Genomic DNA, 57,671 nt, shown 5'->3' with positions numbered 1-57,671 from the left:
TTGTTTTTCTCCTCCTGATAATTCATTAGGATAAGATTTCAATCTATGTTCTAACCCTATATCTATTAATAATTTCTCAGCTCTTTTTTTAGCTTCATTCTTACTCATTCCGGCCATTTGTCCAACGTACATAAGTTGATCAGTAACGTTTAAATAAGGTATTAAATGTGACGATTGAAAAATAAATCCGATTTGATTTAATCTCATATCTGTTAATTTTTTATCTGATAAATCAACATAGCTTAAATCATCTAAAGTTATATCTCCAGAACTTTTATCTAATAAGCCACCTATAATAGATAATAATGTTGATTTTCCAGAACCTGATGCACCATTTAATACAATGAGTTCACCTTTGTTTGCTGTAAAATTAATATCATTCAATACTTGAGTTTTTGCGTCTTTTTCACCAAATGATTTTGTAACATGTTCTACTACTAATCCCATTATTATTCTCCTCCTATAGCTTCTAGTGGTTCTATTTTCATTACTTTAATAAGTGATAATACTGCACCGATTAATGAAACAACAATAAATACACCAACCATCAATAACATTAAGTTTGTATTTAAGTAGAATGGCATTGTCACTGGCATTACAGTATTTAGTCCTAAGATAATTGCAATAGCTATTGCCACACCTATTAACGTTATGATTAAAATTTGAATCATTAATGAAGAAATAAGTTGTTTGTTCTTAGTACCTATTGCTTTCAAAATACCAAACTGGCTTGTTTTTTGAATTGTCATAACATAGAAGAATGCTGTAATCACAATCGCAGAAATTACGAATAAAAATACAATCATAAGATTTAAAGGTTGTTGCTCAGCATTATAACTTGGTATTGCATCCATCAAATCAGATTGTGGAATGACTTTTACATTTTCTAAATCATTAATTTGATTTTTTTGATCACTATTTAAATTATCATAAGCGATTAAAGCAATATGATTGCCTTTCAAATCATCCATTCCCGCTTCATTCACATAAGCCATTGAAGTATGTGAATACATTAAATTATCTGCAAATCCTACAATTTTAAACGTTTGATTTTCATCAGATAATTTAATTTTGTCACCAATCTCAAATCCTTCAGCTTTTAATTTTTCATTTAATAGAACTTCGTTACCGTTACTAGGTAATTCTCCTTCTGAAGGTTTAGGCTGAATGTTATTTGTAAGTTGTGTAAACATGATATCTGCTTTACCATCATCTGTATTAATTTTTTGCATTGCAGTTCTAATCGTGTCACCTTTTGCAATGTCTTGTACTTTCGCTTCATTTTTACCCGAAATGTCAGATTGTCCTAAATTATTATCCGCATCGTTAGCAATTACATATTCACTTTTATTCCATTGTTCTACTCCAGAAACGTTCTCTTTAGCTAACCCTTGTGCTAAAGCTGAAATAAATAACACTAAAAATGCTAATAAGAATAAAATCAATGTTACAAGTAAGTATTTAAATTTGTAATACTTAAGTTCTTTTAATGCTAGTTTCATGCTTATCCGTCCTTCTCTCTTGAATTTATATATATATCATATCTTCGCAATGTGAACTGAATATGAACAAATGAGAGAAAAACAAAAAATAAATAATTAAATTAAAAATCGTCATAAATAGCTACACCTTTAGTCAATTTGTTAGTGTAGTTACACGCCTCTTGATACAATGAAGTTAAATATTACGAGGAGGACTTAAGATGATTAAATCTATATGGCAAGGCAACAAAACATTTACAGCACAATCTAAATTCGGTCATGATATCATTTCAGATGCACCAGTCGCATCCGGTGGCGATGATAACGGGCCATCTCCAGTTGAATTAATGTTAAGCGGATTAGCAGGATGTACTGGAATTGACGTGACAAACATAATGAAAGAAAGATTAGCAGATGTAACAAAATTTGAAATCACAGTAGATGATGAACGAGAAGACACTACATCCCGTGCAGTAAAAAACGTTACACTTACTTTTGATGTTGAAGGAGAAGTAGATTTAAAAAAATTAAAACGCGCAATCTCTTTAAGTGTCGAAAAATATTGCACAGTTGCACACTCACTTAAAGCATCTATAGATCCAAAATTATTCTATAATGGTACAGAAGAAGAACTTTAAATAAAAGCTTCTATATTTTACTACTCTCAAAATATAAAATAATATCGAAATCATATATTTATAAAATAAAAAATAACCATTCTAGGTAACTGTCAAAGTATTAACTAGATGGTTATTTTTTGATTATTATTACTAATTTACGCTAAATACCCTATTTAATATTCCTCAAATACGGCGCTCTCCAAATGTAAAATGTTGCATAAGAGCTCCACCTTTCCCAATCTTTATTAAGTTCTATCATAAATTCTTTAGAAGGTTTCTGTTCTAATTCTAAAATTAATTTTAAAGCATTTTGCAAACCAACATCTCCTACAGGATAAGCATTTTTTATACCTAATGATCTCATCATGACGTAGTGTGCTGTCCATGGTCCTATACCTCTTAAATCTGTTAGAGCTTTCTCTATTTCTTCTTTATCTGTTAGATTTAACAACATTTTTTTCGTTATAATTTGTGATTGAATTTTATTTGCAATATCTATAAGATATTCTGCTTTTCTACGTGAAAATTTTAGCTCCATTAATTCTTCAATTGTGACATTTGATATTTTTTCTGGTGATGGATGAATGTAATATTGTCTGCCTTTATATGGTATTGATTCACCATATTTTTCAACTAACCTTCGTTTTAATTTATAAGCAAATGATAAATTGATTTGTTGTCCTATGATTCCCCATGTAATAGCTTCGAAAAATTCTGGAATTCTAATTATTCTTAATCCATATAACTCTTCAATTAATGGTGCTAATATTTTATTATCTTTAACATCATTATAAAATGAAGATAAATCTGTTGAGAAGTCAAACCATTCTTCTATATATGAAATAAGTTTTTCTACGATTAAAGGCGTAATCAAATCTTGATTTAAAATTTCTACTTTTAAGTAATGTGGTACGTATGATACGTGTATTAATATATTAAGGTTATTTATTTTAACTGCTTTATAAATTTCTCGATCAACTACGCTAAATAAAATTTCATTTTCATTTCTTTTAAAGTATTCTAAACATTGTTCAAAATCGAAAATCTCTGGACATTCTATTCGAATTTCTTCCACTTCAACCCAGCCCCTTTTATTTAACAAATACTAAAGTTTTAAATCTTTGTTTTTAGAAAATATGTTATAATCGAAATCTATTATCAATTAGGAGAGATACATATGTCTAAAAAATTACTTGTTTTCTTAGCTACCATTTTACTGATTTTAGCTGGATGTAACAACAAAGATGACGATTCATCGAGCAACGAGACTCATAAATATAAAACAGACGAAGGTAAAACAATCAAAATTCCAAATAATCCAAAACGTGTTGTCGTATTAACAACTAACCAAGGAAACTTCCAAAAACTTGGTATAGATCCAGTCGGTGTGGATGCAGATTTTCCTAAATCTAAATTTGTAGATGATAAAGATGCTAAACGCGTAGGTTCGGAAGATATAGAAGCAGTAACGAAATTGAAACCAGATTTGATTATCACATATAATGCAAATCCTCAAATTAAAAAGTATGAAAAAATTGCACCTACAGTACCTTTCGACCATAGTAAACGTACTTTTAAAGAAGTTCACGTTGAAATAGGTAAATTGTTAGGTAAAGAAGACAAAGCTAAAGAACAAGTAAAAGAACTAGAAGATTTAATGACTAAAGAAGGAAAAGACGTAAAAGAAAAATTAGGCAAAGATAGCACAGTTTCTATAATGGAAGTCGGGCCTAAAGAATTAACGTTAATCGGAAATAACTTTGGTCGTGGTTCGGAAGTTATCTATCAAGGCTTTGGGTTTAAACACCCTAAATCAGCAGAAGAAGATATTCCTAAAGAAGGTTGGTTATCAACTTCATTAGAAAACTTTAGTAAATATTCTGGAGATTATTTATTAATCCCTACCGAAGATGGTAAAAAACCAAAATCTTCACTAATTGACGGAAGCATATGGAAAAATACTAAAGCTGTCAAAGAAGATCAAGTTTACTATTATCCAAAAAACTTGTTTATGTATTCTGACCCGATATCTATAGAAAAACAAACGAAATATTTAAAAGACATGCTTACAAGATAATAAAAATTTAAAGAGTTCGAGACATAAATCATTGTCTCGAACTCTTTCTTTGTATTGGCAGTAATGGACTGGATAATTATGTTGCACGTGGAACTCGTCTTGCAACATCTACGATTTTATTTACTAAAACAAAAAAAGGGTGGAACTACGAAATCTTTTTATCAAAATAAGATTTCTGTCCCACTCCCCAATTTTTATTGTACGCGCTCGTTTACGTAATCTTTGAAAGCTTCTACGTCGCCTTCTTCAATATCGATCATTGCTACTTTTCCTTCTGGAAATTCAATGAATAATACACCTTTGTCTTCAATCGTTACCGCTTTAATATCTTGGTAACTGAAAACTCTTCTGTATGGTTCACCATTCATATCGACACTCATTATTACGCGTTCATTTGTAGTAATATAAGCACCTTTAAATTGTGATTGTTCTCCTACTTTATAAATAATTGTACCAAGTACACTTGGTCCTAATTTTTCAGTAGGATATAATTCATTTACATCTATTTCATTTAATTTCATAATTTATACCTCCATTTTATCTTCAATACTATTGTACGAGAATACATGACCATGAAACAAATATTATGTTTACAAACTTTAATTTTCTAATTCTTTATATGCTTTTCTTCTTGAAAGTACAATCGTTACTACAAATGCAACAATTATAGCTATTGCCATACCTATAATATAGTTTAACCAACTACCTGTCGCAATTGAAATAAATCCAGGTAACCCAGCTGTACCTAAAGCAATTGCCTTTACTTTAGTCGCTGCAATATAGCACGCTCCTGCTCCTGAACCAACAATAGCTCCTATAAATGGATAACGTAGTTTCAAGTTAACACCAAACATAGCAGGTTCTGTGATACCTAATAATGCTGAAATACCAGCAGCTGATGCTACACCTTTTAATTTTTTATTCTTAACAATAAAGAAAGCTGCTAACGTTGCTGCCCCTTGAGCCACATTCGACATTGCTGCAATTGGGAAGATAAATGATCCGCCAGTTTTTGCAGTATCAGCTATCAATGTAGTTTCAATTGCAATAAAACTATGGTGCATACCAGTTATTACAATCGGACCATATAGTAGACCAAATAACAATCCTCCAATTGCTCCACCTGATTCGTACAACCAAGTTAAGCCATCAGATAATAAGTAACCACCTGAACGCGTGATTGGTCCTACTGCAGCAAAAGTGATAAATGCAGTAAAGAATATTGATAATAACGGTGTTAATAGATTATCTAATGTTGAAGGAATGACTTTTCTAAACCCTATTTCTAATTTAGCAAGAATATATGAAGCTACCAATATCGGTAAAACTTGTCCTTGGTAACCTACCATTTTAATAGATAAACCGAAAAATTCCCACGTCGGAATTTTTTCGCCTTTCGCTAAAGCTTCTGGGTACTCATAACCGTCCATTAAACTAGGATGTACCAATATCATACCTAAAGCAGCACCTAAGAAGGCATTACCTCCAAACCGTTTTGCAGCACTAAACCCGATAAGTACTGGTAAGAATACAAATGGCGCATTAGCAAACACGTTAATCATACTTGCTAAACCTGAAAATTGATCATGTACTTCTATAAAAGACTGATTATCATAAAATAAATCTTTTGCTGTTAAGATATTGTTGAGTCCCATCAATAAACCACCAGCAACTATTGCTGGAATAATTGGAACAAATATATCTGATAACATTTTCACGAATTTTTGTATTGGATTTAACTTTTTAGAAGACTGGTCTTTCACTTCTGAAGATGTTGAAGCTTCAAGTCCTGTTAATTTTTCCATTTCATTAAATACTTTATTAACTGTTCCTGAACCAATAATGATTTGATATTGTCCACCCGTTGAAAAAGTCCCTTTTACAACTTCCAGATTACTTAACTTATCTTCATCTACTTTACTTTCATCTTTTAATACTAATCTTAACCTAGTCGCACAATGTGCAATAGCATCTATGTTCTCTTTACCACCTATCGCATCAATTATGCTTTCAGCTTCCTTTTTATAATTCATTTAATTCACTCCTCTATAATGGTACCGGTTCCAAAACTTATAAAAAATAAAATATTCACTTTTGATTGTAACCGGTTCCATTCACTTTGTCAATATCCAAATAATGCATTATTTTGCATCTCCAATAACTACAAGATAAAAAAGGCACTGCTTCTTTAGTTGATTTTTTTCAACCTTGCAGTGCCTTTAATAAATTATTATTTTAGTCGTTAAGATTTATATAGCCAGCTCTTATTTTATTACCTTTTTCATCAAAAGATTCCACATATCCATCTTCTCTAACGTTGTAAGAACCTAATAATTTCCCGTTCTTATCAGTATATGAGAATCCAAAAGTATCATCTTTTTTCTCAGGTTCTTTCCAAATTGTTTTGTCAGTATCTACTTTATCAATACCTTCAAATGCTTCTACTGCATCAAAGACATTATCTCGAGTGATGACTGTATTTTCATCATTGCTTGAATTTGAGAATTCAAAGTCATCAGGATATTGCATAATATATCTTATTTCATCATCTTCATTACTGCCTTCTGTATAAACTGCTATTTGATAACCGTTATTCGGCGTTTTATTGTAAATAACGAATGAGTGTCCTTGCCCTCTTCTTAAGTCTTGTGTAGGTTCGCCATGAAAATCAACAAACTCTTTATAAGACACATTCTGATTCGGTATAATACTATATTGTTCAATTGGATTCCCTGCTCCTAAGTAATACATAACCATAAAGTTTCCATAAACATAGCCTTCTCTTCCTAAAAAGTTTCTTATATCATCTTCTTCACCATATTTTTGTTGAACTTCTTTTTTATTCATATTTTTTATTAGACCTTTGTAGCCTGTAACATGATTAGCATTCATATAATTATCGGAAAAATCTTGTGACAATATATCAATATTAGGAGTAGATTGTTTGTTGTTTTCATTATTTGTGTCATTATTCTCCGATTTATCCTCCTGTTTAGCATTATTATCTTTGGCTGGTTCGCCTATCGTAATACTACAACCAGATAAAATTATTATTGATGCAAATAAAAATGACACTTTATTTTTCATCTCGTTAAATACCTCCGAATCTTTATTAATATTTAATTTATTATTCCCATTATACCAAATAATATTCAGAAAAATTTGATAACTAGTGAATACTTTTATATAATTACCATTATTAAGAGAAAGGAGTATTATTACAATGAGTGAACGAATTTATGGCAATACACCTTGTTTTTTAGGATCACAAAATTTATCAAAGAGTAAAGATTATTCAACTGATGTATTAGTTTATGGTGTTCCATTTGAAGGCCCGTGTACTTGGGGAGACTACACAGGTTGTGAATTAGGTCCTAAGCAAATTAGGCTGTCTTCAGCAAGATACAGTGGTTATCTTCCTGAATTGGATCATATTGATGTACACGAACATTTAACAATCGGTGATGTAGGCGATGTTTCAACAGTACCTCATGACGTTGATGAAACTGTGCAAAACATAGAGAAATTTGCCGAAAATTTATGGCGTTCTGAAAAGTTTCTAGTAGGTTTAGGCGGCGATCATGGTATAACTTATCCAATTTTAAAAGCCTTAACTAACACTGGAAAACGTGTAGGTATCATCCATTTAGACGCACATTATGATAATATGCCGAATTATGAAAATGAGCAATTCGCTCGTAATACACCTTTCATGAGACTTTATGAAACTGAAGGTATTCGTAATGAAAGCCTTATTCATACAGGAATACACGGCCCAAGAAACCAGCCTGAAACAGGAAAGTTCGCTAAAGAAAATGGCGCAGTTACGATTACAATCAATGATATACGTGAAACTGACGATTTACGCAAGTTCGCTAAAGATATATATTTGCAAGCAAGTAATGATGTAGATGTTGTATATTTAACGATTTGTAGTGATGTGTTGGACTTTGCTTTTAATCCAGGAGGCCCTGTAGATGGCAATGGTTTAACAAGTTATGAATTATTAACAATGATTTATGAATTTGGAAAATTAGGTTTAGTTGGTATGGATTTTGTAGAAGTCTATCCAATGCAAGACGCTAATCAAAATTCATCTCACTTTGTATCTACAGCTGTGCTTTACGTATTAGCAGGACATATAAAACATTTAAATAAAGCTTAATGTTTTTGTAAACGAAGGGAATGGTTTAAATCGTAGAAAATAAAAGGAAAAGTAACTTTGGTATATTCGGACCAGGTATGATTATAACCGCTTCTTTCATAGGTCCTGGAACTGTTACAACGATGACTCAAGGGGGAGCAGGCTTTGGATATAGTCTGCTTTGGGCAGTCTTATTCTCTATTATCGCGACCATTGCGCTTCAAGAAATGGTTGCACGTTTAGCACTCGTTACCAATGAAGGCTTAGGTGAAGCAATCCGGGATATATTCAATCATCATTTACTAAAACTCATCACAGTATGGTTTAGTATGATAGCTGTTGCTGTTGGTTGTGCTGCATACATATCTGGAGATTTGCTAGGGACTTCTTTAGGTGCCGCCTATTTAATAGGTGTGCCTGAAAATGTTATCGCACCTATTATTGGCGTTATCATTTTATGCATAGGTTTAATTGGTAGTTACGATTTAATCGAAAAAGTCATGACTGTTCTTGTATTAGTAATGGGCATTATATTTGTTACGACAGTTATTGTTATACAGCCAGACTTTGGTGCAGTACTCAAAGGAGCATTTGTACCAAGTATACCTAATGGCTCTTTATTAACAGTTATCGCGTTAATAGGTACAACTGTCGTACCTTATAACTTCTTTATACACGCGAGTTCTATTCACGAACGATTTAACGGTATTAAAGATTTAAAGGCAGTACGTATAGATACAATCGTTGCGATAGGTTTAGGTGGTATCATATCCGCTGCAATACTGATCACAGCTGGTACATTAATTGAAGGAGATGAAGTATCAAGTCTTGTTCAACTATCTGAGCCTCTTAAGCCAATTCTCGGAGATTTCGCACCATTATTTATGAGTATCGGACTATTTTCAGCCGGGTTATCCTCAGCAATAGCCTCTCCAATGGGCGCAGCAGCAACAATAAGCAGTTGCTTACGTTGGAAAGGTGGCGTTAAAAGCAAAAAATACCGCTTCGTATTCGCTGTTGTTATATTTATCGGTATTATAACTTCAGCACTAGGATTTGAACCACTTGAAGTACTGTTACTCGCACAAGCTTTAAATGGCGTTATTTTACCAATCATTGCGATTTTAATATTTATCATTTTAAACAAGAAAAATATGATGGGAAAATTCGCAAATGGTATCGTGTTGAATATTATCGGGCTGTTTGTAGTACTTGTAGTATCATTCTTAGGTATTTACAGTCTAGTCGATGCTATTCAAAGTTTATTATAATATGGCTTATTGAATTTTTAGAGGTTGAGACATGTATTTATGTCTCAACTTCTATTTTTATTGTCATTTCTTGCAAAACCTGTCAATAATGGTGGCCTTATTGTCTTTTCTCACCAAACGTGTCAATAACGATAGCCTTATTGCCTTTTCTCAGTAGTCTTGTCAATAAGGAGTATGTTATGTTGCACGTGGAACCCGTCTTGCAACTTTCGGAGGCATTATGTTGCACGTGGATCTCATCTTGCAACTTTCGGAGGCATTATGTTGCACGTGGATCTCGTCTTGCAAATTTCGGGGGCATTATGTTGCACGTGGAACCCGTCTTGCAACTTTCGAAGGCATTATGTTGCACGAGGATCTCGTCTTGCAACTTTCGGAGGCATTATGTTGCACGTGGATCTCGTCTTGCAACTTTCGGAGGCATTATGTTGCACGTGGATCTCGTCTTGCAACTTTCGGGGGCATTATGTTGCACGTGGATCTCGTCTTGCAACATAGCTACCTTTTCATCAGTGAAAATCTGAACGAATAAACCTCCTAGAAATTGTAAAAAAAGATTGTTTTATCCCAATCAAAGTGATTTAATATAATTATAAAGCGCTTACATTAGTAACTTTACAAGAACGGAGGAATTTCAATGATTTCATCACTAGTAGTATATCTATTAACATTTATTTTATTATCCATAGTTATGTTACTCATAAATGGTTTAATAAATACCTTTAGTAAAGGAGAAAAAGGATCTAATTTTAAATCAGTACTGCTTCAAAGTTTTATCATAGCTACTTGTGTTTTTGTGTATAAAGAGTTCATAAACTTTTAAATATACAATAAATAAAAATATAATAAAAACACCTCCGTATTGGTTCATACTACATGAATCTATACGGAAGTGTTTTTCTATAATCAACTTATATTTGTTTCTACTATATAATCTGTAGATATGTCATTCCCTGCATAAAATTGATGTGATCCTGTTATTTTATAGCCATGTCTTTCATAAAATTCTATAGCTCTGTGGTTATTTTCCCACACGCCTAGCCATAATTTTTTCTTTCCATTCTCACGCGCAATTTCAAATGCTTTTTCCATAAGTATGCTACCTATACCTTTGGATTGAAATTCGCGATACATATACAATCGCTGTACTTCCAAATAGTCTTCACCTTTTGGTTCTGTTTGAGCGTCTCCAATGTTTAATTTCATATAACCTGCTACTTCTCCATTATATCTAGCAAAAAAGTACCATGATTGTTTATTACTCATTTCATCTAGTAATGCCTCTGTACTATAAGCCTCTTTGAAAAATGTTTTTAAATCTTCTTCAGACATTGTATGTTTAAAAGCATCACTAAAAGTTTGTTTACAAATTTTAGATAAAATCGTAACTTCTTCATTTTTAATTTTATCAATTGTTACTGAACACATATTTAGGACCCACTTTCATAATTTTTGAACTATTATATTTTTTACAATCATATCAAATATGTAATCCTTTTTGCATATGTTAAACTTAGTTAAAAGGAGGATTTTATTATATGTTAAATTTAACTGTTTATTTAGCAGGTCAAATTCATGATGATTGGCGTGATGAACTTGCACAAAAAGCTAAGCAACAAGACTTACCACTAACATTTGTTGGTCCACAAACAAACCATGATCGTTCAGATAACATTGGAGAAGATATCTTAGGAGAGCAACCTAACAATTATTATAGAGATAACGCTGCTTCTGATATCAACAACTTACGTACACAAGTATTGATGAATAAAGCAGATATTGTTATCGCTTTATTTGGAGAAAAGTATAAACAATGGAATACAGCAATGGATGCGTCTGCTGCGATTACTCTAAATAAACCATTAATTATTGTGAGACCTACAGATTTAATCCATCCACTTAAAGAACTATCTAATAAAGCAAATGTTACAGTAGAAACAATTGAGCAAGCATTGGAAGTTATACAGTACATTTATGAATAATATATTTCCTAGGAAATGATAAAATCAGGCGAGATGATTAACTATCTTGCCTGATTTCTTAATTTCTTTTTAATTTTATTTGTTTACCATAAGTAAAATATAATTTAGATAACAAGTCAGATATTAATAACCCTAGAGCTATAGCGCTAGATATTAAAGCAACTTGTATCATTGTGACTAATGCTTCATGATAATTGTTAAGCACTAAATTTCTAATTGCTTGATAAGCTGTACCACCGGGAACAAGTGGGATAATCCCTGGGATAATAAAAAGGATGGCAGGAGAGAAAAATTTTCTCGACATATAATGACTCATGATACCAACAAAAAATCCACCAAAGAATGATGCCTGAATATCTGAATAATCATAGAATATACTAATTTGAAACATTCCCCAGCCAACAGCTCCAACTAGACCAGCTGGTACAAGTAAATATTTTGGCGCGTTAAACAATAATCCAAAAAAACAAGATGCACCAAAACTAAATACTATATTTAAGATTATTGTTATCAACGTACCTCACCTCTCAAAAGAAAATTAATAATATAATACCTACACCTGTTCCGATGGCAATAGAGGTAAAGGTCGCTTCTAACCCTTTAGAAATACCTACCAACAGTTGTCCTAGGAATAAATCTTGTATTGCACAAGTTATTAATACACCTGGTACAATTGGCATGACTGCTGATATGATAACGATATTAAGTGTATCTTCACCTAGCCACATTTGATTATAGATGGCAATTAAGGCAATTGCGGCGGCTGCAATAATCTCTGCAATAAATTTCACTCTCGTCCAAGAGTGCACCAATTCTACTATAGTATAACCTATAGCACCTGCTAAAAAGGTAGCCAATATATCTTGCATATCCCCACTATATAAATATAGAAAGAACAGTGATATAAATCCCGCTATAAAAAATTTAAGTTTCAGTGAGTAAGGTAAAGGTGAAGCATGTATTTTATTCAGTCTTTCCAATGCATCTATAGCAGTAATTTGTTCGTTCACGAGCATTCGTGATACATTATTCGCACGATGAATATCTCCCAAATTTGTATCTCTTTTACTAACACGATATACCCTAATATTATCGTTTACGTCTAAAGCAAAGTTGATGAATGTGGAACTAACATAACACTGGTTATTTGGATAGCCTAGATGTTTTGCCATTCTATACATCGTATCTTCTACTCTGAACGCTTCTGCTCCAGCTTCCAACAGGACACGACCAGCTTTCATTACAATTTCTTGAACTAACTCTTCAGGAACATTCTGTTTATCCATCCACCCACCACCTCACTTTGCTATACCTATAAGAATATCAAAAATTCAGCTGTAATTTAACTGAAAATTCAATATTTATTTATTTTCTATCTTATTTCCAAAAAATTCATATAAATAGTAAATTGAGCACCATAATTTATGCAATTTTATGAACATTTTTGTTACAACTTGACTTTGAACCCATTTCATAATAGGCTTAATTTTGACGTAAGGAGGATGATAAAATGGGTTTACCACCTATTGATAAACAAATTGGTTTCTTATTATATGTTGCGTCAAAAGAATTAATTAAAAAGTATACACCGTTATTAAAGAAATATAATTTAACTTATACTGGATATATCGTTCTTGTAGCTATAGATGAAAAAGAAGTGATCAATATCAAGACGTTAGGTGATAGATTATACCTAGATTCAGGTACTCTAACACCACTTTTAAAAAAATTAGAAGAAAAAGGATTCATTAACAGAGAAAGAGCGGTTAATGATGAAAGAAATTTACGTGTTTCTTTAACTCAACAAGGCATTGAAACACAAAGTGCCATTTTAGACGAAGTCGTCACTTCATTTAAAAAATTAGACATGGAAAATGAACAATACACAGAATTAAGAGACTCATTAGAGTACTTTATTGATAATACTTTAAGCAAAGATATTCAATAGAAAATTCACATCCACTAATTATTAAAACGCCCTTCAAAGTATACACTAAAAAAGTGAAAACTTAGAGGGCGTTTTTGTATTGAAAGAGAAACAAAATACCATCCACATAGACCTATACCTATATAGATGGTACTCTATTAATAGTTTAGGTTATATATTTATACCTAATGTTTACTATATACTAAAAATGAGGACAATAATTATGACTAACAAAACAATTTATTTTATATGTACTGGTAACTCTTGTCGTAGCCAAATGGCTGAAGGTTGGGGTAAATCTTTACTAGGTGAAGGATGGAATGTATATTCTGCTGGTATAGAAACGCACGGTGTAAATCCTAAGGCAATTCAAGCTATGAAAGAAGTAGACATTGATATTTCAGAACAAACGTCTGATTTAATTGATAATAATATCCTGAAACAATCTGATTTAGTAGTAACATTATGTAGTGATGCAGATAATAACTGCCCTACTATACCAGCCAGTGTCAAAAAAGAACATTGGGGATTTGATGATCCAGCAGGTAAAGATTGGTCAGAATTTCAACGCGTCAGAGATGAAATTGGCGACAGAATAAAACAATTTAAAGAAGTATCGGAATAATAATCTTGTTTGTAACTAAAGGCTGAGACATATGTCTCAGCCTTTTATTTTATAATTATTAAATGTTGTAATAACAATGATTTTATTTCGTTATCTTTAATAAAATAGTAAGCCATCTTCCCCTTTTTATAAAAATTAAGTACATCATTTTTATATAAACTTCTCAAATGATGAGAGGTAGATGCAATACTCATATTTAATGTTACCGATAAATCGCATACACACAACTCTTTTTCTTGAATTAAAGCTAATATAATTTTCAATTTGTTTTCATCACTTATCTTTAGTAATGTATTAATTAATTTTTGTGATTTATCTTCATTTATAAACTTCATAGCATTTTCAACTTTCTCTTCATGAATACAAATCACATCACAAGTAATTGTTTTATCCATTTAAATCACTATCCTTTATCATAATATAAAGCTTAACAATGTTGAAATAGTTTTATTTTCAATAACAATAAATACTCCCAAGGCTATATAAATAACAGCCATAATCCAACGACTAAATTTCTCTACAACTTCACCAATTCCAGGTATATTTGCTAAATTCTGAGCTGTGAATACTAAAATAAAAATTAATGTCACAAATACTAACAAAGTGGTTAACAATTCAATACTATTTAACGTTACAAAATATGGAACAAAAAGCCCGATATTATCAGCACCACAACTTGCTACCGTAACTAAAACTACAGTACCAACTAATTTTGATAAACCTTTTTTATTTAATTCTTTCTTGGCTCTTTTTTCTCCCTCACAATCATCATAAATAGCTACTTTAATACCTAAATATATAGGAATTAGACCCAGCAAACCTAAAATCCATTTTTCTGGAACATAATTTAATACAAATGCTAAAAATAAACTCACAATTATTAATATGAGAGAACCTAAATATTGTCCAATATAAATATCTTTATATTCTTTTTTAGTGTTTGCCTTAGCAAAATAAATTAAAAGAATTACTAATAAATCAACTGCAGTAGCAACATAAAGCACTGTAGCAGTTATTATTGTCTGAAACATAACACACCTCATTCAAATATATATTTGAATGTATTATAACACTATCCATTGTAAAATCATAAACCGCTATACTCTATTCCCTCTTTAACCCCCTTCTTACTCACTCCTTTTATACATATATCCTCTTTACTATTTGGAATCAAGGCTAATATTATATTTATGTCAACCGGTTGACATTCGATTATTGTAAATATATAATACTTTTAACGAAAACGTTTTCAAATAAAGTTAAAGAGGAGAACTGGTATGAACAAGTATTTTCAAAACTTCCAAAATGTTTCTTATTTACAAAGTTCTATGACAATGTTTTTATATTTTGCATCATGGTCTATTTGGTGGTCTCTATTCCAAATTTGGCTTGCATCAGAAGATAATGGTTTAGGATTATCAGGTAGAGAAATCGGTACAATATATTCTGTAAACTCATTTGTAACAATTTTATTTTTATTTGGTTATGGAATAATACAAGATAAGCTTGTTATTAAAAGAACATTAATTATTTTCTGTGCTTCTATGTCTGTATTAGTTGGTCCATTTTTTACTTTAGTTTATAAAAGTTTGATTCAAAATCATTTCTTTATTGGTGTAATAGTAGGTTCTATATTCCTTTCTGCTGGATTCCTCTCTGCAACTGGTGTTTACGAAACAGTTTCAGAGAAACTAAGCCGTTTATTTAATTTTAAATACGGTCAAGCTAGAGCTTGGGGTTCTGTTGGATATGCGATATCAGCTTTAGTTGCAGGTCATTTGTTTGTTATAGATCCTGAGCTTAATTTTTGGTTAGGTTCTTTAATAGCTTTAGTACTATTATTAATTCTTATTTTTTGGAGATCTAAAAGTGAGAAGGTTAAAATTAGAAATTTACGAGATAATCCTGGGGACGATGCTATACCATCAGCTCGAGACTTCATGAGGACACTTAAAATGAAACATCTGTGGATTGTAATGTTGTTCATTATGTTTACAGCTACTTTCTACGGTATTTATGATGGGCAAATGTTCCCAGATTTCTATACAAAACTATTTGATGATCCAAAAACTGGGCAAACTATGTATGGTAATTTAAATGCTATTCAAGTGTTCTGTGAAGCTTTAATGATGGGGGTTGTTCCTATTATCATGATGAAAATAGGAGTAAAACCTACATTAATGCTTGGCGTTTCAGTCATGTTTCTTAGAATAGGTTTAAGTGCTGCTACCGATAGTACTGTTTTAATGTCTATGATTAAAATGATGCATGCATTAGAAGTACCATTATTCATGTTACCGGCATTTAGATATATCACATTACACTTCGATCCAAAGTTATCAGCAACACTATATCTAGTAGGTTTACAAATATCTGGACAAATCGGTTCAGTAATACTTTCTACACCATTAGGTATGTTAAGAGATGCTGTTGGTTACAATTATACATTTATCATTATTTCTGTCATCGTAATGGTTGCAGGTATATTCGGGCTGTTTATGCTGAAAAATGATGATGAAATGGTCGATGGAGATGCGTTTATTAGAAATGCTCAAATAACGAATTAATATAGTTCTTCTTTTCTCTTGGAAACAAAAAAGATAAATAAAACGAGTCTGGAACATATTTAATGTTTCAGACTCGTTTGTTATATTGTAAGAACTGTTTTTTTAAAATAAGGTTTCTGTCCCACTCCCTAATTTTATCTATTATAAGTATGGAAAGGACAAGTTATAATATGATCATCAATTATGCCTATGCTTTGTAGAAAAGAATATACGATTTTTGGGCCGACAAACTTAAATCCACGCTTTTTCAAGTCTTTACTAAGTTGAATGGATAGTTCTGATTCTGCAGGTACTTCATTAATATCCTTCCATTCGTTTATTATAGGTTCATTTTTTACATAAGACCATAAAAAGTTAGATAAACTGCCCCACTCTTCTTGAAGTTTTATCACTTGCACTGCATTGTTTCGAACGGACTTTAACTTTCCCATATGTTTTATGACATTATATTGTTCTTTAATGTCTTCAATTTCTTTGTCAGTTAGTTCGGAACATTTTTTTATATCGAAGTTATGAAAGGCTTCTTGATATTCTTTTCGTTTTTGAATGACAGTTTCCCATGACAATCCTGCTTGAGCACCTTCTAGAGATAGCATTTCAAATATATATTGGTCATCTTTACTCACCCTACACCATTCATTTTTGTGATAATCTTTCATTAAGTCGCTTTTAGGCCAAGTGCATTCTTGAATCATTCCATCACCTATTCTTCTTTTTTCTTCTTATCTAAATCATAGTTATGTATCATAGATAATAAAATTGTTACACCAAATATACCCAATATAATTATTGCTTCCCACATTCCTAGGTTAAATGGCTTACCGTATGCCGTATATATATCTTTAATAGCTAGATATGAAAATAAGGCAACTGTTTCAAATTTCAGAACATCTATTAAAAACTTAGCACTTGAAATCTGCTCGTTACTCGGTGGACCATATAATGTAGAAACATTTATATACCGATCCAATTTAGTCCCACGTGTTATGAAATGTAATACTCCCCATATTATTATACCTAAAGTTGGTAAAAAGAAAATAAAGGCTTTTGTAGCCCAAGCATCCGCTTCGCCTGAGACATTATAATGACTTGGAATTTCACTAGGCAACCAAGGATAATTAATCAATATAATTAATAGAGTAGCAATCCATAAACATATACCAGAAATATCTAAAACACGTTTAACCACGGTTTGTCCTCCTTATTAAAAAAAGCAACAAGTACACTATATGTGCTTGCTGCTTTTAAAATTAACTTATTAAATAGATTATCGCTTATTTAAGTTTACCAAGCAAATAATCCGACGAATGCTGCTGTTAATAGTGATACTAATATACCTGATAACAACATCATTGGCACATATTTAGAAACAAAGTTAGATACATCATCTTTAACGATACCTTTTAAAGTACCAATTATCATTCCAATTGTAGAGAAGTTAGCAAATGATACTAAGAATGTACTGATAACTGCAGCTCTATGTGTAGAATATTCACCTATTTCTTTACTGATAGTGCTCATAACTACGAACTCATTCGTTACAATTTTGAGCGCCATTTGTTGTGCTACAACCCAAGCTTCTCCGAACGGCAAGCCTAATAGCAATGCAAATGGATACATAAAGATACCAAGTATATACTCTAATCTTATTTCTGGTAAATATGGAATAGGATCCATAATGCCTAATAATTTATTTATCAAGTCTGCTATCGCAACAAATGCAATAACGAATGCAATAATGATTAATACCAATTTACCGGCGTTAATAACTGAATCTCCTAAGAATGAGAAGAATGGTTGTTTTTCTCCTTCGTCTATTTCAGCTACCACATCCTCTTCTGGATCTAAATCAAATGGATTTAATATTGTTGTAACGATGATTGCATTAATGATGTTTAATGGAATCGCTGTTAATACAAATTCTCCCGGAATCATTTGTATGTAAGAACCAACAATCGCACCTGAAACGGAACTCATAGACATCATTGCAACTGTTAATACTCTCACTTTATTCATAGATGTTAATTGTTTAGATGATACTGCTAAAGCTTCTGTGTTTCCTAAAAACATCATTTCAATTGAGAAGAATGATTCAAATTTAGGTTGTCTTGTTATTTTTGAAATGACTAAACCTAAGAATGAGATAAATTTAGGTAATATACCTAAGTACATTAAAATATCAAATACTGGTACTACAAGTAGAATTGGTAATAAAGCAGAAACTGCCATATCCATTTTTCCTGGTCCCGGTGCTACAAAACTGTCGAATGCAAACCCAATACCTGAGAATGCAGACTCTAATAACCATGACACGCCATCTGCCGCACTTTTAACAAATTTTGCCCCGAATGAAAATTGAGTGAAGAACCATGCTAATACTAAGTTAATAACAATAAGTATTAGAACTGATTTCCAATCAATATTCTTCTTATCCCTAGAAAAAAGAAAAGCGACTCCAATGAATATTAACAAACCAATTATATTGATGATTAAAAACATCGTTATTTGTCCACCTTTATGATTAATTAAAAACAACATCATTATACCATGCATAACCTATGTATGTTACTAGATTTAAGAAAGAATTTTACAAATTTTTAATAAATTATGACATATAAAAAGCAATTGAGCACAGTGGCTCAATTGCTATAACTTTTAATCATTATTTGCTTTATATTCTTTTTGTTATTTGTATGTTTGGTCAAATTGATCAAATTGATTAATAGATTGATCGCATTTCATACTTATAGCTAAATACACTATATAACCAGAAACCAGTACCATGATTAAAGTATAAACTGTTAACACATAAATATTTGAAATAATAAATGTATTAAACAGCAACAACATGAGTATCAATATCGCATCTATAATGCTTAATGAAATGACACATACGCGTTCCATACTAACCCTTCTTTACTTCATAATATGACCTCTAGCTCATAGCTATACTGTCTTACGCAATGAGATACATGTTACTACAAAGTTATAGTGAATTCAATACGTTTTCAAGAAGTTTTTTTAAAAGAATTTTACCGACTTTTATTTATTTTTGAAATCTAAAAATTCAATCTATTTATTATAATATGATATAGTTTGATATATAGTAAACATAAAAATATTGGAGGCGTTTTTTTCATGGAAAATTATAATTTAATTGATGGACACGTAATACCTCAAGTCGGTTTTGGTACATATAAATTGAATGGCGCATCAGGTGTTCATGCAATTGTAAATGCACTTAACAATGGTTATAGAGTATTAGATACTGCATATAACTATGAAAATGAAGGTACTGTAGGTAAAGCGATGCAGCAAAGTCATGTTAGTCGCGATCAAATTATTGTTACCTCTAAATTACCTGGTCGCTATCATAGTTATGAGCAAGCAGCTAGAACAATTCAAGAATCTATATACCGTCTTGGCGTTGAGTACATTGATTTATATTTAATTCATTGGCCAAATCCTAAACAAGGTTTATACGTAGAAGCTTGGAAGGCATTAATTGAAGCTCAAAAAATGGGACTGGTAAAATCAATTGGTGTTTGTAACTTCTTACCAGAACATCTTGAAACTTTAGAAAAAGAAACAGGTGTACTACCGGCTGTTAACCAAATTGAACTGCATCCGTACTTTAATCAGAAAGATGCTATTAAATATCATGAAGAAAAAGGCATCATAACTGAAGCATGGAGCCCGTTAGGTCGTGCATCAGAAGTTATTCACGATAAAAACATCGAACAAATCGCAGAAAAATATAATAAAACAATTCCACAAATTATATTAAAATGGCATGTGCAAAATGGTGTAGTTCCAATTCCTAAGTCAACATCAAACGCAAGACAAATACAAAATCTTGATATTTTCGACTTCTATTTAGAATCAGAAGATTTACACACTATAGACAATTTAACTAAATCTGATGGTAGACTAAAAGACCAAGATCCAGCAGAATACGAAGAGTTTTAATAACAAAATTAATTAAAGGAGTCTGGGTCATAAATAATTGTTCCAGACTCTCTTTTTGTATTGGCAGTAGCTTTAAGCATTAACCTTTAAATAAGTCTTAGTTAAATGATAAGGTATATATAAAAGATAAGGAGTGATTTTTGTGACAGAGCTTTCAAAATTAGGTAAAACAGATATCAAAGTTAATCCAATTGGTTTAGGTACAAATGCTGTTGGTGGGCACAATTTATATCCAAATCTTGATGAAGAACAAGGTAAAGATGTTGTGAGAGCAGCAATTGAAAATGGTGTTACCCTTCTAGATACTGCGTTTATATATGGGCCAGGTCGTTCTGAAGAACTCGTTGGAGAAGTTGTCAAAGAATACAATAGAGAAGATGTTGTAATCGCAACTAAGGGTGCTCATTATTTTGACGGCGATGAAACAAAACTCTCCAATGACCCTGAATTTTTAAAAGAACAAGTGGAAAATAGTCTAAAAAGATTACAAACTGATTATATAGATTTATATTATATACATTTTCCAGATGAAGACACACCAAAAGATAAAGCAGTAGCAACACTACAAGAATTAAAAGAACAAGGTAAAATTAAAGCAATTGGTGTTTCAAACTTTAGTTTAGAACAATTAAAAGAAGCAAATAAAGATGGACATGTTGATGTCGTACAATTAGAATATAACTTATTAAATAGAGAAAACGAAGAAATTTTAAATTATACAGCAGAAAACAATATTACTTTTATCCCTTACTTCCCATTAGTTTCTGGACTATTAGCGGGTAAATATGATGAAAATACAACATTTAATGACTTAAGAGCAGATAATCCAGAATTCCAAGGTGAACGATTTAAAGAAAATCTTAAAAAAGTCGATAAATTACGTGATATTGCTAAAGAACACAATGTTGAAGTTGCACACATTGTACTTGCTTTCTATTTAACAAAACCATCATTAGATGTTATTATTCCAGGTGCTAAACGTAAAGACCAAGTCATCGATAATTTAAAAACTTTAGATGTAAAATTAACAAAAGAAAACTTAGATACAATTGAAAAATTATTCCCAGTTCAATAATTTTTAGGATTTAACTGAAAATAAAATATTATATATTCGAAATTACCCACCTAAATTATAACTTTAGTGGGTAATTTTTTATTTATTAAATTATTACAATCTATTCAATGATATTGATTATCATTTGCAGATGTAGGATAATACTCGTAAGTAGAAAAATAGGAGGAATCACGATTTATGAATATAACAGACGTTACGATTATTGGCGGGGGTCCAGCAGGTTTGTTCGCAAGCTTCTATTCGGGATTAAGAGGAATGAGCGTAAGAATTGTTGATTTCCAAGATAAATTGGGTGGGAAAATGCATGTGTATCCAGAAAAAGTTATATGGGATATTGGTGCACTTGCTCCAAAACCTTGTTATGAAGTTATACAAGATCTAGTAGAACAAGGATTACATTTTAATCCTGAAGTATGTTTAGGGGAAAAAGTAGTAGACATTCAAAAAGTAGAAGAACAACATTTCATAATATCCACAGATAAAGACAATGAATATCATTCAAAATCTATAATTATTGCTGTCGGTGGCGGAATTATTAAACCACTTACACTTGATATAGAAGGTGCAGAGCGTTTTGAACTATCAAACTTAAACTATGTTGTACAATCTATCCAAAAATATAAAGATAAACATATATTAATTTCAGGTGCTGGGAACTCAGCTCTAGACTGGGCTTGTGACCTGTCTGAATATGCTAAAAGTGTTACAATCTGTTATAGAAAAGAAGAAATATCAGGTCACGAACACATGAAAAATCTCCTAGAAAAATTAGACGTTATTAAGAAACCTAGTATGGTCATCAAACAGTTAAACAGTCAGCCAGATAAACCTGTTATTTCAGAAGTTGTGTTAGAACATGTTGAAACGAAAGAACAAGAAGTGATTCCAGTTGAAGAAGTGATTATTAGTCATGGTTTCGATCGTGAATCTGAATTGCTACACAATGCACAAACAAAAGTTAACTTAGTAAATGATTTCTTTATTGAAGGCTTAGGTAATACACAAACGTCAGTACAAGGTATCTTTGGTGCTGGAGATATTCTTAAACACGATGCAAAAGCACACCTTATCGCATCATGTTTCAATGACGCAGCTAATGCAGCAAACTTAGCTAAAAGTTATATAGATCCTGAAGCACAGGCAGGCGGCCGTGTATCAAGCCACAACGATATTTTCAAAGAAAAAAATAAAGAAGTTATTAAAAAATATATTTCACAATCATAAATGTATAGCAAACCACCGATTCATTATTTGAATCGGTGGTTTTAATTAGACTGAGTATGTTAATGGGAGATCAAATGTTGCATGTGAACTTCATCTTGCAATATTCTCACCTTCTATGTTGCACGTGAACCTCGTCTTGCAACATTCTCACCCTATATGTTGCATGTGGGCCTCGTCTTGCAACATTCTCACCTTCTATGTTGCACGTAGGACTTATCTTGCAACATTCTCACCTTCTATGTTGCACGTGAACCTCGTCTTGCAACATTCTCACCTTATATATTGCACGTGAACCTCGTCTTGCAACATTCTCACCTTATATGTTGCATGTGAACCTCGTCTTGCAACATCCTCACCTTCTATGTTGCACGTGGACCTCGTCTTGCAACATTCTCACCTTCTATGTTGCATGTGGGCCTCGTCTTGCTACATAGAACTTCATATATGTGTTCAACTCAAATATACTAAACTATAAACAAGCATGATAATACCTCCAAGCAACATAGCTATACTTGGTAAAAGGTTCTTTTTCTTATTTTCATTATTATCTGTTATGTCTTTTATTATAGAAGTCACCGCTATGATAATTAACATTATCATAGCAATATATGCTACTATCATCTTCTTGTCTCCTTTTTATTTTAACAATAACATTTCTTTATCTTGTTGAATATCTGTATTTATATATGTTGTTTTAAAATATTTTAGATACGATTTAATTTCATCTATACTTAGTTTCTTTTCGTAGTCTATTTCGTTATAAAAATTTTGTCTTGCAAATTTCGTGTTTTCACTCTGAAACATTGTTCGATACTTTTTAGGTGTTATACCATAATGTAATTTAAATGAGCTAATGTATGCTGACACGTTATAAAATCCATGTTTTTCTGATATATCAATGACTTTTTCATTTGTATGAATCAAATCGTAAATACTATTCAATAACCTAATATCCGTTAAATAATCTTTAAAATTCATACCCATTTGTTCTTTAAACATTTTTGAAAAATAAGACTCCGATAAATGATATTTAGATGTAAAAGTGTTCATAGTGATTTTCTCATTATAGTTAATATAAATATAGTTCTTGATTTCTTCGATGACAGGGTGTAAATCTTCAGTAGAAATTGTGTCCATATCATAAGAAAATTCGAAACTCGTTTTTATATTCTCTACTATATATAGTAATGTTTTTAATATTTTAATATTTTTATCGTCATCTTTTGTTAAATATATACTGCAAAGTTGAATTAACTGCTCTCTCAGTTGAATCGTTTCTGATTGGTTTTTCAATTGGAATTGATTAGTTAATAATTCAGGAATAAGGTTATCAAGTAGTGATTCATAAAAATGTATTTGTACGACGATATTTCCTTCAGAAACATCCAACTTATAACATTCATTATGCTTCAATAAAAATATTTCTCCTTCTCGATAAGTTGTACTTTCAGAATTGATGGTCAACATAACTTGCCCTTTTAACACCACAAAGAAAGATAATCCATTATGATTTCTATATTTAGTTGCAGAGTATTTAAAGTATTTGATTTCGTATATATTTTTCATACCAAAAACTCCTAATAAAATATTTTTTTATTTTTAAAAGCATTGCTAAATTTAGCATTAATATTTTAACTTGTTTTACAATAAATTGAAATTAAATTCTTTATATTTTTTGAATTTTTTTGTTTTATTAGATAATGAAAAATACACTCTAAAAAATGAAACCATTCATCTTTTAGAGTGTATTATATATTTTATAGTATTTTATTTTACAATTTCTTGTCCACGTTTATTCCATGTGAATATAAAGCTTAACATTGCTAACACACTTACAATTGTTAACAATAAGAAACCAGAATCCCATCCTAAGTTATCTACAACAAGACCCATGATAATATTAGCCATAACTGCACCACCTAAATAGCCAAACAAACCTGTTAGTCCTGCTGCAGTACCTGCCGCTTTTTTAGGTACATAGTCTAATGCTTGTAAGCCAATTAACATTACTGGTCCATAGATTAAAAAGCCTATTGCGATTAAAGCAATATTATCCACCAATGGATTTCCAGGAGGATTTAGCCAATAAATAACAACGGCTATTGTTACACCTAACATGAATATGAAGCCAGCTGGTCCCCTTCTACCTTTAAATACTTTATCTGAAATATATCCACATAATAATGTACCTGGTATACCTGCCCATTCATATAAGAAGTAAGCCCAACCAGATGCATTTAAATTAAAATCTTTTTCTTCGCTTAAATAAGTTGGAGCCCAATCAAGCACACCATACCTTACAAAATAAACAAATATATTTGCAATTGCTATCATCCAAACCCATTTATTATTTAGTACATATTTAAACAATATTTCTTTAGTTGTCAGTTCTACTTCTAATGTTTCTCTATTTTCATTTGGATAATCTTGTCTATAATCTTCAATTGGTGGTAATCCCATCGATTGAGGTGTGTCTCTAACAAGAATATATGAAACTAATGCAATAATTAATGCGAGTATTGCTGGATAAATAAAGGCTCCTTCAAACCCTTTTAAGTAGCCAAATGAAAGTGTTCCTGTAATAGAGATACCTAATAAAGCAAGTGGCGCCATCAATCCGCCGCCCACATTATGCGCAACATTCCAAATAGCAGTCTTACCTCCACGTTCACTCACACTATACCAATGTACAAGAACTCTACCTGACGGTGGCCATCCCATACCTTGGAACCATCCATTTAAGAACAGCATAATAAACATAATCGTAATGCTTGATGTTAAGACAGGAATAAAACCCATCAATAAGTTAACAATAGCAGTTAATACAAGTCCTAAAGTTAAAAATATTCTCGCATTACTCCGGTCACTAATGGTTGCCATAACAAATTTACTAAATCCGTAAGCGATTGAAATAGCTGATAAGGCAAAACCTAATTCTGATTTACTAAATCCTTCATCAATTAAAGCAGGCATCGCGAGTGAAAAGTTCTTACGTAATAAATAATAACCTGCATACCCTAAGAAGATCCCAATAAATACTTGGAGTCTCAGTTTTTTATACGTATCGTCTACCTCTTCTTTAGGTAAAGGTTCAATATGTTTAGCTGGCTTTAGAAAATTGAACATGCTTTAAACCTCCTCGAATATTAATTTTTTGTAAAGTTTGTTAAGAAATTGTAAAATCTCGTTTCTTAACCCAATAATAGATATTGGTATTGCTAAAGTCAATGACATTTAAACTATTTTATTTTGATACTTTTATTGAATACAGCTATGTTAAAATGTTTTATATATGGTCAAAATACGTTAGATGATGATTTGGACATACTTTCTAATAAAACGATATTGAAAAAATTATTCGTACTGAAATACATATTTTAACGAATACGAAGGAGGACAAATCATGAACTTTATTGTCTGGCTTATTATCTTCTGTGAAATCGCATTTTGGGTAGTTATCTTATTAGGTTTGGTTACAAGATATATATTTAAACGTAAAAATCTCGGTTTATTCTTCTTAGCATTAACACCCGTGCTAGATTTAATATTGCTTGTTTCAACAAGTTTAGATTTATACCACGGTGCTACCGCAGAACTACCTCACGCTATTGCAGCAGTGTACATTGCAGTTTCAATTGTATTCGGTAAAAGTATGATTCAATGGGCGGATGAAAGATTTCAGTATTATATTATGAAAGAAGGTCCAAAACCTTATAAACCGAAAGGCATTGCTTATGCTAAACAATACGGAAAAAGCTGGGTTAAACACTTAATATCTTATATTTTAGGAACTGGTATATTACATCTTATTATTTTTATCATTCACGACCCCAAACGTACAGAAGCAATGGATGATGTCATTAATTTATGGACAATTGTAATTATAATAGATTTAATCATCGCAATAAGTTACTTCATATGGCCACCACGCGATAAAAAAGCTTAAAATTATAAGCGTCAAAAAATTTAAAACAGATAAAGTATATGGCAAAATACTTTATCTGTTTTTTCTTTCTCCAATTTTGTATGTTGAAATGCTAACTAATAAAGACTATACTTGTTTCTGATAAGGAGGGATCTCAAGATGCTATTAAATGTGTCATGTTCTCTACAATTATTCATACCCAAAGTTCAAATTAAAATAAGAAGGGATTAATTATGAATAATTTTATTCAACCATATCAATATGTAAGTATTAAAGAACATTCAGAAAAACTATTTAACGTATATAAATCAGTCAATGACCCAAAAACAATCGATACTTTTCAAGCAATAACAAACGATCATATAGAACAACTTTTCACAGAAAAATATTCTGAAGTAGATAATTTCATAAACATCATTATGAATCCAAAAATCAATCGTTCACAAATTGAAAAAGTATTGCTTGGCTTAAAAGTTTATGTCATTCCTTTTCAACAACCGTCATCTAAACAAATAGAAAAAGTCTTCAAAAAGACTAAAAAACTTAAACAACCAGATTGGGATAACATTGATTTAAAAGAAACATCATATATCGGATGGAACGATTCTGGAAAACAGAAAAAATATATCATCATGTATGAAGATGATAAATTGACTGGTGTAGTTGGTGATTTATCTACAACTATTAAACCAGGTGTATGTAGTATTTGTAAGAAAGAATCTAATGTTTCCATGTTCTTATCAACTACGAAATCTAAAGGCGATGGCACATATACAAAGAACGGCAATTATATATGTCACGATAGTATTCGCTGTAACCAACAATTAGATCAACTAGAAGGTCTATACGATTTCATACGCACAGTTAAAATGAAATAATGAATGAAAACAAAGGATCCAGGACAAATTTATGTTCTGGATCCTTTGTTATATATGAGGGTATTATAGTGACTCTTACGGGCAAGAAATTTCAGTCTAGCACGTTACATTTTCTAACGGGCTAGTGAATGTAAACAAGCACGTTAGCGCATTATTCTTCATCTTTATTTGGATTTATATACTAAACTCTTTTTATATCCAACCTTTTTCTATAGCAATTTGCCAAGCGTCGAAACGGTTTTCCGCTTCTAATTTTTCTATGATTGTCGATGTGTAATTTCTTATCGTCCCATCTGACAAAAATAGTTCTTTAGAAATCTCTTTGCTCGATAATCCTTTTCCAATCTTTTTAAGTACTAGTTGCTCTTTAGGATTTAAAGGGTTTTTATATTTAAGCATAGAAGTCATTAATGTTTCGCTATATTCCTTTTTACCATCCATTACATTTTTTATAGTTGTAACTAATTCATCTATTGAACGCTCTTTAAGTACGTATGCATCAATATCATTTGCAACTGCACTTTCAAAATATCCGGGGCGCTTAAATGTAGTCACGATAATAACTTTCGTATCCATATTAGACTCTTTAATTGCTTTTAATACTTCTAGACCTGTCATTTTCGGCATTTCTACATCTAATATTGCTACATCTGGTTTCTTTTCTTTTATTAATGTGAGTGCATTTTCTCCATTTGCAGTATCACCCAAGATTTCTAATTCATCGTTTAATTCCATAAGCTGTACCATGGCTTTTCTCAACATTTCTTGATCTTCAGCTATGACAATTGAAATCATAATGTATCATCCCCCTTTTGGTAAGCTAATTGTCATTTTAAAGCCATCATCTATATTATTCACTTCAAAATCCCCATTAAATACATTGATTCTTTGTTTAATGCTATTAAAATCATTATCGTTTATTTTTTTCATACCTTTGCCATCATCTTCAATAACCATAATAATATTTTGATCGTTTTCTATAATTGTCCCTGTTACTTTTGTTGCTTGAGCGTGTTTTATCACATTATTTATCGCTTCTCTTAAAACCATAGATAATGCTGATTGCTTTGTAGGGCTGAGTATACTAGCACGAATTGCATGATTAAATTCAAACGATAAATTTGCATTTTTTAATAATGTGTCCATTGTTTCTACTTCTTCTTCAAAAGATTGAAGTTTCAAGTCATCAACTATCGCTCTTACTTTTACTAGAGCTTCCTTAGATAATTCATTAACTGATGCCATTTCTTCTTTAGCTTGTTCGATATCATTATCAGCTAACTTCATCGCTAATTCAGACTTAATACTTAAACTAGCAAATACATGACCTAAAGTATCATGTAAGTCTTGACCAATACGATTTCTTTCTTGTTCAGCAATTAATATATTAATATGTTCGTTTTTACTATTAATTTCTTCTTTTAACTTATCAGCTTCAATAGCTTTAAAGTTACCTAACAAAAGCAAAATAAAAACAATACTCATAGGAGAAAGAATAAACAAATAATCTTTATAATCAAGTACAACTATCGTTAGGCTCAATGAAAATGCAATGAAATACATAAGCACTTCAATAGAATTTAGCTTTACCTGAAAAGCATAAGGTATAATGAATGCCCCATAAAAGAAGAACATAATATCAAAAGCATGGAAAAATGCCACAAAATATATAATTCCTAAAAAGTGAATCAATAATAATACTCTTCTTAATTTAACCTTTTCCGTTAAATCTTCATAAATCATAATCAAATAACTTAAAATAAAAAGGATGGTAACAAAAATACCACCCCATAAAGGACCTTTATAGCCTAATACAGTTAAACTCAGTATTGGAAAAATCAAATAAACGGTGTTTGCAGTACCTATTGGATTCGCTTTAACTTTATCTAATATGGACAATTAAATCACTTCCGTTTTTTTACGTATAAATAATGCTGTACTTATAAATATTATACAATAAACTATTAAAATAAATAGAGATTCATAGTGAAAGCTACCGCTCGTTGTAAAAGAAAGTGAGAGCTCTCTTAAATTATAAGTTGGTGTTAAATAAGAAATTTCTTTTAGCCAATTTGGAAATTGGTCTGTAGGAAACCATAGTCCTCCTATTACAGCAAGACCTAGATACAGGATATTCGCTATTGCACTAGCTTTTTGAATATCTTTAATTTGTGATATGAGCACTCCTATAGATAAGAACATGCTTGATCCTATCCATAATAAAATAGCTGATCCTATCCATTCTCCTATAGACATCTCAACACCTTTATACAACGCTCCAGTTACAAATAAAGCAATTATAGACATACAAAACATGCACATTAATTTCATAATTTTACCAGCATAATAATGTATTGGAGATAAAGGTGTTTTAAACAGATTTTTAGCCCAACCTAATTTCTTATCTTCAATCATTTCAAGTGGGAAAGTCATGATACAGAAACTGCTTAAACTAAAAGTCGCCATGCTAAACATATATTCTTTGTAAAACTTCGCTTCATATTCCTTTGGTAAATCTAACATAGCTGTGAAAATTAAATAAAAAACAAGTGGTAACATAATTGAAAGTATTAAATATGCTTTCTTTCTAGACAATAAAATGAGTTCAGATTTAAAGTAAGCCCATAACATAGGACATCAATTCCTTTCTTCATCTTTTTTGAATATAGTATCCATTAATGAGTCTTTCGTAATTTCAATTTCGTTAAAATCAACATTATTCTCTATCAATTTTCTTATTATCGGATTCACATCTTCAGTTTTTATATTCAAAATGTCTTTTAGTTCTTCAATTTCAATATCTTTAAGATTTTCAATGATTTTTTTGTTTTTTAAAGGAATTTGGATATTTGTTTTATGGTCACTATGACGAATTTCACGTGGCGTGCTATCGACTATAAGTTCACCTTTATTAAGTACTATGACACGGTCAGCCATTCTTTCCACTTCTTCAATATAATGAGATGTATAAAATATTGTTTTTCCTTCTTTTTTCATTTGGTCAATTACTACCCAAAAATGCTTTCTCATTTCAGTATCCATTGCACTTGTAGGTTCATCTAAGATTACAAAGTTAGGCTTTCCAATGATGGATAATGCAAAATCAAGAATTCTACGCTCACCGCCAGATAATTTGGAAGCGAATTGTTCTAATTTTTCATCATTAAATCTAGTAATTCTTTTAAAGTCTTCAATTGAAATTGTTTGTTTATAAAACGATTTATATAAATTAAATAATTCTTTTACTTTCATCACATCTAGAAATGCTGACGTTTGAAATAATATTCCCATATATTTTTTATCGAGTTGGTATTGGTCACTTTCAATCGTTCCATTGTTTGGCTTTCTATCACCAATAATCATATCTATTAACGTTGATTTTCCTGCACCATTCGGCCCAATTAAAGCTGTACATTCACCTTTATTAATTTGAAAAGAAACATCATTCACAACTTTTTTACCATTATAAACTTTCGTTACATTTTGAACTTTAATCACTATGGCCACCACCTTTTATAAGATTGGTTTAAGTATAAATTATATTAGCTGTATGTATAAGTACAAATTGTCACGAATACACTATGACAATTGTCATAAAGTTAGTACATCTCACACTTCTCACATAAAAAAACCAACCTATCGAGTGATAGATTGGGGGTTAAACTCTTATTTATTTCTTGCTCATCATATAATAAATCATAACAATCACCATTAAGATTAATTGTGGTATAACCGTCTCATATGTTGGATATAATCCTATAAGATCTATAAATGGTAAATGATTAATTGTGTGTTGAGGCAAAATGTTGAGAATTTGTAGCGTGTGTACACTTACGCCTAATATTTTAAATGCTAATAGGAATATAAATAGTGACATAATAAAGAATAGTCTATGTATTGGTATCCATTTTGTAATTTGATTAAAGAATACGGCTATTAAAATTAAAATAAATACTGCTACTAATATTCCAAGTATGAGAGACCATGTTGAAATCTTACCTACTATACCTAAATAGAAAATAATAGTTTCCGCACCTTCTCTAAATACTGATAAAAATGCTACTAAACCGAATGTTAGTAGACTACCTGTAGACATCGCTTTATCCATGTTTTTATTAATAAATTTTTCCCATGATTCTAAACTTGATTTTGAATGTAACCAAGCACCTACAATAACCATCAAAATAACCGAGCATATACCCACTATACCTTCAGTTAATTCACGCGTAGATCCTAAATTTTCAAATATTGCCTTAAATATGAATGCTAAAGCTATACTTAATATAATTCCTAGCAAGCTTCCACTCATTATCCATTTAGATGCTTTTGTTTGTTCTGCTTTACGAGTAACTGTTAACAAAGCCATAATAATTAGCAATGCTTCTACACCTTCTCATAAAAGGATTAAAGCTGCGTCCCAAAATGTATATCCTGCTTTAGCAATAGTTGATTTAATTTCTTGATCCAATGTCTCAAGTTCTGCTTGTATATCATCTTTATTGCTTTCATTTATTTGCCCTACATATTGTGGTATTTTCTGTTCTATTTTTGTGTACAGTTCACCATTTCTTGTGCCAATTTCATTTTCCACGTTTGGCCAAGCAACAATAAAGCTTTGTAAATCTTGTTTTGTTTTACTTAGTTTATTATTTTTGATATTTCTGATTGCTTCATCTAGATACTCATTTAAAACCGTTACATCTTGGTTGCTAGTTTTTGCATCTGACTGCTTACCTGCATGATAGTCATCAAGTTCTTTTTTTAGTTGGTCTACTTGCATTTGGGCACTACCTTGCTCGATTTTATCTTTTGTAAGTTCTATTCTAATAAACATCAATGCTGTTTCTATTTTACCGTAACGCCCAATATCTTCTTCTCTCACAATTTTTTCGTTGTTTGTCCAAGTTGAATTCAATTTATTATTAATTACCACCGCTTTGTCAAAGTCTTTGTTAGAAATAGCTGTACCCATCTCTTTAATCAACGGTTGCATTTGATTTTGCAATTTATCTCTTTTTGCTTGTTTGTCTACTGGATTTAATACTTTTTCATAATCTATCAAATCTGTTGTTAAAGTATTAAGCGATTTTATTTTTTCATCATTTGAGTTACTTTTTTCGATATTTTCTATATCATTATTAATTGTTTTAACTAATTTATGATCTTTTTTGTTAACTTTTGACCAATTTTCTTTAATATCCTTAAAGTGTGCTTCAAAAGCTTTTGTATCCTTGTCTTGGAGTGCTGTTTTGGCATCTGTCACACTAATATAAATATTACTTAAACTTATTTCCGCTTTAACAGTTATAGGGATAACTAGGCACATTAATATGGTAATACTAAATGCGATTAAATAACGCTTCACCTAAATATCCTCCTTCTTGAACACCAGGTAAACATAGAAAAATACCTGAACCTCTATGTGTGATATATTCATTCAATTTATCTTGAGCGCCCATTTTGCTTTGAATTTTAATGAATTGTTCCGGTGCTCTTTGGAATGATAAAAATAATAGCCCTGCATCAAATGCGCCAGTTTGTTCATTAATACCATCTGAGTATGAATAAGAACGTCTAAGCAAATTAGATTTCGCCTGTTTTGCTAAACTGACATGTGATTCATCTTCTATTAATTTCTCTCCATTTTTATCTTTTATATTTCTATCAAACTCGTCAAATTCTTTCTCTTTACCTAATGGAGCACCGGAATGTCGATACCTTCCAAATGTAGCTTCCTGTTCACCAAGTGCCGTTCTATCCCATGTTTCTAACAACATTTGTATTCTTCTTACAACTAAATATGAACCGTTTTTCGCCCACCCGTCTTGAATAAACACATACTTATCTAATTCAGTTTTATTATGTATAGACGGGTTTCCAGTGCCATCTTTAAATGAAAATAAATTTCTGGGTGTTTCCATTTTTCCATCTTTTACTTTGATAGAATTAAATCCAGATTGACTCCATTTCATAGAAACTTCACCTTTAGCTACTCTTATCAAATTTCTAATAGCATGGAAATTCACTTGTGGATTATCAGAGCAAGCTTGTATACATATGTCTCCGCCAGTATATTGTTTATCTAATTGGTCTTTAGGAAAATGAGGTAAGTCTTTCAACAATTCAGGTTTATACTTTTCAAGGCCAACTTTTTCGAAAAAGGATGGACTTATACCAAAAGTTAATGATAAATGATTAGCATCTATACCGATTGTTTCACCGGTATCTGGACTTGGTAACATTTTATTTTGGCCTAACTCTTTTACTGGTTCCCCATTCATTAAATGAACGCTATAATTCGTCCAAGTTTTAAACATTTCTTTAACATCAGAAACAGACATTTTATTAATCGTTAACACTACAAAATAAATATGTTTCTGCAAATCAGTTGTAATACCTGATTGGTACTTACCATAAAATTTCACTTTATTTTTTACATCTGTTTTATCTTTTGCAAAATATTGAGAAGCTAACAAGGTTCCACCGACACCGGTAGAACCTAAAATGAGGCCAGCACCCCCAACTCCAGCAAGCTTCAAAAAATCCCTTCTTGCTATATGGTTGTCCTTGTTAGTCATAAGTTATCACTCCGTAATGACTGCCATCTGACTTAATGATTCACCTAATTTATCAACTGCTTCAGATAATTTTTTCGTATCCTCTTTTGATAATTTAGTATAGTCGACATAGCCGCCATCTTTCGTTTCATATTTTGCTAATAATTTGTTAACGTTATCAAATCTTTCTTGCGTTGTTTCAGCAACTTTTTTATCTTTTTCAGTTACTTTATCTTTAAAGATTTCAAAGATTTTTTCTGCTCCTTCAATATTTGCTTTGAAGTCATATAAATCTGTATGTGAATAAATTTCTTCTTCACCAGTTATTTTTGAACTTGATACTTCATTTAATAAATCGATAGAACCTTGCAACATTAATTTTGGTGTTACGTCTACAGTATCAACTTTTGCTCTTAACTCTTTTACATCTTTAAGTAATTGGTCTGCAACAGGTCCCATATCTTTTGTAGAGTTTTCTTCCCATAAAGTTTTTTCTATTTTATGATAACCTGACCATTCGTTTTCCTTTTTCTCTTCCTTCATATCAGCTAAGCGCGCATCAATTTTAGGGTCCAGTTCGCCAAAACTTTCCGCTACTGGCTCTGATCTTTCATAATACATACGCGCTTTTGGATAAATCTCTTTAGCTTTTTCAACATCGTCAGCTTTAACAGCCTCTACAAACTTTTCAGTTTCAGTTAAAAATGTATCTAATTGTTTCGTTGTGAAATCTTTATATGCTTTTGTTTCTTTAGAAAAATCAACTTTTGTAGTTTCTTTCGTTTCTTTATCACCATTAGTTTCCTTTTTCTCATCATCATTACCACAAGCAGTTAATATTAAAGTACTTGCTAAAAGTGTTGTTGCTATTCTCTTCATGATTGGATTCTCCCCACCTAATTGATATTCATTATCACTCTTTTAATTTATTCCTATCTTTACTATTAGTCAATAAGAAATTTCAATAAAATGTAAATTAAATTGAGGGTAATCAAGGTAAAAAAGCATAAAAAATAGGCTGGGACATTTATTTCTGTCCCAACCTGTCCAAACATTTCATATTAGTCTTGTTCTTGTTCTAATATTTCTTTCGTTTTAGCATCAATCGTAAATTCTGTTGTGTCTTTATTTCCTTCTTTTAAGTCAATAGAATAAACAAGTTTACCGTTTTCTCTACTTAATGACCATTCTTTTAAATCTCCTGATGCTTTATCTTGAGCTACTTTTAAAGCATCTTCGAATTTAGCTGCATCAGATAACTTAAATGTTTTGTCATTGTCGTCGTCATCTTCTTTTTCGTTTTCAACGTTAGTAACAGAATTATCTTCCGCATTAATCAAGACTTTATTTTCATCTTGTCCATCTAATAATTCAACTTTATAACTCCACTCACCAGTTTCTTTTTCGAATGATATGTCTTTCAAACCACCTTTTTCTTCTTTTTGAGCTGTTTTAACTGCTTCTTCAGGTGATACTTTCACATCATTCCATTTTACAGTTTTTTCAGTTGCTTTATTATCAGATTTATTATCTGACATTGTAGAATCATCTTTATTGTCATTATCTTGACTGTCATTTTCTTTTTCAGTTTGTTCTGATTTTTGATCTTTTTGATCATCTTTCATATCGTCGTCATCATTATCATTTCCGCAAGCAGATAATACTAGACCTGAAGCTAAAAGTAATGACATCCATTTAAATTTCATAATTATACCTCCTCAAGTTGATTACTATTTATATATTCACAGTTTCTTAATATTTTAAACATTTATTTATTTTATTAGACAAATATTGTATTATCAGTTATATTAATAGAAACAATAAAATAGCTCGTAAGTCTTATTAAGAGTAGGCGGAGGGAATTGGCCCGATGAAACCTCAGCAACAGGCGTAAGTACTGTGCTAAATCCAACAAGTATCAACTTGAAAGATAAGAAGATTCTCTAAACAGCTCTTCTTAATCTTAAGATGAGCTGTTTTATTGTTACTAAAACATTTAGGAGGCAATATTATGAGAACAAGAGACGACATTTTATCAGAATTAGTGGAGTTAAAACAAAACCCACCACAAAGTTTTTCAGGATCTATGTATAAAACAAATAAAAAAAATGCTTTGATTGGTGAACTGGTGGATTTAGAGAATGAACAAAATCCTGAACGCTATAAGCATAAATCACAATTCAATGAGTTCGATATTCATATTACGATTACTAAAAAATAATTAAAAACCCCGCTAGCGTATAAGCAGAAATCTTTATACGTTAGCGAGGATTTTTTATTTACAAAGGATTAAATAAATATTTGAAGATACTCAGGCTAACCTTTTAATGTTTCACCTTCTGCTTCTAATATAATTTGCATTGCTACTAATTTAGCAATATGATTACCACTTGCAGCAGAATCGATAAGTTGTGAAGGCATTGCACCATTTGTTTCACCAGCTACAAATAACCCTGGAATAGAAGTTTCTCCAAAATCATCTTTTTTAATACCTCCATTTTCATCTCTTTCAATTTGAAGTTCTTCTAAAAATGAAAATTTTGTATCCCATTCAACTGATATAATCGCACCATTCCTAGAAATTCTAGTACCATCTTCATATATCACTTCATTTATCATTCCATCTTCATGTTTAAATTCCGATACTTTACCTTGAACAAGCTTTATATTTTTCTTTTTTAAAAATGATTTATCATCTTCGGTTAATTCTGAAAAATCTTGTGAACTTATAACTAAATCATTAGTCCAATTGCTAACTAATTTAGCCATATGCATCACTAGTTCTGGAGATACATCTACGAGTAATGATTTATTTCTTAATTCATAACCGTCACACCAAGGACAGTAAAATGCAGATTTTCCGTAAATTTCTTTCACACCTTTTATATTAGGTAATTTTTCTCTTAATCCAGTACATAACATAACTTTCTTAGCTTTGTACGTTTCATTTTTCGTTTTCACTATGAAAGTATTGTCTTCTTTAATAATCTTTTCAACTGTATCTTGCACGCGCGTTACATCTTCATATTTATCAACATCCGATTGTGCTTTTTCCCTTAATTCTTCTGGTGTTACACCATCTTGTGTTAAAAACGCATGTGAAGTCTGTGTCACTTTATTTCTCGCATTATCATTATCTATTACCAATGTTGTTTTTAAAGCTCTTCCTAAAGTTAAAGCACTCGCTAATCCAGCTGGACCTCCACCTACTACTATACAATCAAACATATTTATACCACCTTTTTTCACATATATTAAAGAGTCTTAATATCTATAATTAGCTGTTAAAAAAAGATTTAATTTACATTAAATCTTTTAACGTCTTCGATTTTAAAGATTTCGTCATTTCATCCTCCGCAGAGTTTAAAATAGATTGAACTTTACATTCCGGACCATGATTAAAACTATCTTCTATCATGCTTCTATGACCATCGATTGCAGTAATGATGTCATATATTCTAATGGTTTCCCAATTATTCACTAAATAATAACCACCCTTAGCACCAGAAGCTGATTTAATCACACCAGCTTTGACAAGTTGAGTTAAAATTTTAGATAAATACGTAACAGAAACATTTAGCTCGTCAGATAACCTCTTTACAGTTACAGGCTGATTATCACCATTGCTTATTAAATATAGTAATGAATGTAAAGCATAATCTGTACCTTTAGATATCTTCATGTTACACCTCTGTATTATAGATATTGTGTGTCTATAATATCATATATATTATTATTGTCTATAGATCAGCTTAAGGATTTAGTGAAAATAAAAAAAGTCGGAGACATTAATTTTGTCTCCGACTCTTCACTTATCAAAAATCTTCTAATTGTTCAAATTGCGACATATATAAGTCTTTATATTTACCGCCTTGTGCCATCAGTTCATCATGGCTACCCATTTCCTTAATTTGTCCTTGTTCTATAAATACAATTCTATCTACGTGTCTAATCGTACTTAATCTATGTGCAATGATTAATGATGTTCTTCCTTGTGATAGATTTTTGAATGCTGACTGTATTTTATTTTCTGTTTCTACATCTAGAGCACTTGTTGCTTCGTCTAATATAATGATTGGTGGGTTTTTCAAGAACATTCTCGCGATTGAAATACGTTGTTTTTGTCCACCTGAAAGTTTCGTTCCTCGTTCTCCGACAACTGTATCTAAGCCAGCTGGTAATTCATCTACAAATGATCTTAACTGCGCTTGGTCGACAGCTTCATTGATTTCTACTTCTGTCGCGTTTAGGTTACCATATATTATATTATCTCTTAACGTTCCACCAAATAAGAATACATCTTGTTGAACAACACCAATTTGTTTTCTTAAAGATTCTAATGTATAAGATTTAATATTTTTATTATTGATTTTAACTGCACCTTCTATAGGATCATAGAACCTTGGTAATAACGAACAAATCGTTGTTTTACCTCCCCCACTCGGTCCTACAAGCGCTATTTTTTCACCTTGTTCAATTTTAATTGATAACTGATCTAGCACTAACTTTTCACCGTATTTAAATGATACATTTTCATATTCTATGATGTCCGGTTCATCAGTAAACTCTACAGCATCTTCACTATCTTTAATTTCAGGATCCATATTTACGATTTCTTTAAAGTTTTTAAACCCTGCAATACCTTTCGGGAATAACTCAATAATCATATTTATAGCTTCTAAAGGTTTAAATAGTAAATTCGTAATCATAATAAAAGCTACAAAACCACCGTATGACAATGAACCATTTAACACGAAATAGCTTCCCATAATCAATACGAAAATCATAGTTAATTTTTGTGCAATATGACTGATTGTTATATTCCAAGACATGAACGAATATGCTTTTAATTTAGTTGCTCTAAAATTATCATTAACTTTTTTAAATCTTGATAGTTCATAACCTTCATTTGTAAAAGCTTGAACAAGTCTCATTCCACCAACATTATCTGAGATTAATTCGTTAAATCTAGATACGTTACTAAATAAACTTTTAAAAGCTCCAGACATTTTATGGTTGAAATAAATCGTCAGTACAAAAATAATCGGTATAACACAGAAAGTAATCAATGCTAATTTCACATCAATTGTTAACATGATGACAAATGAACCAATCAACGTCATAAGTGCTACGAATATATCCTCAGGTCCATGATGGGCTACTTCCCCAATATCCATCAAGTCATTCGTTAAACGACCAATAATTTTACCCGATTTCTGGTTATCAAAAAATCCAAAATTCATTTTTTGAATATGTTCATACAGTTCATTACGAATGTCTCTTTCAATATTAGTCCCCAGTTTATGCCCCCAATACGTTACGATGAATTTTAATACAGATTCAACAACGTATATGAATAATAAAATAAAAACAAATATTACAATCCAACTCCAATTCTTAGTTGGTAGCAAACGGTCTATAAATATACTCGTAATTAATGGAAAAATGAGTTCTAATATACCTACAAACACAGCTGAACCAAAATCTAAGAAAAATAATCCTTTATAGGGTTTATAATATTGGAAGAATTCCTTCATAATTAACCTCCTATGAATAAATTTAATCAAAGACCATTATACTATAATTTTAAAATTTTACTTTAGTTTTCTAAAAATAAATAAATTTAATTATTATTGCAAACTAAAATAATATATTATTGATTAATTAAAAGAAGATATTGAACATATAGAGAGTTGGTTAGACAAATCAGATTTTTTGCGGATGCTTGTTGCCTTTTCTTATGAGTCTTGACAATAACGATAGCCTTATTGCCTTTTCTTGCCAAACGTGTCAATAAAGATAGCCTTATTGCCTTTTTTCGCGAGTCTTGACAATAACGATAAGCTAATTTGCAAGTGGACACCCAAGTGCAACGTAGTTTATCCTTATTTCACAAAAAAACACCACTCAATTCTTCTTTAATTGAGTGGTGGTTCGTTTTTATTTTCTTATTAACGATTAATGGATCGTGCTATTCTTGAGACTGTATGTCTTTGTCCTCTTATCGCTTTGCTTAGTGCGTATATGTTTTCGACTGGTGCTAGACCACCGTATCCTGCATCTCCAATATGCTGTATGTCTACGCCTAATGTTTTATTTTTTATAGCCATTTCTTTAATAGTAGATTCATCTGCGCTTTCTTGTGATGTTCCAATGGCACTCATAACAAGCGCTCCGTGTTGATGTGCGACTTTTACTGCTTCACGAACTTCTTCTTCGGACACACCCCAAACTGTTCCTACTGCTGGTACAAGTATGATATCAGCACCCGCTTCTACAAATCGCGTTATAACTTCTAAATCGACTACTGCTTCGTCTACACCTGAACCGTGCATTTTACCCGCTATAATCAATCCATCAAAATGATTTTTTGCTGTTTCAATTGCTTCTAATATATTTAGGTTCGTTACACCTGTAGCTGGGTTACCTGTTAAACATACAAAATCAAATCCTAGTTCATTTGCGTGCTTAAATGTTTTTTCTGTTGCTTTTCTACCGTACGATATTTCTAATTTCGATTCGGCCATTTTGGCTTTGTCATCTACAGGTTCTAAGTTAACGCCAATAGGTCTGCCTACTAGATTTTTTAAATCTTTAATTGGCTCTCCGGTACCTTGATATTCTTTGTTATATAATCCCTTTATTTCTGGGTTCACGACATCAAAAGCATTTAATAAAATCATATCCGCACCAAAAGCGGTCGCCATTTCTGCGTTTGTAACATCTAGTACAAGCGCTGGATCGTGTACAACAATGTTCTCACTTAACACTGTTCTACCTTCACTAGCTTTAATGCTTTGTTTTAGTTCTTCTTTCGAAAACTTTGAAATATCAGATGCATTAGCACTTATCAAACGTTTTACCACACAATCACCCTTCCGCATTTTATACAGTTTAACGATATATAGAAACACATGGTTAGTCAAATAATTATTGTTTCTTAGCTTTAACCATTAAAAATGGAGGAAATTGCTTTAATTTATTAATTTGTTTCTCATCAAAATATTGAAAAACTTCCTCTGATTGACCTAAATCTTTAACATATTGAATTTCAAGACCATGCTGAATTAAATTATTAAAAATTGTTTCGATTGTATGATGATATTTTTTAACATTTTGATCCAACCAATATGAAGTTCGACTTGTTTCATCAAAGTAATGTTCCATTCTTAAATAAACACCATCACTATCCTCTTTCTTTACTTCCGGATCCATTGTAGCCGTTTGTATAGGATGCTCCATTGTGAATAATAACGTCCCATCTTTATTCAACAATTCACTGATTTTTTGACAACATAAATTAAAGTCTTCTATATAATGTAATACGAGTGACGAGACAATAACATCAAAAGTTTCTTCGCATTTAAAATCCATAAAATTTGTACAATGAAGATCCACTTGTTCATTGTTAAAATGTTTCCGACATTCGCTTATCATCTTTTGAGACTGATCTATACCTACTACCCTTTCAGGTTCATAATCCAAAATATATTGAATTAAATTCCCCATACCACATCCAATATCTAACACTGCTTTACCTTTTATCACAGGCATAGCACGCTTTACTTCAGGCATCTCGACTACTTCATTGTAACTCAAATCATTTTGTCTTTTTTTCTTATAACTTTCAAAGAAATCAGGATGGTCATATATATTATTCACATTTAAAGCCCCTTTCAAATATTAATTATAATGGATACACCAATCCCCTCACTATTGATGATTGTAGTCATGATGTGACCAATGATTTCCTTCAACTTCCGGTGTCACTATTTATTAGCAGTAGCTTCAAATGTTATAGTTTGTGTTGAACTTGTAGGATATTTTCCATGTTCATAGTCAGCTGAAATTATTATGTTTTCAAATCCGATATGTTCAAGTATCATTTTAAATTCTTCAATTCCATACCAACGAATCGAAAATTGTTCTAATTCTGTCTGTATCAATTCACCATTACGCCATTTTTCATATCTATTATGAGATGTTGTATGTTGATGGATATAATCGATCTCAATTAATTTACTCTCTAATGTGATTTTTTCGGAATTCTGATTTTCCCAAACTCTAGTTGAGGTATTGCCAACCTTTAAGTCCGTTTGTAAAAATATATCTACAATCAACTTACCACCATCAGCAAGATGATTATAAAAATTATTTAAAGCATTAAAGGAATCTTCTCTTTCATGTAGTAATAAAAATGTTCCAGTAGGCACAATTATGGCTTCATATTCCGCATTTAATAAAAATGATTCCATTTTCCCTTTAAATATCTTAGGATTAAAGCCTTTTATTTCGCAGTTTTTTCTACATATTTCTAACATTTCTTCCGAGAAATCCAAGCCAGTAACTTTCAAACCTTCTTCTAAAAGAGGAATGAGTAGCCTCCCAGTACCAACTCCCGGTTCAAGAATAGGTCCCGTACAAGATTTTAATCTATCTTTATAAAATTCTACATCACCAAATGAATGTCCGATATATTTATCTATATCGTAGACTTCTGAAGAAAGTTTACTATAATAACCAAACATACTATCTATCCCCTTTTTGGGTTATTTTACTATTAGTTTAAATCATTATTCTAAACTTGTCACAATATAATCAAATACAAAAAATAAAAAAGCAGAGAAACCTCAATTCAATAAGGTCTCTCTGCTTTTTGTTATTAATGAGCTAACATTTCTTCTTTAACTTCATCTTTAGACAGTTTTGAAGGGTAATATGTTGGCCAGTTGTCTAATTCTTTTAATACTTTATCTTTGTCATTTCCAGTAAAGATATGGAAGTGAGCTGATTTTTTAGGATAGATATTGTGATCGCTAAATTGTACATATTTAGGTAAGTCATCGTTTGAGTCACCTTTTAATTTAAAGCTATATCTTACGCCTCTATTTCCTTTTTCGTATTTAAGAATGTCGTAACCATCATATTCATATTCACCAGTTGATGTTTTTCCATCTTTAGTGAAACTGATTTGATTACCTTCGATTTTAATGTTTTCTACGTCTGTTTTATATCCTTTGTCATAGTACTCTTTGTATTCTTTAGCTGACATTTTACCGTCTTCAGCTTTATGTTTAAATACTTCATCTAGTGTACCGTCTTTTAAAAGTGGATAAACTGATTGCCAGTCACCTTCGTAATCTGATAGTTCACGATCTTTAACTTGTTTATCTTTGAAGTAGCCATTTTCAATTGCTTTATCGTGTGCTGCTTCTTTTTTCTCGTCTTTAGTTTTAATTTTATCATTTAAAGCTTTCTCGATGTTTTTAATGTTTTCTTTCATAAATGATTGATAAGAAATATCTTTGTCATTTAATTGTTCTTTCGATAATGATTCCATGTTGTTAAATGTAAGTGGTTTAGCATCTGTTTCTTTTCTAATTGTGTCAGTTACTTTTCCTGAAATATTGTTTTCATACAATACATATTTTGCATCTGTATCTCTGATTTCTTTAACAATTTCAGTTAATTCTTTTTGTGACGGATCTTCAGCATTCATGCTTTGTACACCTTTTTGTACGAATCCATAACGATGAGCTAAATAACCCAATGATTCGTGAGAAATGAATACAGTATCTCCCTCATGCCCTTTTGTTGCTTTCTTCATATCTTTATCGATATTTTCTAAATCTTTATTTAATTTTTTGAAATTCTTTTCATATTCATCTTTGTGATCTGGGTCTTTTTTAACTAATTCATCTTTAATACCTTTGATGAAATCTTGGTCTATTTGTGGATCTAACCATACGTGTGGGTCATAACCGCCATGATGATGATGTTCATGTTCGTGATCATGTCCTTCATGTTCGTGTTCTTCATGACTTTCACCATGCTCATGATCGTGCCCTTCATGGTCATGCTCTTCACCATGTTCATGTTGATCAGTTAATAATTCAGATTGATCAATACTATTTTGTAATGATAATTTTTTATCATCTTTCTTAATAGTAGATGCGACTTTTTTCGCAACCGGATCTAAATCGTCACCAGTGTATACGAATAAATCTGCTTTGCTCGCATTTAAAATATCTTTTTGTGTTGGTTCATAACTATGTAAATCCGTACCTGGTGGATAAATAGATTCTACTTCAACATGTTCTCCACCGATTTGTTCAATAAAAGATTTTAGCGGATAAACTGTTGTTTTAATTTGCAATTTATCTGAGTCGCTTTTACTACCTTTGTTACTGTCGCCTTGATTACATGCAGCAAGTAACATTGCACAGACGAAAATGATTGCAAATAAGCCCGTCCATTTCTTCATCTAAAACACTCCTCTTCAAATAGTAACGTTTACGATTTAAAATTATAAACTTTAATTCACAAAAACACAAGACTACATTTCAAAATAATTACATTTATATATAAAGAAACGTTTACTTTGTTGTAATGTAAACGTTTTAGTATAATAGTGTAGAATCTTTTATAAAGAAGGAAGGGTTAATAAAATGGCAAAAGAAAGAAAAATTATTATGGACAGTGATCCAGGACACGATGATGCTATCGCTCTAATATTAGCAGGTGCTAAAACAAGTCCATTAGACATATTAGCAGTCACAACAGTTGCAGGAAATCAATCAGTCGATAAGAATACAAATAACGCATTAAACGTATTAGATATTATTAATAGAGGAGATATTCCAGTCTCAACAGGTGCTACAAGACCTCTTATTAAAGAAGCAGAGTTTGCTGAAAGTATTCACGGTGAAAGTGGATTAGATGGTCCAGAGTTACCTAAAATACCTAATCTCAAATCTACTGATAAACATGGTGTAGATGTTATTGTGGAAACTGTCTTAAACAGCGATGAAGCTGTTACATTGGTTGCTACTGGCCCACTTACAAACGTAGCAATGGCACTTATTAGAGAACCTAAAATAGCAGAGAACATTGATGAAATCGTAATTATGGGCGGTGGCACATTCGGTAACTGGACACCTACTGCTGAATTTAATATTTGGGTAGATGCAGAAGCAGCTAGAAGAGTTTTTGAAAGTGGTATCCCAGTTGTAGTCTTTGGTTTAGATGCAACACATCAATTATTAGCAGATGATTTAGTTATCGACCGCTTCAGTAAAATAGATAATAAAGTTTCTAATTTCGTTGTAGAATTATTAAAATTCTTTAAATCTACATATAAATCACAATTTGATATGGATGGCGGTCCTATACACGACGCTTGTACAGTCTTATATTTATTAAATCCAGAAATATTTGAGTTACAAAAAACATACATCCAAATTGAAAATCAAAGCGAATTAACATACGGTACTATGTCAGTTGATTTAAATGACACATATAATAAAGAAGCAAACGCTCAATTTGCAACAGCTGTTAATCTCGATTTAGCATGGGATTTAATGGATAATACATTAAGAAGTTACTCAGAATAAAATACCTTTATCCAATAAAAACAAGGCTCCCAATCCAAGTAATTGGGAGCCTTGTTCATATTCTCCAAGACATTTCCTATATTATAACTTTCTTTTCTTATTACGAAGGTTTAATACATTTACTACATCTCTTATGTAGTCGCCTTTTAAGTTATAACTAAATTTATAAATGATATAACTAGCGATAACACTTATGATTGGCAATGCAATCATAATAAAACGCAATCCATTTTTTGTGTGTTCAGTTTGAACTTCGCCTGGCTGATAACCAAATAAATCTAGTCCCCAGCCTGTAAATAGTGCTGCGACAGCCATTGCTGTTTTCATTAAAAATGTTTGTGTAGATGTAATAACACTTTCATTTCTTTGACCAAATTTCATATCACTATAGTCTATAACGTCTGCTATAGATACTGTAATAATTCCCATAATAAAGCCAGTTCCTATTTTAATAAACGCTGTTCCAACCATAACAGGGATTGCTGCTGTTGGTGCGATATAACCAGCAAATAATATAATAATTAATCCTATAGTTAAAGAAATTGCTGCTATTGGAAATACAGCTTCTCTCGTTAACCATTTAGCAACTTTAGGGAATAGTAACAATGCTATAATTTCCATGAATCCCATCGCATTAAATAATGCGAATAATGCTTTAGATTCTGCTACATAGCTAAAATAATATATAGCCACGTTACCTAGAATTTGCAGACTCAAGAAAAATGTAACTAAAATACCTATATATGCTAACAATTCTTTATTAGTAAATAAAATTCTCCATATGTCTTTAAATCTTAAAGTGATGCCTGTATCTATATTTGTAGGTGCTTCGTATACGTTTCTTACAGTAATTAATATCGCAATGATGAATATTACAGCTATAATAGCCGTCATAACAAAGAATCCTGCAGATTGATCGCCATTACCAAATATATTGTCAAAATACATTACGATAGCTAGTCCAGCCGTACCGATAAGTAAATTCGCCATACTCGCGAATACACGTGGTATGATTGAAACTTCTTCTCTTTCAACTGGGTTATTCGTTAAATTAGGCAACCAAGACCAATAAGGAACATCCATCATCGTGTATGTCATTCCCCATAAAATATAGAGTATTGATACAAATACATATAAACTTGTTCCAGTTAACCCAAAGTTTGTGAACATAATAACTGTTACAACAGAGTTGATTAACGTACCAATAACTAACCATGGTCTAAATTTACCCCATTTAGTTTTTGTTTTATCTACAATCATTCCCATTACTGGGTCATTAATAGCATCCCAAATACGCGCAACGAAAAATAATGTACCTACGAAACTTGCTGCAATACCTAATACATCGGTGAAGTAAAACATTAAAAATGTTCCTGTAAGGCCAACAACTAAGTCTTTACCAAACGCACCGATACCGAAAGAATATTTTGCTTTACGGGTTACTTGCCTTTCCAAAAAAAGCCCCCCTTGAGTTATAACACCATTTAAAAGCGCTTACAAAATAGTGTGATATTTTTGTCTGATATTATTGTTGATTTCACTATTTATTCGTAAGTTGGTAACCAGTCGCCATGTGCTTCAATTAAATCGTCACAAAGTGAAATAATATCATCCATAGACAATTCAGAAGCTGTATGCGGATCTAACATAGCTGCTTGATAAATTTTTTCTTTCTTTTGTGTTAATGCCGCTTCAATTGTTAGCAACTGTGTATTAATATTCGTTCTATTCAGTGCAGCCAATTGTTCTGGTAATTCACCAACGTAAGTAGGCGCAATTCCGCTAGCATCTACTAAACAAGGAACTTCAACTACTGTATTTTCTGGTAAATTACTAATCAATCCACCTGTGTTTAATACGTTCCCACCAATTTTAAAAGGTTTATTTGTTTCCATCGCTTCGATGATATAAGAACCATATTCGTGTGAACGTTCATGCGTTAAGTTTTGATTGTTTACAATATCGTCACGCATATGTTGCCAATCTTCAATTTGATTTACACAACGTCTTGGATATTCATCCAATGGTATATTGAATTTTTCAATTAATTCAGGGTACTGACTCTTAATGAAATATGGATGATATTCAGCATTATGTTCAGATGATTCTGTGACGTAATATCCAAACTTATCCATTAATTCAAAACGAACCATGTCGTCATGTGTTGTTTTTTGCTTTTCTTTAGCACGTTTTTTAATTTCTGGATATAAATCTTCGCCATCGCGCGTTATTTCAAGTAACCATGCCATGTGGTTAATACCTGCAATTTTTGTTTGAATGCGATCTGTTGGTAGTTCTAATGCCTCTAACAGTTCGCTCGCACAAACTTGCACACTATGACAAAGTCCAATAGTTTTGATGCCTTCTTTTAACATGATGTTTGTTAAAACCGCCATAGGATTCGTATAGTTTAAGAACCAAGCGTCTGGACAAACTTCTTTCATGTCTTTTGCGAATTCTTGCATAACAGGTATTGTTCTTAAATTACGGAAAATACCTCCAATACCTAAAGTGTCTGCAATTGTTTGTCTAAGACCATACTTTTTAGGTACTTCGAAATCAGTAATTGTAGCTGGATCATAACCGCCTACTTGTATAGCATTAATAACATATTTTGCTCCTCTTAATGCTTCTTTACGATTTTTATATGATTTTACTGTGACAGTAGAATTCATACCATTTTTCAAGTTGTTTAACATCATTTCTGAATCGTTTAATCTCTCTTCGTCTATATCATATAATGCAAATTCAAAATCTTGTAACGCATCTACAGTCATACAGTCACCTAATATGTTTTTTGCGAAAACCGTGCTGCCAGCGCCTAAAAATGTTATCTTACTCATTATATTTACTCCTCCTAGCAATAGTTCATTCACTAAAATGTTTTATAAAACTAATATATTTTTAATTAAAAAATAATAATCAAGTTTATGAAAATTATTTTGTAACCGCTATAGCTTATATCTAGATTAGTTGTAAATTGAACTATATTCAATCGTAAATATTTTTAAAAAGAGTAATATATTGCTGTTTTAGTCTGAGAATATTTTATTTACCGCCATCACTGTTGTTTCTCTTCTATAACTATTAGGAGATACGCCAGTTACCTTTTTAAACACTTTACTAAAGTAATTACTCGAGCTAAATCCAACCTCACGAGCTATCCATCCTATGTTTTTTTCATTCATGGATAAATAAGTAAGCGCTTTATTAATTCTTATTTTTGCTAGGTAGTTAATAGGTGTATCATTCATGTACTTTTTAAACTCTCTTGTAAAATGATATTTTGATAAATCAGTAACTTCTACAATATCGTCCAAAGAAATATCATCTTTATAATTCTTTTCAATAAATTGAATAGCCTTAGCTATAGAAAGAGGATAGTTGTTAGGTTGCTGCTGACCATATTCTAAGTACTCTATGTATTTCATCATAAACGTATAAGCACTTGCAGAAGCTTCATACCCATGATTAATACCTAGTGTTTCAACTTTTTCAATTGTTTCTAATATATATTGTATAGGAGCTGAGTGAATGGATAATTTAAATACGTGTCCATAATTATCAAAAATATGCTGTGATAACTTTTCGACCTCTTTACCATAAGTTGTGAAATAAAGAAATTCCCATTCGCTTGAATGTTTAGGTAAATAATATCTATGATCACTCGGCACACGAACAAAGAAAGCTTCACCCGGTTTTATACTATGTGTGCGTCCATTTATACTTAAAGCACCTTCTCCTTTTAAGGTATATTGAAAAATATAGACATCTTTCTCTCCTCTATGTAAACCATGCCAATGATAGTCATGTTCTTTACGTAGCTCATATCCAACAGAGTTCAATCCAGCTATTTTATTTTGATAGTCTCCTTTAAATTTAAAACCATAAGCATTATGTTTAAACGTCTTTTCCATAGTAATCCTCCCAAATTTCTTATAACTTTATATATTCGAAATCATGAAACTAATAATTAGTATAATAAAATAAGCGTCTGAGACATAACAATTGTAGGGAGTTGCGTCTCTAACGGGCTAGTTATTTTAGTCTTGCACGCTACATTTTCTAACGAGCAAGAATTTCTAAACAAGCACGTTAGCCCAATATTTTTCATGATTTTAATGTAATTTTAGCCTGATTACATATGCTAAACTCCCTCTAACGGGCTAGTTATTTTAGTCTTGCACACTACATTTTCTAACGAGCAAGAATTTCTAAACAAGCACGTTAGCCCAATATTTTTTATGATTTTAATGTAATTTTAGCCTGATTACATATGCTAAACTTCTCTAACGGGCTAGATATTTCAGTCTTGCACACTACATTTTCTAACGGGCTAGAGTTTCTAAACAAGCACGTTAGAATGAAGCTCACTGGGGTGGTACTAGGAATTTTCATACAAAATGAGATTTCTGTCCTACTCCCATATAAATAAATTCTCCTAATCCGTTAATAAAAATCTAACGGATTAGGAGAATCATTTTGAGCTAGGGATTTCTCTCCCGCTCCTTTATTATTTCATTACTAAATTTTAAGTTCGTTCTGTTAGTTGACCATCTACCATTTCAAATACTTTATCACAATATTTTGTAAGTCGTTGGTCATGTGTCACGATAATACCTAATTTATTTAATTCTTTAGTTTCTTTTCTTAAAATTTCCATTACTTCAATCGCATTTTCAGTATCTAAAGACGCTGTTGGTTCATCTGCTAGTATAACAGATGGTTTAGTATATAATGCTTTAGCAATCGCTACTCTTTGTTTCTGTCCACCTGATATTTCGCTCGGTAATTGATTTAAAATTTTATTTAAACCTAATTGTTTTAATAAGCGATCTAGTTCATCTTTTGACATGACATCTTTTTTCACTTTTTTCAAAAGCTCAAATTGCTGGTTTACAGTTAAAAACGGTATTAAATTACTCGTCTGTAAGATGAAACCTATTTCTCTTAATCTTAATTTTGATAAAGCTTTTTCGTTAAAATGATTAATTTCTTTCCCGTTTAATAAAACTTTTCCTTCAGTAGGTAATTGTAGCGCACCTGCCATCGTTAACAATGTACTTTTACCTGACCCAGAAGGACCGATTATTGCAACGAGTTCACCTTTTTCTAAACTGAAGTTTGTTGACTTTACTGCTTCAATAGTATCATTACCGTCTTTAAATGATTTCGTAACATTTTCAAATGATAACATCTAAGTCCCTCCTATCCTATAACTTTTAATGGTTCTACTTTTCTAATGCTTAATACTGAGAATAAGCTACCTAAAATTGCTACGATTATTAATACAATTGCATATAGCAGCATCGTTAAATAATCAAATTTAATTGGGACTATTTCAGGTAGAAATGTTCCTGTTAGCACTGTTAAACCAAAACCAATTATTGTACCGATTAGTGCGATAATGATAGTTTGACTCATCACTGAACGTGCTAAGAAACCATTTGTAATACCTTGTGCTTTTAACACACCAAATAAGTTTTTCTTTTGTAATGTAATAATGTATAAGAAAATACCAATTACCATTGCTGAAATTGCAAATAAGAATACAATCATAAATGTTAGTGTTAGATTTTGTTCTTTATAACCTGGTAATTTCGTAATAAATGATTCAATTTCATTTACTTCTAAATCATTATTTAATTTAACGTCTTTCCAATTTTTATCTTTAACAACAAGTGCATTAATATTATCACCTTTAAGCATTGGGTTAAGCTTTTCAATCGTATCATTATTTGTAAATAATACAGGCGAAGCATTAAATTTTGCACTTTCAGAGAATCCTACTATTTCAAGTTTTTCATCACTATTAGATAACGTAAGTTCATCACCAATTTTAAAGCCTTTCGTTTTTAAAGTATGATCTGCTACAACTTCATTATCTTTTTTAAATAACTTCCCTTTTTCTAATTTAGGCATGAGGAAACCTTTAGAATCTATACCAAACACCGTAGCATTTTCTTTTCTATCACCGTTTGATGTAATGACAGCAGTTTGTTTCAAGCCTTCGCTATTCTCAAATTTACCATCAACTTTATCTGTATCAATAGAAGATTGAGCAATTGTTTGGTTAGCATCTTTATTCAATACAATTGCATTTGCTTTCCAAATATCAATACCTTCCCTGTTCATATTCATTAAACCGTTTGCCAAACCTGACAATAAAAACAGTAAATAACTAATCATAATTAGTACGCCAATAATTAAACCGAATTTCAATTTATTTCGACGCATTTCGTTCCATGCTAAGAACATTCCGTCAACTCCTCCATATGTAAAAAAATAATCCAATAACAATTATAACATTTTCATATGGCAATTAATTAAAAGACGTAATATTGTAAAAAAATAAACTATACTGTATAATTGAGAACAATTATCAATTAAGGAGGTACTATATTGACTTTAAAAGAAATATGTATTGTTGGTACACCTCACATTAGACTCGACCAAGATTCTGATACTTTCAAAGAATCATACGAGAAATACATAGAAGAATCTTCGATTATTATAAAGAAAATTGCACAATATTCACCCGACCTCATCACGATTGAATGGGATACAAGAGAGTCACTTCGCTTAAAGAAAGAATTTAAACAAATAATTAATCAACAACTTCCTCACCTATTAAACGAGCATCATTTCATAGCTATGCCTTTAGCACATCAATTAGGCTTATCTGAAGTGTTGCCAATAGATTTTAATCAAATGCAAACACGTAAAATTCGCGCAAGTTTTGCTGACGAATATTTAGAAAATGCAGACGAAAAACTATATCAATATATGAATAATGCAAAAAATAAACACCAACTTTCCAAAAATCAACCCACTACATTATATGAAAAATTAACAAAACACAAAGAAGGTCCTATACCTTTAGAGCAAGTATTTGCCATTCGTTCATTAGCAGATAGTCCAGGAATAGCTTTTGCATTAGAATGGTCTGAAAGAAATCACATCATGGCGACAAACATTATCAAAGCAGCATTAAATCATGAAAGAACTATAGTATTTACAGGTATGAGCCACGTTAGATTTTTAGAATTCATTATTGAATCAACTGGATTATTTAAAGTAATCCCTTCACAAGACATACTAAAATAGGAGAATAAAATGAAAAAATTAATCATATTTCTAGCACTTTGTTTAGTATTAGCGGCATGTAGTCAAAGTAATGAAAATAAAGCTCAAAGTAATGATAAAAAAGAAACTGTTAAAATAAAACAAAAGTATGAACTACGCGGTAAATATAAAGATGGCCGAGATGCAGAGAATAAAGAAGAAGAAGTAACCGTGCCCAAAAATCCACAAAAAATCGTAACATTTGATTATGGAGCTGCAGATATTATTAAATCACTTGGTAAAGAAAACAGTGTCGCCGGTATCTCAATAGGTTCAAGCACTTCAATGTTACCTGAAGAACTTAAAAACTTCACAGATGATAAATATAAAAATGTTGGAGAATTAGGAAAACCAAATTTTGAAAAAATCGCTGAAATCGATCCAGATTTAATTATATTTTCTAACAGAACAGCAAGTAGCGAAACTTTAAAAGAATTTAAAAAAGCTGCACCTGACGCAGCCTTAGTTTACATAGGATCAGACGACAATAATGTAGTAAAATCAGTCAATGACAACACGAAAAAATTAGGTAAAATCTTAGATAAAGAAGATAAAGCAACAGAATTAACAAATCAATTAACCAATGAAGAAACTAAGGCTAAAAACCAAGCGAAAAAAGTCGATGATTCCATTATGTTATTACTTGTAAGCCAAGGAGAATTATCTACATACGGACCAGGCGGAAGATTCGGCGGTTTATTATACGATCAACTAGGATTTAAACCAGCAGATAAAGATATAAAACCAAACCCACACGGACAACCCGTTAGCTTTGAATACGTCTCATCTAAAAAACCAGAAGTAATATTTGCGATGGATAGAGATGAAGCTACTGACGGTAAAGGAACGAGCGAGAAAGTGTTATCAAACGATGTATTAAAAAATGTCCCCGCAGTTAAAGACGACAACATTATCAATCTAGACGCAAAATCATGGTACTTCTCATCAGGCGGTATCAAATCAACAATCAAACAAATACAAGAAATACAAAACATCGCGAAAAAATTACAAGAATGATAAGAAGAAGAAACGACTAATCCGAGTTGGATTAGTCGTTGTTGACACGTTTTATGAGTTGTGACAATATGGCTACCCTTGTTGACACGTTTTATGAGTTGTGACAATATGGCTACCCTTGTTGACACGTTTTACAAGTTGTGACAATATAGCTACCCTTGTTGACACGTTTTACAAGTTGTGACAATATGGCTACCCTTGTTGACACGTTTTATGAGTTGTGACAATAAGGACATTACACCTGATATAATTCACCGTATTAAAAATAAAAAAATAACGAGTCCGAGACATAAATAGTAGTCTCGGACTCGTTCCTTATTAATACAATGCTAATGGTTCTTTAGTTGTTGGCGGCGGGAATTCTGAATCAATTTTTTGAATGTCTTCTTCGGTTAAATGAATATTACTTGCTCCCATATTATTTTCAATATGAAGTTTATTAGATGATTTAGGTATAGCTAGTGTATGACCATCTCTAATATTCCATGCTAACAGTATTTGAAATACGTCAACTTCATATTTTCTAGACAATTCTAGAAGAACAGGACTTTTAGTTAAATTTTTACCTAGTTTATCTCCTCTGGCTATAGGTGCATATGATATTAAGGCAATGTTATTTTCTCGCATAAATGGTTTTAAATCATATTCTATTCCTCGATCACCTACATTATATCTAACTTGATTAACTACACATTTATGACCATTAGGCAAACTAAGTAAATGTTTCATATCGCTCGTATCAAAATTTGATACGCCCCATTCTTTTATTTTCCCTAAATTTTTCGCTTCTTCAAATGCGCTAATTGTTTCTTCTAAAGGATACTGGCTTTTCCAATGTAATAAATATAAATCAATATAATCTGTACGTAGTCTTTTTAAACTGTTATCTATACTTGTTAATACTTTATCCCTCGATGCATTTTCAGGATGCACTTTTGAAATAATATATAATTTTTCTCTATCATAAGATTGTATTGCTTCACCTATTAACTCTTCTGATGCGCCATCGCCATACATTTCAGCCGTATCAATTACATTTGCGCCTTGGTTTATAGCGAATTGAATAGCATCAATCTCATCTTGATGATTATTTGAATCGTCACCCATTTTCCAAGTTCCTAATCCAATCGGTTCTATACTCATATCTTTTATATTCACCATAACTACACCCCATTTTGTATAATGTGTATTAGTTTCATACTTTAATGGTAAATGTTTTAGTGTATTATTACAAATACCTGTTTTACATAAAGAGTAATGCTTATAGAGCATAGTTAGGAATTTACATATTAGTCATTTAATTTTGGATAATCTATTACTCTCGTTATATCAATAAGATCTTGAGAGCCCATGTTTTCTTCTGTTATATTTTCCATCTGTTTTAAAATAGCGTTTCTTTTTTCTATTTCTTCATCATTTTTAGGATATAAAATTGATGAACCGTCATTTTCTACAGCATTTTGATTTATCTCTGCAAATGGTTTCATATATTTTTCGTAAGCAATAAAAGCATCTTTAATACTATTGTTCTTCTCTAATTCATCAGCTAAAATATATGCTCCTATCATTGCTAAACTTGAACCTTGTCCTGTTAAGAAGGATGGTGCATGTGCTGCATCTCCAACTAATACTGCTCGATTTTTCGCCCATTGATCCATAATAATTTGAGTTGTCGTATCAAAATATATATCTTCAGTTTGTTCTAATGTTTCTAAAAGATTTGGAGCTATACCACCTACGTCTTTAAATTTATCTTTGACTAATTTTTTGTGACCTTCTATATCTCTATGGTTTACAGAAGGTTCTTCTTCATCACTAAAGATTAAAAACGCATGTACTGATTCTTTGTTTTCAGTAGCATACATGATAGCTGTTCTACCTGGTTCAGAATAAATCATACCTTCTTTATACATATCTAAATAGTTCTCTACTGTAAATCCAGTAAAACAATGTCCTAAATAATTTGTGAATTGGCTTTCTTCGCCAAATGTTAATTTTCTTGTATTAGAATGTATACCATCTGCTCCAACTACTAGGTCATAGCTGCCTTGCTTTCCACTTTCTAATTCAATTTCAACTCCATCATCTAAATGATTCATTGTTTTAATAGAATCATTAAAAATGAGATTTATATCATTTTCTTCAACACATTTATACAAAGCTGTTGTTAAATCACCTCTTGGTATTTCAATATCTTCGTTTGCTTTCATAGTAACATCTGTAAATTGCGAGATTATACTATTGTCATTATCAAGAATTTTAAATTTCATATTGTTTAAATTTTGAGCTTTTAATTCATCATATATACCCATCATTTTAACGATATTAATGGCACTACCTCTCACATCTATAGGGTAACCTCCACCTCTAATTTTTGATGCTTTTTCAACGATTGTTACCTCAAAACCTTTTTTATTTAGCCAATATGCTGAAGTAAGTCCTGCAATGCTAGCGCCAGAAACTAATATTTTTAATTTTTTCATGTTTCATCATCCTTTATTATTAATTGACACTCAGTGCCATTAATTAAAATATAACTTATTTGGCACTCAGTGTCAAAATAAAAAGATTATGCTATAATGTTGTTAAAAGTTTTGGAGGACAATTAAATGAAAGAAGATACTAGAAAGCAAATACTTGAAATTGCAGATAAATTATTCGAAGAAAACGGATATGATAAAACAAGTATGGATAAAATTGCTAAAGAATCAGGTGTTTCAAGACGTACACTTTTTAGATATTTTGAATCGAAAAGCGAAATTTTGTTTCTAAGCAATAACGATTTATTAAAAAACACTTTAGATGAATTTTTAGATAGAAGTTATACATTGGAAAGTATTACGCAAAAATTAATTAATGTATTAGATAATGCATCACACGAAGATAAAGTGAATTATATGGAATCAATGAAGAGACTTAAAACAGAACCAGATTTCCAATCTCAAATACTATATAAAATATTAAAAATACTACCACAATTTCCTTCAAGCGAGTCAGACTCCTCGGATGTATTAAAAGGTGCACTATTCGGAAATATACTCGTAGCTTGGTCTAAAATCATTGAAAATCCTACAGTTGATTCATTAGATTTAATAAAAGAACAAATAATTGAATTTCAAAAAAGATTTTTAGAAAACTAAATAACCCCAATCAAATGGATTGGGGTACACCTATATATTTGATTTTAAACGTGATTTTTCTACTGCTAAATTTTTGATTAATAAAACTAATAAGGAAATTAAAATTGTAATAACAATAGTGACGAATATGGCACTGAGGGCATAGTAACTACCTATTAAATGATACTTTTTAATAACATTTTCTATTACACCTATTATTGGTAAATGAATAATGTACATAGTAAAACTGCATTTACTCAGTGTTTTAATAAAAGCATTTTCTTTATTAAAATATTTATAGAACAACTTGAAAATAACTAACATGATGCTCACACCAAATAAAGCTTCCCAAAATGAATACAATATAGAAGCTAATGATAACCCCCCTGAAAATGAAAAGTCAGATATACCGATAATTACTGCGGCTAAATATATTGGCAAACTTAATAAGATATAAAAAATACTTAATTTCCATTTAGTATTTTTTATTTTTTCTAATAAATTAAACTTAAATGCTACAATTCCTAACATGAAAGCAATTAAATATTGTGGCAGATCCCCTATACTTGGTGTGAATTTTAATAACCAATCGTAAATCACTGTACTGATTAACGGCTCCCCTCCAATTAAAGGCATAAATACTCTCCAAACATAGAGAACAAGTGCATATAAAATAATAAAAGAAATTATATTTA

Annotated in this window: 59 protein-coding genes, 1 pseudogene and 1 riboswitch (2 of these 61 cut by a window edge); of the genes and pseudogenes, 18 read left to right on the top strand and 42 right to left on the bottom strand. The window is 31.2% G+C overall.

Features of this window, described 5'->3' with window-relative positions; genetic code table 11:
* Positions 1-447, bottom strand: partial view of an ABC transporter ATP-binding protein gene (locus LQ615_RS00580; protein WP_016998403.1) — the 5' portion only. Its footprint begins 231 nt before the window's first position; 447 of the gene's 678 nt are visible here — the first part of the coding sequence; the start codon lies at positions 445-447; its stop codon lies off the left edge, out of view.
* 2 nt (positions 448-449) lie between these two features.
* Entirely contained in the window at positions 450-1,502 is a 1,053-nt protein-coding gene (locus tag LQ615_RS00575) for an ABC transporter permease (RefSeq protein ID WP_016998404.1), read from the bottom strand.
* Between the two features lie 200 nt (positions 1,503-1,702).
* Between LQ615_RS00575 and LQ615_RS00570 the strand changes: the two genes are divergently transcribed.
* The gene (locus LQ615_RS00570) at positions 1,703-2,119 is read left to right on the top strand and encodes an OsmC family protein (protein WP_064205359.1); all 417 of its coding nucleotides are present in this window, start codon (positions 1,703-1,705) and stop codon (positions 2,117-2,119) included.
* A 151-nt stretch (positions 2,120-2,270) separates the two neighbouring features.
* Here LQ615_RS00570 and LQ615_RS00565 read toward each other — a convergent pair whose 3' ends face one another.
* Positions 2,271-3,176, bottom strand: coding sequence for a DNA-3-methyladenine glycosylase family protein (locus LQ615_RS00565; RefSeq protein ID WP_239703956.1), 906 nt, complete (start codon positions 3,174-3,176; stop codon positions 2,271-2,273).
* Positions 3,177-3,278: 102 nt separating this feature from the next.
* Here LQ615_RS00565 and LQ615_RS00560 point away from each other — a divergent pair, with 102 nt between their 5' ends.
* Positions 3,279-4,178 (top strand): ABC transporter substrate-binding protein, encoded by a 900-nt coding sequence (locus tag LQ615_RS00560; RefSeq protein ID WP_239703955.1) that lies wholly within the window; start codon positions 3,279-3,281, stop codon positions 4,176-4,178.
* A gap of 194 nt (positions 4,179-4,372) precedes the next feature.
* On the opposite strand, the gene LQ615_RS00555 is transcribed toward LQ615_RS00560, so the two are convergent.
* The 3 genes from LQ615_RS00555 to LQ615_RS00545 form a co-directional block, all read right to left on the bottom strand.
* A complete protein-coding gene (locus tag LQ615_RS00555) occupies positions 4,373-4,699 on the bottom strand; it encodes a hypothetical protein (RefSeq protein ID WP_016998408.1) in 327 nt (108 codons plus the stop codon).
* 78 nt (positions 4,700-4,777) lie between these two features.
* Positions 4,778-6,211 (bottom strand): sucrose-specific PTS transporter subunit IIBC, encoded by a 1,434-nt coding sequence (locus LQ615_RS00550; protein ID WP_016998409.1) that lies wholly within the window; start codon positions 6,209-6,211, stop codon positions 4,778-4,780.
* 202 nt (positions 6,212-6,413) lie between these two features.
* The gene (locus tag LQ615_RS00545) at positions 6,414-7,265 is read right to left on the bottom strand and encodes a hypothetical protein (protein ID WP_064210836.1); all 852 of its coding nucleotides are present in this window, start codon (positions 7,263-7,265) and stop codon (positions 6,414-6,416) included.
* Positions 7,266-7,401: 136 nt separating this feature from the next.
* Here LQ615_RS00545 and LQ615_RS00540 point away from each other — a divergent pair, with 136 nt between their 5' ends.
* Complete coding sequence (locus LQ615_RS00540; protein WP_064205356.1) at positions 7,402-8,343, top strand: agmatinase family protein; 942 nt, start codon at positions 7,402-7,404, stop codon at positions 8,341-8,343.
* A 77-nt stretch (positions 8,344-8,420) separates the two neighbouring features.
* Complete coding sequence (locus LQ615_RS00535; RefSeq protein WP_064210835.1) at positions 8,421-9,593, top strand: Nramp family divalent metal transporter; 1,173 nt, start codon at positions 8,421-8,423, stop codon at positions 9,591-9,593.
* A gap of 906 nt (positions 9,594-10,499) precedes the next feature.
* Here LQ615_RS00535 and LQ615_RS00530 read toward each other — a convergent pair.
* Positions 10,500-11,021, bottom strand: coding sequence for a GNAT family N-acetyltransferase (locus LQ615_RS00530; protein WP_239703954.1), 522 nt, complete (start codon positions 11,019-11,021; stop codon positions 10,500-10,502).
* Between the two features lie 110 nt (positions 11,022-11,131).
* On the opposite strand from LQ615_RS00530, the gene LQ615_RS00525 reads away from it, so the two are divergent.
* A complete protein-coding gene (locus LQ615_RS00525) occupies positions 11,132-11,575 on the top strand; it encodes a YtoQ family protein (RefSeq protein WP_016998414.1) in 444 nt (147 codons plus the stop codon).
* A 58-nt stretch (positions 11,576-11,633) separates the two neighbouring features.
* Here LQ615_RS00525 and LQ615_RS00520 read toward each other — a convergent pair whose 3' ends face one another.
* Both LQ615_RS00520 and LQ615_RS00515 read right to left on the bottom strand, forming a co-directional pair.
* The gene (locus LQ615_RS00520) at positions 11,634-12,089 is read right to left on the bottom strand and encodes a threonine/serine exporter family protein (protein WP_064205335.1); all 456 of its coding nucleotides are present in this window, start codon (positions 12,087-12,089) and stop codon (positions 11,634-11,636) included.
* 13 nt (positions 12,090-12,102) lie between these two features.
* Positions 12,103-12,861 carry a threonine/serine exporter family protein gene (locus LQ615_RS00515; protein WP_135032568.1) on the bottom strand — a complete coding sequence of 253 codons (759 nt, stop codon included), beginning with the start codon at positions 12,859-12,861 and terminating at the stop codon, positions 12,103-12,105.
* A 224-nt stretch (positions 12,862-13,085) separates the two neighbouring features.
* Here LQ615_RS00515 and LQ615_RS00510 point away from each other — a divergent pair, with 224 nt between their 5' ends.
* Positions 13,086-13,523, top strand: a complete 438-nt coding sequence (locus tag LQ615_RS00510) for a MarR family winged helix-turn-helix transcriptional regulator (RefSeq protein ID WP_016998417.1) — start codon at positions 13,086-13,088, stop codon at positions 13,521-13,523.
* 202 nt (positions 13,524-13,725) lie between these two features.
* Entirely contained in the window at positions 13,726-14,127 is a 402-nt protein-coding gene (arsC, locus tag LQ615_RS00505; RefSeq protein ID WP_064210832.1) for an arsenate reductase (thioredoxin), read from the top strand.
* 44 nt (positions 14,128-14,171) lie between these two features.
* On the opposite strand, the gene LQ615_RS00500 is transcribed toward arsC, so the two are convergent.
* Positions 14,172-14,522, bottom strand: coding sequence for an ArsR/SmtB family transcription factor (locus tag LQ615_RS00500; RefSeq protein WP_064205337.1), 351 nt, complete (start codon positions 14,520-14,522; stop codon positions 14,172-14,174).
* An 18-nt stretch (positions 14,523-14,540) separates the two neighbouring features.
* Positions 14,541-15,158 (bottom strand): CadD family cadmium resistance transporter, encoded by a 618-nt coding sequence (locus LQ615_RS00495; RefSeq protein WP_239703953.1) that lies wholly within the window; start codon positions 15,156-15,158, stop codon positions 14,541-14,543.
* A 246-nt stretch (positions 15,159-15,404) separates the two neighbouring features.
* On the opposite strand from LQ615_RS00495, the gene LQ615_RS00490 reads away from it, so the two are divergent.
* Positions 15,405-16,694: an oligosaccharide MFS transporter gene (locus LQ615_RS00490; RefSeq protein ID WP_016998422.1), complete on the top strand. Its 1,290-nt coding sequence runs from the start codon at positions 15,405-15,407 to the stop codon at positions 16,692-16,694.
* Positions 16,695-16,828: 134 nt separating this feature from the next.
* On the opposite strand, the gene LQ615_RS00485 is transcribed toward LQ615_RS00490, so the two are convergent.
* The 4 genes from LQ615_RS00485 to LQ615_RS00470 all read right to left on the bottom strand — a co-directional run bounded on the left by LQ615_RS00485 (position 16,829) and on the right by LQ615_RS00470 (position 19,598).
* On the bottom strand, positions 16,829-17,389 hold the full coding sequence (locus tag LQ615_RS00485; protein WP_239703952.1) for a DNA-3-methyladenine glycosylase I: 561 nt from the start codon (positions 17,387-17,389) through the stop codon (positions 16,829-16,831).
* Positions 17,390-17,397: 8 nt separating this feature from the next.
* Complete coding sequence (locus LQ615_RS00480; protein WP_239705373.1) at positions 17,398-17,883, bottom strand: DUF1648 domain-containing protein; 486 nt, start codon at positions 17,881-17,883, stop codon at positions 17,398-17,400.
* A gap of 95 nt (positions 17,884-17,978) precedes the next feature.
* Positions 17,979-19,193, bottom strand: a complete 1,215-nt coding sequence (locus LQ615_RS00475) for a NupC/NupG family nucleoside CNT transporter (protein ID WP_070045517.1) — start codon at positions 19,191-19,193, stop codon at positions 17,979-17,981.
* A 186-nt stretch (positions 19,194-19,379) separates the two neighbouring features.
* Entirely contained in the window at positions 19,380-19,598 is a 219-nt protein-coding gene (locus LQ615_RS00470) for a hypothetical protein (RefSeq protein ID WP_016998426.1), read from the bottom strand.
* 234 nt (positions 19,599-19,832) lie between these two features.
* On the opposite strand from LQ615_RS00470, the gene LQ615_RS00465 reads away from it, so the two are divergent.
* The 3 genes from LQ615_RS00465 (at position 19,833) to LQ615_RS00455 (ending at position 22,962) form a co-directional block, all read left to right on the top strand.
* The gene (locus tag LQ615_RS00465; protein WP_064205341.1) at positions 19,833-20,663 is read left to right on the top strand and encodes an aldo/keto reductase; all 831 of its coding nucleotides are present in this window, start codon (positions 19,833-19,835) and stop codon (positions 20,661-20,663) included.
* A gap of 142 nt (positions 20,664-20,805) precedes the next feature.
* Positions 20,806-21,738 (top strand): aldo/keto reductase, encoded by a 933-nt coding sequence (locus LQ615_RS00460; RefSeq protein ID WP_239703950.1) that lies wholly within the window; start codon positions 20,806-20,808, stop codon positions 21,736-21,738.
* A 183-nt stretch (positions 21,739-21,921) separates the two neighbouring features.
* Positions 21,922-22,962: an NAD(P)/FAD-dependent oxidoreductase gene (locus LQ615_RS00455; protein ID WP_026023580.1), complete on the top strand. Its 1,041-nt coding sequence runs from the start codon at positions 21,922-21,924 to the stop codon at positions 22,960-22,962.
* Positions 22,963-23,412: 450 nt separating this feature from the next.
* On the opposite strand, the gene LQ615_RS00450 is transcribed toward LQ615_RS00455, so the two are convergent.
* The 3 genes from LQ615_RS00450 to glpT form a co-directional block, all read right to left on the bottom strand.
* Positions 23,413-23,583, bottom strand: a complete 171-nt coding sequence (locus tag LQ615_RS00450; protein WP_016998430.1) for a hypothetical protein — start codon at positions 23,581-23,583, stop codon at positions 23,413-23,415.
* A gap of 15 nt (positions 23,584-23,598) precedes the next feature.
* Complete coding sequence (locus LQ615_RS00445; RefSeq protein ID WP_239703949.1) at positions 23,599-24,528, bottom strand: helix-turn-helix transcriptional regulator; 930 nt, start codon at positions 24,526-24,528, stop codon at positions 23,599-23,601.
* Positions 24,529-24,729: 201 nt separating this feature from the next.
* Positions 24,730-26,088, bottom strand: coding sequence for a glycerol-3-phosphate transporter (glpT, locus tag LQ615_RS00440; RefSeq protein ID WP_239703948.1), 1,359 nt, complete (start codon positions 26,086-26,088; stop codon positions 24,730-24,732).
* Positions 26,089-26,365: 277 nt separating this feature from the next.
* Here glpT and LQ615_RS00435 point away from each other — a divergent pair, with 277 nt between their 5' ends.
* Complete coding sequence (locus tag LQ615_RS00435; RefSeq protein WP_218688244.1) at positions 26,366-26,908, top strand: hypothetical protein; 543 nt, start codon at positions 26,366-26,368, stop codon at positions 26,906-26,908.
* Between the two features lie 212 nt (positions 26,909-27,120).
* On the top strand, positions 27,121-27,765 hold the full coding sequence (locus LQ615_RS00430; RefSeq protein WP_064211160.1) for a FusB/FusC family EF-G-binding protein: 645 nt from the start codon (positions 27,121-27,123) through the stop codon (positions 27,763-27,765).
* A gap of 192 nt (positions 27,766-27,957) precedes the next feature.
* Here the strand turns inward: LQ615_RS00430 and LQ615_RS00425 are convergent, their stop codons facing one another.
* From LQ615_RS00425 to LQ615_RS00385, 9 genes and pseudogenes are all read right to left on the bottom strand, one after another.
* Entirely contained in the window at positions 27,958-28,560 is a 603-nt protein-coding gene (locus tag LQ615_RS00425) for a response regulator transcription factor (protein WP_239703947.1), read from the bottom strand.
* A 6-nt stretch (positions 28,561-28,566) separates the two neighbouring features.
* Positions 28,567-29,664 carry a sensor histidine kinase gene (locus LQ615_RS00420; protein ID WP_239703946.1) on the bottom strand — a complete coding sequence of 366 codons (1,098 nt, stop codon included), beginning with the start codon at positions 29,662-29,664 and terminating at the stop codon, positions 28,567-28,569.
* Positions 29,665-30,396: an ABC transporter permease gene (locus tag LQ615_RS00415; protein ID WP_016998436.1), complete on the bottom strand. Its 732-nt coding sequence runs from the start codon at positions 30,394-30,396 to the stop codon at positions 29,665-29,667.
* 6 nt (positions 30,397-30,402) lie between these two features.
* Positions 30,403-31,263 carry an ABC transporter ATP-binding protein gene (locus LQ615_RS00410; protein WP_239703945.1) on the bottom strand — a complete coding sequence of 287 codons (861 nt, stop codon included), beginning with the start codon at positions 31,261-31,263 and terminating at the stop codon, positions 30,403-30,405.
* Positions 31,264-31,435: 172 nt separating this feature from the next.
* A pseudogene (locus LQ615_RS00405) lies at positions 31,436-32,146 on the bottom strand (FTR1 family iron permease); the annotation flags it as partial.
* Between the two features lie 12 nt (positions 32,147-32,158).
* Complete coding sequence (locus tag LQ615_RS00400) at positions 32,159-33,130, bottom strand: hypothetical protein (RefSeq protein WP_239703943.1); 972 nt, start codon at positions 33,128-33,130, stop codon at positions 32,159-32,161.
* On the bottom strand, positions 33,105-34,343 hold the full coding sequence (efeB, locus tag LQ615_RS00395) for an iron uptake transporter deferrochelatase/peroxidase subunit (RefSeq protein ID WP_239703942.1): 1,239 nt from the start codon (positions 34,341-34,343) through the stop codon (positions 33,105-33,107). Before efeB ends, LQ615_RS00400 begins: the two co-directional genes overlap by 26 nt.
* A gap of 6 nt (positions 34,344-34,349) precedes the next feature.
* Entirely contained in the window at positions 34,350-35,201 is an 852-nt protein-coding gene (efeO, locus tag LQ615_RS00390) for an iron uptake system protein EfeO (protein ID WP_016998440.1), read from the bottom strand.
* 182 nt (positions 35,202-35,383) lie between these two features.
* Complete coding sequence (locus LQ615_RS00385; protein ID WP_064204803.1) at positions 35,384-36,028, bottom strand: PepSY domain-containing protein; 645 nt, start codon at positions 36,026-36,028, stop codon at positions 35,384-35,386.
* Positions 36,029-36,158: 130 nt separating this feature from the next.
* Positions 36,159-36,259: riboswitch (SAM riboswitch) on the top strand.
* Between the two features lie 74 nt (positions 36,260-36,333).
* On the opposite strand from LQ615_RS00385, the gene LQ615_RS00380 reads away from it, so the two are divergent.
* The gene (locus LQ615_RS00380; RefSeq protein ID WP_064204802.1) at positions 36,334-36,543 is read left to right on the top strand and encodes a hypothetical protein; all 210 of its coding nucleotides are present in this window, start codon (positions 36,334-36,336) and stop codon (positions 36,541-36,543) included.
* 95 nt (positions 36,544-36,638) lie between these two features.
* On the opposite strand, the gene LQ615_RS00375 is transcribed toward LQ615_RS00380, so the two are convergent.
* The 7 genes from LQ615_RS00375 to adcA all read right to left on the bottom strand — a co-directional run bounded on the left by LQ615_RS00375 (position 36,639) and on the right by adcA (position 44,586).
* Positions 36,639-37,550 carry an NAD(P)/FAD-dependent oxidoreductase gene (locus tag LQ615_RS00375; RefSeq protein ID WP_239703940.1) on the bottom strand — a complete coding sequence of 304 codons (912 nt, stop codon included), beginning with the start codon at positions 37,548-37,550 and terminating at the stop codon, positions 36,639-36,641.
* A gap of 73 nt (positions 37,551-37,623) precedes the next feature.
* A complete protein-coding gene (locus LQ615_RS00370; protein ID WP_239703939.1) occupies positions 37,624-38,004 on the bottom strand; it encodes an RrF2 family transcriptional regulator in 381 nt (126 codons plus the stop codon).
* A gap of 133 nt (positions 38,005-38,137) precedes the next feature.
* Positions 38,138-39,862 (bottom strand): ABC transporter ATP-binding protein, encoded by a 1,725-nt coding sequence (locus LQ615_RS00365; RefSeq protein WP_026023582.1) that lies wholly within the window; start codon positions 39,860-39,862, stop codon positions 38,138-38,140.
* Positions 39,863-40,273: 411 nt separating this feature from the next.
* A complete protein-coding gene (locus LQ615_RS00360) occupies positions 40,274-41,188 on the bottom strand; it encodes a DUF7916 family protein (protein ID WP_239703938.1) in 915 nt (304 codons plus the stop codon).
* 64 nt (positions 41,189-41,252) lie between these two features.
* Positions 41,253-41,984, bottom strand: a complete 732-nt coding sequence (locus tag LQ615_RS00355; RefSeq protein WP_239703937.1) for a class I SAM-dependent DNA methyltransferase — start codon at positions 41,982-41,984, stop codon at positions 41,253-41,255.
* Positions 41,985-42,091: 107 nt separating this feature from the next.
* Positions 42,092-42,850, bottom strand: coding sequence for a class I SAM-dependent methyltransferase (locus LQ615_RS00350; RefSeq protein WP_239703936.1), 759 nt, complete (start codon positions 42,848-42,850; stop codon positions 42,092-42,094).
* Between the two features lie 134 nt (positions 42,851-42,984).
* Entirely contained in the window at positions 42,985-44,586 is a 1,602-nt protein-coding gene (gene adcA, locus LQ615_RS00345) for a zinc ABC transporter substrate-binding lipoprotein AdcA (RefSeq protein WP_239703935.1), read from the bottom strand.
* Positions 44,587-44,770: 184 nt separating this feature from the next.
* Here adcA and LQ615_RS00340 point away from each other — a divergent pair, with 184 nt between their 5' ends.
* Positions 44,771-45,715 (top strand): nucleoside hydrolase, encoded by a 945-nt coding sequence (locus LQ615_RS00340; RefSeq protein ID WP_239703934.1) that lies wholly within the window; start codon positions 44,771-44,773, stop codon positions 45,713-45,715.
* An 81-nt stretch (positions 45,716-45,796) separates the two neighbouring features.
* Here LQ615_RS00340 and melB read toward each other — a convergent pair whose 3' ends face one another.
* The 5 genes from melB to LQ615_RS00315 all read right to left on the bottom strand — a co-directional run bounded on the left by melB (position 45,797) and on the right by LQ615_RS00315 (position 51,973).
* Complete coding sequence (gene melB / locus LQ615_RS00335; RefSeq protein WP_016998459.1) at positions 45,797-47,170, bottom strand: melibiose:sodium transporter MelB; 1,374 nt, start codon at positions 47,168-47,170, stop codon at positions 45,797-45,799.
* Positions 47,171-47,259: 89 nt separating this feature from the next.
* Complete coding sequence (melA, locus tag LQ615_RS00330) at positions 47,260-48,558, bottom strand: alpha-glucosidase/alpha-galactosidase (protein WP_239703933.1); 1,299 nt, start codon at positions 48,556-48,558, stop codon at positions 47,260-47,262.
* A 189-nt stretch (positions 48,559-48,747) separates the two neighbouring features.
* Positions 48,748-49,632: an AraC family transcriptional regulator gene (locus LQ615_RS00325; protein WP_147641068.1), complete on the bottom strand. Its 885-nt coding sequence runs from the start codon at positions 49,630-49,632 to the stop codon at positions 48,748-48,750.
* A 614-nt stretch (positions 49,633-50,246) separates the two neighbouring features.
* Complete coding sequence (locus LQ615_RS00320) at positions 50,247-50,912, bottom strand: ABC transporter ATP-binding protein (protein WP_064204788.1); 666 nt, start codon at positions 50,910-50,912, stop codon at positions 50,247-50,249.
* An 11-nt stretch (positions 50,913-50,923) separates the two neighbouring features.
* Positions 50,924-51,973, bottom strand: coding sequence for an ABC transporter permease (locus LQ615_RS00315; protein ID WP_016998463.1), 1,050 nt, complete (start codon positions 51,971-51,973; stop codon positions 50,924-50,926).
* Between the two features lie 144 nt (positions 51,974-52,117).
* Here LQ615_RS00315 and LQ615_RS00310 point away from each other — a divergent pair, with 144 nt between their 5' ends.
* Together LQ615_RS00310 and LQ615_RS00305 are read left to right on the top strand one after the other, a co-directional pair.
* Positions 52,118-52,822 (top strand): DUF5694 domain-containing protein, encoded by a 705-nt coding sequence (locus LQ615_RS00310; protein ID WP_239704027.1) that lies wholly within the window; start codon positions 52,118-52,120, stop codon positions 52,820-52,822.
* Between the two features lie 9 nt (positions 52,823-52,831).
* Positions 52,832-53,857: a siderophore ABC transporter substrate-binding protein gene (locus LQ615_RS00305; protein WP_016998465.1), complete on the top strand. Its 1,026-nt coding sequence runs from the start codon at positions 52,832-52,834 to the stop codon at positions 53,855-53,857.
* Positions 53,858-54,175: 318 nt separating this feature from the next.
* On the opposite strand, the gene LQ615_RS00300 is transcribed toward LQ615_RS00305, so the two are convergent.
* Together LQ615_RS00300 and LQ615_RS00295 are read right to left on the bottom strand one after the other, a co-directional pair.
* Positions 54,176-55,018: an aldo/keto reductase gene (locus tag LQ615_RS00300; protein ID WP_239704028.1), complete on the bottom strand. Its 843-nt coding sequence runs from the start codon at positions 55,016-55,018 to the stop codon at positions 54,176-54,178.
* Between the two features lie 128 nt (positions 55,019-55,146).
* Entirely contained in the window at positions 55,147-56,340 is a 1,194-nt protein-coding gene (locus LQ615_RS00295) for an FAD-dependent monooxygenase (RefSeq protein WP_239704029.1), read from the bottom strand.
* 126 nt (positions 56,341-56,466) lie between these two features.
* Here LQ615_RS00295 and LQ615_RS00290 point away from each other — a divergent pair, with 126 nt between their 5' ends.
* Complete coding sequence (locus LQ615_RS00290; protein WP_218707935.1) at positions 56,467-56,997, top strand: TetR/AcrR family transcriptional regulator; 531 nt, start codon at positions 56,467-56,469, stop codon at positions 56,995-56,997.
* Between the two features lie 30 nt (positions 56,998-57,027).
* On the opposite strand, the gene LQ615_RS00285 is transcribed toward LQ615_RS00290, so the two are convergent.
* Positions 57,028-57,671, bottom strand: the 3' portion of a protein-coding gene (locus LQ615_RS00285; RefSeq protein ID WP_239704030.1) for an acyltransferase family protein. Its footprint extends 463 nt past the window's final position; only the last 644 of its 1,107 coding nucleotides appear in the window; the start codon falls outside the window, past its right edge; it ends in the stop codon at positions 57,028-57,030.

The sequence above is a fragment of the Mammaliicoccus sp. C-M13 genome (genome assembly GCF_022386845.1).
GTDB classification, from domain to species: Bacteria; Bacillota; Bacilli; order Staphylococcales; family Staphylococcaceae; genus Mammaliicoccus; species Mammaliicoccus lentus.
Note: the sequence above shows the minus strand (reverse complement) of the source record. Positions and strands in the feature narration are given on the sequence as shown.

Bases quoted from the DNA above. Each gene is read 5' to 3' on its own strand.
- LQ615_RS00530 (WP_239703954.1), bottom strand. From the start codon at position 11,021: ATGTGTTCAGTAACAATTGATAAAATTAAAAATGAAGAAGTTACGATT.
- LQ615_RS00385 (WP_064204803.1), bottom strand. From the start codon at position 36,028: ATGAAATTTAAATGGATGTCATTACTTTTAGCTTCAGGTCTAGTATTA.
- LQ615_RS00430 (WP_064211160.1), top strand. From the start codon at position 27,121: ATGAATAATTTTATTCAACCATATCAATATGTAAGTATTAAAGAACAT.
- LQ615_RS00350 (WP_239703936.1), bottom strand. From the start codon at position 42,850: ATGTTTGGTTATTATAGTAAACTTTCTTCAGAAGTCTACGATATAGAT.
- LQ615_RS00475 (WP_070045517.1), bottom strand. From the start codon at position 19,193: ATGTTTTTAATCATCAATATAATTGGTTTGTTAATATTCATTGGAGTC.
- LQ615_RS00560 (WP_239703955.1), top strand. From the start codon at position 3,279: ATGTCTAAAAAATTACTTGTTTTCTTAGCTACCATTTTACTGATTTTA.
- LQ615_RS00510 (WP_016998417.1), top strand. From the start codon at position 13,086: ATGGGTTTACCACCTATTGATAAACAAATTGGTTTCTTATTATATGTT.
- LQ615_RS00300 (WP_239704028.1), bottom strand. From the start codon at position 55,018: ATGGTGAATATAAAAGATATGAGTATAGAACCGATTGGATTAGGAACT.
- LQ615_RS00525 (WP_016998414.1), top strand. From the start codon at position 11,132: ATGTTAAATTTAACTGTTTATTTAGCAGGTCAAATTCATGATGATTGG.
- LQ615_RS00540 (WP_064205356.1), top strand. From the start codon at position 7,402: ATGAGTGAACGAATTTATGGCAATACACCTTGTTTTTTAGGATCACAA.
- adcA (WP_239703935.1), bottom strand. From the start codon at position 44,586: ATGAAGAAATGGACGGGCTTATTTGCAATCATTTTCGTCTGTGCAATG.
- LQ615_RS00340 (WP_239703934.1), top strand. From the start codon at position 44,771: ATGGCAAAAGAAAGAAAAATTATTATGGACAGTGATCCAGGACACGAT.
- LQ615_RS00535 (WP_064210835.1), top strand. From the start codon at position 8,421: ATGATTATAACCGCTTCTTTCATAGGTCCTGGAACTGTTACAACGATG.
- LQ615_RS00490 (WP_016998422.1), top strand. From the start codon at position 15,405: ATGAACAAGTATTTTCAAAACTTCCAAAATGTTTCTTATTTACAAAGT.
- LQ615_RS00555 (WP_016998408.1), bottom strand. From the start codon at position 4,699: ATGAAATTAAATGAAATAGATGTAAATGAATTATATCCTACTGAAAAA.
- arsC (WP_064210832.1), top strand. From the start codon at position 13,726: ATGACTAACAAAACAATTTATTTTATATGTACTGGTAACTCTTGTCGT.
- LQ615_RS00290 (WP_218707935.1), top strand. From the start codon at position 56,467: ATGAAAGAAGATACTAGAAAGCAAATACTTGAAATTGCAGATAAATTA.
- LQ615_RS00550 (WP_016998409.1), bottom strand. From the start codon at position 6,211: ATGAATTATAAAAAGGAAGCTGAAAGCATAATTGATGCGATAGGTGGT.
- LQ615_RS00320 (WP_064204788.1), bottom strand. From the start codon at position 50,912: ATGTTATCATTTGAAAATGTTACGAAATCATTTAAAGACGGTAATGAT.
- LQ615_RS00375 (WP_239703940.1), bottom strand. From the start codon at position 37,550: ATGTTTGATTGTATAGTAGTAGGTGGAGGTCCAGCTGGATTAGCGAGT.
- LQ615_RS00380 (WP_064204802.1), top strand. From the start codon at position 36,334: ATGAGAACAAGAGACGACATTTTATCAGAATTAGTGGAGTTAAAACAA.
- LQ615_RS00470 (WP_016998426.1), bottom strand. From the start codon at position 19,598: ATGGAACGCGTATGTGTCATTTCATTAAGCATTATAGATGCGATATTG.
- LQ615_RS00295 (WP_239704029.1), bottom strand. From the start codon at position 56,340: ATGAAAAAATTAAAAATATTAGTTTCTGGCGCTAGCATTGCAGGACTT.
- LQ615_RS00570 (WP_064205359.1), top strand. From the start codon at position 1,703: ATGATTAAATCTATATGGCAAGGCAACAAAACATTTACAGCACAATCT.
- LQ615_RS00415 (WP_016998436.1), bottom strand. From the start codon at position 30,396: ATGTTATGGGCTTACTTTAAATCTGAACTCATTTTATTGTCTAGAAAG.
- LQ615_RS00315 (WP_016998463.1), bottom strand. From the start codon at position 51,973: ATGTTCTTAGCATGGAACGAAATGCGTCGAAATAAATTGAAATTCGGT.
- LQ615_RS00325 (WP_147641068.1), bottom strand. From the start codon at position 49,632: ATGGAAAAGACGTTTAAACATAATGCTTATGGTTTTAAATTTAAAGGA.
- LQ615_RS00425 (WP_239703947.1), bottom strand. From the start codon at position 28,560: ATGATTTCAATTGTCATAGCTGAAGATCAAGAAATGTTGAGAAAAGCC.
- LQ615_RS00435 (WP_218688244.1), top strand. From the start codon at position 26,366: ATGAACTTTATTGTCTGGCTTATTATCTTCTGTGAAATCGCATTTTGG.
- LQ615_RS00450 (WP_016998430.1), bottom strand. From the start codon at position 23,583: ATGATAGTAGCATATATTGCTATGATAATGTTAATTATCATAGCGGTG.
- LQ615_RS00545 (WP_064210836.1), bottom strand. From the start codon at position 7,265: ATGAAAAATAAAGTGTCATTTTTATTTGCATCAATAATAATTTTATCT.
- efeB (WP_239703942.1), bottom strand. From the start codon at position 34,343: ATGACTAACAAGGACAACCATATAGCAAGAAGGGATTTTTTGAAGCTT.
- LQ615_RS00305 (WP_016998465.1), top strand. From the start codon at position 52,832: ATGAAAAAATTAATCATATTTCTAGCACTTTGTTTAGTATTAGCGGCA.
- LQ615_RS00515 (WP_135032568.1), bottom strand. From the start codon at position 12,861: ATGGATAAACAGAATGTTCCTGAAGAGTTAGTTCAAGAAATTGTAATG.
- LQ615_RS00575 (WP_016998404.1), bottom strand. From the start codon at position 1,502: ATGAAACTAGCATTAAAAGAACTTAAGTATTACAAATTTAAATACTTA.
- LQ615_RS00495 (WP_239703953.1), bottom strand. From the start codon at position 15,158: ATGTTTCAGACAATAATAACTGCTACAGTGCTTTATGTTGCTACTGCA.
- melA (WP_239703933.1), bottom strand. From the start codon at position 48,558: ATGAGTAAGATAACATTTTTAGGCGCTGGCAGCACGGTTTTCGCAAAA.
- LQ615_RS00485 (WP_239703952.1), bottom strand. From the start codon at position 17,389: ATGATTCAAGAATGCACTTGGCCTAAAAGCGACTTAATGAAAGATTAT.
- glpT (WP_239703948.1), bottom strand. From the start codon at position 26,088: ATGTTCAATTTTCTAAAGCCAGCTAAACATATTGAACCTTTACCTAAA.
- LQ615_RS00500 (WP_064205337.1), bottom strand. From the start codon at position 14,522: ATGGATAAAACAATTACTTGTGATGTGATTTGTATTCATGAAGAGAAA.
- LQ615_RS00370 (WP_239703939.1), bottom strand. From the start codon at position 38,004: ATGAAGATATCTAAAGGTACAGATTATGCTTTACATTCATTACTATAT.
- efeO (WP_016998440.1), bottom strand. From the start codon at position 35,201: ATGAAGAGAATAGCAACAACACTTTTAGCAAGTACTTTAATATTAACT.
- LQ615_RS00465 (WP_064205341.1), top strand. From the start codon at position 19,833: ATGGAAAATTATAATTTAATTGATGGACACGTAATACCTCAAGTCGGT.
- LQ615_RS00445 (WP_239703949.1), bottom strand. From the start codon at position 24,528: ATGAAAAATATATACGAAATCAAATACTTTAAATACTCTGCAACTAAA.